This is a genomic window from Pseudoxanthomonas sp. Root630 (genome assembly GCF_001427585.1).
GTDB lineage: Bacteria > Pseudomonadota > Gammaproteobacteria > Xanthomonadales > Xanthomonadaceae > Pseudoxanthomonas_A.
In genome coordinates this window covers 112255-169925 of the sequence record NZ_LMGY01000017.1, presented here as the reverse complement: position 1 = coordinate 169925, position 57671 = coordinate 112255, and the positions used below count along the sequence as shown (strand labels likewise).

Below are 57671 nucleotides of genomic sequence, written 5' to 3'. Positions count from 1 at the left end.
GGCCAGACCTGCTTCAGGTAATCCGTATCGCGCCCGTAGTCCCAACGATCCCACAGCGCCTGCAGCAGCCACGCCCCACCGGTCGGCCACAACGCCCAGCGTGCGCCATCCGGCGGCGTGGCGGCGCGCCACAGGTCGGTGTTGTTATGGAGCATCCAGCCACCAGCGCCGTACATGTCGCGCGCGACGCCGGCGCCGGTCTGCGCCAGTTCCTCCAGCATGCGCTGCAAGGGTTCGACGCACTCGCCCAGGCCGTTCTGCTCGGCCGGCCAGTAGTTCATCTCGGTATTGATGTTGACCGTGTACTTGCTCTCCCACGGCGGATCCATCAGGTCGTTCCAGATGCCCTGCAGGTTGGCGGGCTGGCTGCCCGGCCGCGAACTGCAGACCAGCAGGTAGCGTCCGTACGCGTGGTACAGCGACACCAGCGCGGGATCGTCGCCCTGCTCGAAGGCCGCGATGCGCTCATCGGTCGGCAGGTCCGCCGCGGTGGTGCGGCCCAGGTCCAGCCGCACGCGATGGAACAACCGACGGTGCTCGGCGAGATGCTCGGCGAACACGCGATCGAACGCCTTGCCCTTCATCTGTGCCAGCTGCGTGGCGGTGATCGCGTCGGGATCGCCGCTGACATCGTCGTGCGCCACATGGCTGGTCGCCGCGACGATGCGCAGCTCCAGTTCGCGCACGCCATCGAAGGCGATCTGGTCCTGCTCCACCCGCAGCTGGCCCTCGCGGTGCGCGACCTGCACGCGGATGGCGAAGCGCAGGCGGCCTTCGATGCCGTGCTTGCCGACGTTGCGGCCGCTGACGTGCCAGCCGCCATCGACGACGCGCGTGGTCGTCGCATGTTCGTTGCCGGTGCGGATCCGGCCGATCATCGCGTCGCCGCCTTCGACGGTGTAGCGCACGACGATGCATTGGTCGACCGGCGAGACGAATACCTCGCGACGGTGTACGCCGTTGCCGACGCGGAACGTGGTGCGCGCGACGGCGGCATCGAGGTCCAGCTCGCGCCGGTAGTCGGCCACGCCGTCCAGGCGGTCGAACTGCAGCCACAGGTTGCCCAGCGGCTGGTAGGCCATCTGTTTCACCGGCCGCGAGATCAGGGTGTCGTCGGCCAGTGCGGCGGCTTCCGCGTAACGACCCGCGAAGATCAACGCGCGTACCTGCGGCAGCCCCTCGCGCGCTTTCGGATTCACCGCCGAATACGGTCCGCCCGCGTACAGCGTGTCCTCGTTGAGCTGCAGGCGCTCGTGCGCCACGCCGCCGAAGACCATCGCACCGAGCCTACCGTTGCCGACGGGCAGCGCCTCCACCCACACCCGCGCCGGCTGGCGATACCAGAGCCGCAGGTCCTGCGCCGTCGTCGCACCGGCCACGACGGCATCGGACCGGCCCGGCCATGCCGCGACCACCGCACCCGCCGCCACGCCCTTGAACAGCGTGCGGCGCGCGGGATCGCGTGGCCCGGCGTCGACGGCGACCGGCGACGTGCCCGGGCGCGGGGACTGCATCATCCGGCCCTCCCGGACAGATATTGTCTACCGGTTACCATGGTGCCGCCCGACCACGCGCCTGTCATCGTGCAGTGCGGGGAAAACGCACGACCTGCACCTTGCCGTCGTAGCGGACGGTGACGTCGCCCTGCGGCTCCAGCGCGCCGGCATCGGCGCGGGGACCGTCGATGAAGCGCACCCGCACGTCGCGCGACGCGACCATGCCGGGATAGCGGCCTTCGCGCGCGCCGATCCGCAGCTCGCCGGTCTTCTCGTTCCACGCCAACGGAATGCGGCTGGATTCGCCACGCTCGTAGCCGTAGCTGCGGCCGTTGTCCTCGTACAACGAGAACGTGCCGTCGGCGCCGGTGTAGACCTCGATGGTCAGCGGCGCATCGGGCTTCTCGTCCACGTACTGCTGCACCACGGTGCGCGGCACGATGGCACCGGCACGGACGAACAGCGGCATGCGCTGCAGCGGTGCGGCCGCTTCGATCGTCTGTCCGCCGTCGTAGCGCTTGCCGGTCTCGAAGTCGATCCAGCTCGTGCCCGCAGGCAGGTAGACCGGGCGCGTGGTCGCCTTGAACGTCGTCACCGGCGCGACCAGGAACGCGGGGCCGAACAGGTACTGGTCGGCGATGTCGCGCACCTTGGGGTCGGACGGGAAGTCCATCGCCAGCGTGCGCAGCAAGGTGCCGTCCTGGTGGTAGGTATCGCCGGCCAGCGTGTAGATGTAGGGCAGCAGCGTGTAGCGCAGCTTCAGGTAGTGGACGAAGCTGTCGTAGTGCGGCGAGCCTTCCGGTGCGATCTCCCAGATCTCGCGGTACGGGAACTGGCCGTGCAGGCGGAAGATCGGCACGAAGGCGCCGTGCTGGAACCAGCGCAGGCTCAGTTCGCGCCACTCGGCCAGGTGCGCGGGGTCCTTGTTCTCATAGCGCTTCTCCGGCGAGAAGCCGCCGATGTCGAAGCTGACGTTGGGCGCGCCCGCCATCGAGGCATTGACCAGGCCGGAGATCTGCTCGCGCAGGTCGTCCCAGCGCGGCACGATGTCGCCGCTCCAGAACGCGGCACCGGCACGCTGCTGGCCTGCGAAGAACGCACGCGACAGGATGAAGACGCGCTTGTCGGGATCCTGCTCGCGCGAGCCGCGGTAGACGCCTTCCGAATGCACCAGCGGATACGAGTTGAAGAACTCCACCGACGGACCCAGCGACGTCGGCGTGGTGCGCGCCTTGCGCTCGCCGATGTCGATGTTGCTGTGCAGGTCCGGCTCGCTGGCATCCAGCCACCACGCATCGAAGCCTTTCGCGTTGAGCTTGCCGTTGACCTGGCGCCAGAAGATGTCCTGCGCTTCCTTCGAGTACGGGTCGTAGAAGGAATTGAGGTAGCCCTTGCCGATCCAGTCCAGCTCGCCGACCTCGACGTTGCGGTGGTACATGTGGCCGGCGGCGTCGAGCTCCTTGTAGTTCGCGGTGGTCGGATAGAACTTCGGCCACACCGAGATCATGATCTGCGCATGCTGGTCGTGGACGTGGTCGACCATGCCGTCCGGGTCCGGGAAGTTCTTCGCATCGAAATCGTGCGAACCCCAGGCGTCTTCCGGCCAGTACGACCAGTCGAGCACGATGGCGTCGATCGGCAGCTTGCGCTTGCGGTACTCGTCCAGCGCGCCGGTCAGTTCGGCCTGGGTCTTGTAGCGCTCGCGGCTCTGCCAGAAGCCGTACGACCACTTCGGCAGCAGCACGGCCTTGCCGGTCAGCGTGCGGTAGCCGGCCAGCACCTGGTCGGCGTCGTCGCCGGCGACCACGTAGTAGTCGATGGCCTGCGCAGCCTCGGACCAGATCGACAGGTCCTTCGCTTCGTCGGCCGGCAGCGGATCGCGATGCAGCAGCGCGATGTAGGACGGCTCGATGCGATCCCACACCAGCTTCACCGTGTGGCGCTGGCCGGCCTTCATCTCCAGCGCGAACTCGTGGTGCCACGGGTTCCAGTTCTGGCGCCAGCGGTCGAGCACCAGCTCGCCGTCGATGTAGAGCTTGGCGTACTCGCTGTTGTACAACGAGAAGGTGTGGCGACCGTCGCTGCGCGCCGCGATCTCGCCTTCCCACACCACGTCGCTGCGACCGCCGGTGGCGAGGTTCTTTCCCTTTGCCGGGAAGTTCGCCAGGTCCTTGATGTACTGGTAATTCACTTCGCTTTCGCGACGCTCGACCACCTGCTTGCCGTTGACGGTGTAGCGCGCCGTCAGCGCGCCTGGCTTGCCCTGCGCGTCGAACAGGTCCAGCGACGCGCCCAGCGGCTGCAGGCCGCGCGGATCGCCGTAGCGGGTGATCGCGTTGCTGTCCCACAGGATGCCGTAGTGGCGCGTGGAGACGAGGTAGGGAATCGCCTTGTCGATGTTGTGCTGGAGCAGTTCGACATCGCGGCCCTTGAGGTTCATCCAGCCTTGCTGGTGCAGGCCGGTGCCGTAGAAGGCTTCGTCATCGGATGAATCGAAGCGCTGGCGGATGCTGTAGTAATCCTTGCCCTCGACCTTCGTCGGCGTAAAGCTGCGCGCACGCTCGGCCAGCAACGGCTTGCCGTCGGCGTCGAAGAAGCTGACCCGGCCCGTGCGCGCATCGACCTTCGCCGAGATGCCCTGCGTACTGACCGTCACCTGCCCGGCGGATTCGCCCACCTTCACCGCCGGCGGCGCACCGGTCTTCGCGCGCATCAGGCTGGGCGTGCGCGCGAAATCGCCATCGGGATCGGCCATCACGCGCAGGATGCCCGGCGCGACCGCTTCGACCTTCACGTCGGCGGCGGCGGCATCCGCCGGCCGCACGATCACGCCATGGTCGATCTTCTCGACGGCGCCCTGCCCTGCGGCGTTGGCGCCCGCTGCGGCCAGGGCCAGCAGCGGCACCGTCAACGTCTTCAAGTAACCCATCGCTTGCTCCTCGTTCGGGCGCGTGGGCACCCGGGTTCTGGGACCGGCACGGCCGGTCCGCGGATCGATCAGTAGGTCGCCAGCTTCACCCGCAGCAACTGCGGGACGCTGGAGAAGTTGAGGCCGTAGTCCGTCTGGTCGCCGTTCCAGCGGCGCCGGAAGACCCACTTGCCGTCGACGAACGTGCCTTCATCGACGTACTCGTAGATCTGCCGTGCGGCAACGGCCGGATCGGCGGCATTGATGTTGATGCGGGCATGCGCGCCGGCGACCAGGAACTCATCCGGCCCCAGCTGCACCACCAGCGCGCGGCCGATCGGTTCGGGATTGCCCGGCGGTTCGCCCTGGAACCAGAACTGCGGCACGCCGTAGGTGACCACCATGTTCCAGCGGTCGTCGATCTTCACCGTCTGCACGGCCTGTCCGGGCTGCTCGGCGGTGCCGCGCACCTTGTCCTCGAAGCTCGCCTGCGCGATGACGCGCGCCGCCGGCCGCACGATGGCGTAGTTCAACGCGAACGACTCCAACGCCTTCTCGTCCAGGTGCTTGGCGCCGAGCGGCCAGTTGGAATAGCGCGAGTAGTCGATGCCGAACGGCGACCAGCCGATGGCCTGTTCGCCCAAGGCGGAGAAGAAGTAGCGCGGGTATTCCTCGCGGTTGCCGGTCTCGGCGACGAACAACGGGTTGTCGGGGCGCGAGTAGCGATCGAGTACCGTCGTGTAGTGCGTGTACTCCGGCATGTAGATGTCGGGCGCGAGTACGTCGATATGCGGCGCGGCGGCCTTGTACACGTCCAGCACGTTGTCGGTGGGGCCACCGCTGGCGTACTGACCCGGCTGGCCCGGATTGAACGGCCCGCGCAGCGCTGCATTCACCAGCATCGGCAACGGATAGACCGCCTTGCCGGCCTCGGCGACCTGGTCGATGTAGTGCGCGATATGCCAGGCGTGGAAGTACTCGTCCGCGTCGGCGCCGAACACCTCGCGCCACGTACCGGGCGTCTTGCCGAGCTTCTTCAGCAACGCGTCGGGCACCGGGCCTTCGAACACCTTCTGCGCCAGCGGCGAGAAATCCCGCACGCTGCCGTAGGTGCCCGGCTCGTTCTGCGGTTGCACCATGATGACGGTGCGCTGCGGATCGGCGGCCTTCAGGTGCGTCATCAGGGCGACGAACGCCTTGCGGTCGGCGTCCAGCGTGGCCTGCGCGTGCGGCGACAGCGAGTTCAGCGTACGGCCGTCGGCGGTGATGACCCGCGGGAAGCGGCCGTTGTCCAGCTTGACCCAGGCCGGCGCGTAGTTCGGGCCGTTGTTCTTCCAGGTCGCGAACCACAGCAGCACCAGGCGCACGTCCTTCTCGCGCGCCTGCTTGAGCAGCACGTCGACGAAGGAGAAATCGAAGGTGCCTTCCTTCGCTTCGACCTGCTCCCAGGCCACCGGCACCATCACCGTGTTCGGCTTGACCACGTCGATGGCGGGCCAGACGTCGTCCAGCGCCTGCGGCCAGTTGCTGGAGTTGTTGACCTGCGCGCCGAGGATCAGGAACGGCGCGCCATCGACCATCAGGGCATGGCGGCCGTCCTTGCTGACGATCTGCGGGATCTGCGGGATCGGCGTGGCACCGGACGCATCGGCCGCGCCGTCGCCCTTCGCCGTGGCCGGCGCATCGCCTTTTCCGGAGGGTTGGCAGGCGGCCAGGCCGAGCAACGCGACAAGCGACAGGAGCAACAGGCGGTGGGGCATCATCGAAGGCATTCCGGGGTCACCACGCATCCGTGCGGAAGGGCGAGGCAGGCAGGCCCGCCGCGTTGATCAGGTCGGCATCGGCCGGGTTGTCGGACCAGCCGTAGCGCACGGCCACCGGCGTCTTCACCGCCGAGCTGCGCACCACGACACGACCATCGACAAGCGAGGCCTCGGCCGGATGGAAGACGCGATCGGCACCGGCCAGCGCGAAGCCGCGCACACGCGCGCCGCCTCCGCGCACGGCGAGGGCGCTGCCGCCACCATCGAACGCGAGGGTCGCGGTGCCGGCCGAGAACGCCGCCTGCGTGTGGACCGGCCCGTGATAGACCAGCGATTCGCCGTACGCGACGTGCCGCGCCGCCAGCGCAAGCCGCTTGCCGACGTCCTGCTTGTTAAGCGGATGGATGTCGGCCGGATTGCCGATGTCGATGGTCACCACCTGCGCGGTGGCCGGCAGCGAGAGCGTGGCCGACTGCGATTCGCGCAGTACCGCCCACGGGCTCTGGTCGCCCTGGTCGACGCCGGAGGAGAAGTTCGCCAGTTGCACCCACAGGAACGGCAGGTCGGGCGCCTGCCACTGGCGGCGCCACTGTTGGATCATCGCGGGGAACCGGGTGCGGTATTCCAGCGCATCCGCCACCGTGTTCGCATTCGATTCGCCCTGGTACCAGATCACGCCGCGAATGGCATACGGCTGCAGCGGATGGATCATCCGGTTGTAGAGCAGCGTGGGGTGCTGGTTCTTGTCGTCGATCAACGCCAGGGTGACGTTGGCCGGCCGGAACGACCAGTCCGCCAGCGGACGCGCGCCAGCACCGTCGGGCTGCACGAACACTTCGTCGGCCTGGCCATGGATGCCGCCACCGCCGCCCGTGTCCGAAACACGCACGGCGACATGGTTGACGCCTGCGCGCAAAACGGACGCCGGCACTGTGTAGCGACGCGGCAGGTTGTACTGCATGCGCGTCTGCCCGACCTGCGTGCCGTTGACCCACGTGGTGTCGGAATCGTCGATGCGGCCCACGCCCAGGGTGAGGCCGTTCTTCGCTTCCGCCGCGGTGAGGGTGAAGGTGGCGCGATACCAGCCGATGCCATCCATGCCGGTCCAGCCCGCTTTCTCCCACAGCGACGGCACGGTGATGGGCAGCCAGTCGCGGGCATCGAAGTCCGCAGCCTGCCAGCCTGTGTCGTCGGCGGGACCCGCCTTCCAGTGCGCGAGGTTGGCGCGCGTCTGCACCAGTGCGCTCTCGTCGGATGCGCGCAGGCGCTCGGCCTGCGCCTTCAGCGCGGCGGCATCCACGCCCTGCGTGGCGGCATCGGTCCAGGCCTCGATCCGGCTGCCGCCCCAGGTGCTGTCGATGATGCCGATCGGCACGCCGGTAGCCTTGCGCAGCTCGCGCGCGAAGAAATGGGCGGCAGCCGAGAATTTCGGTGCGGCCTGCGGCGACGACGCCACCCATTCGCCGCCTTCCAGTTGCGCCTGCGGTTCGCCGGCCCACGACTTGGGAATCTTGAAATGGCGGATCTGCGGGTCGGTCGCGCGCGCGGCTTCTGCCTCGGGATCGGCGGACTGCGCGATCGGCCACTCCATGTTCGACTGTCCGCTGGCCAGCCACACATCACCGACCAGCACGTCGCGCAGCACGCGCGGTTGCGTGCCATCGTCGATGCGCATCACGTGCGGACCGCCCGCCGTCTGCGCGGGCAACGCCAGCGACCAGCGTCCATCGGCTGCGGCCTGCGCCGTGGCCTCGCGGCCAGCGAAGGTCACGTGCACGCGCGCACCGGGCGCGGCCTCGCCCCAGACGCGCACCGGCTGGTCGCGCTGCACGACCATGCCGTCGGCGAAGAGGCGGGGCAGCTCAACCGCCTGCGCGGCAGGGATGGCCAACAGGCCCAGCAACAACGGGACAGCTCGAATCATTCCGGATCTCCGTACCAGATGCCGCGCCCTTCGGTGCCGAAGTAGACGCGGCCATGCAGGCGGGGATCGCCTGTCACATGGCGGATGATGCCGCCGAATCGCAGTGCGTCATCATCGATGCGCTGCCAGCGGCGCCCGCCATCGTCCGAACGGAACAGGCCACGCTGCCCGCGCACCTCGCCGTACACGAACAGCACCGGCGCATCGCCCGCCTTCGCCGGCTTGCCCAGGCCCACGGACATGACGTTGTCCACGCCGGGCACGCGCTCCAGCTTGCCGGGCGCGAGATGCAACAGTCCACGCCACGACGCGGCGATCCAGGCCTCGCCCGTCTTCTCCGGGTGCGGCCGGATCTCGGCGCGGTACCAGTCGCCGATCGCGCCTACCGGCGCGCGCACTTCCTCGAAGGCGACGCCGCCGTTGCCGCTGACGTACAGCTTGCCGCTGATCGCATCGAAGCCGTAGTAGATGCCCTCATCGACGCGGTCGGCCTCCACCACCGCGGTCTTCGGCAGGCCCTTCACCGGTTGCCAGCGCCCGCCCATGTCGGCGGTGATCCAATGGTGCTCGCCATTGCGCGGATGCCAGATCGCGCGCTTGCCATCGGCGGCGAGCGTGATCTGCCCGGCGCCTTCGCCATCGGCCGGCTCGGTCGCGAAGGCCGTCCACGTGCGGCCGCCATCCTTCGACCATGCGCCGCGCACCGCGCCTTCCGGCCGGTTATGGAAGTAGCCCGTGCGCACCATCACCTGCGGTGCGCGGCCGGCGAAGGCCAGGCTTTCGGTATTGGAGAAGCGCACGCCGGCGAAACGCTGCTGCGACACATCGAGATCGTCGTGGACGAAACCGTCCACATCGCCGAGGCCGCTCACCAGGTGCGCGCCCTGCGGCGGACTGGCCAGCGCCAGCGGCACCGTTTCCTCGAAGCCCGCCTGCTCGAAGTGCCACGTCATCTCGGCGCCTGCGTCGAAGGCCTTCGCATTGGTGGACGCCCACACGCCATAGCCGGTGACGAACAGCAGGCGGTTGGCATCGAACGGATCGATTTCGAGGTCGGCCATCCAGTGGGGCTTGGCATCCTGCGTCCAGGGCGCAGAGGCATGGTCGAAGCCGGAACGCGGGAACAGCGCCGTCCACGTGCGCCCGCCATCGAGGCTGCGATAGATATCGTCGTGCGGCTGGTAGCGGCGGAACGTGCTGGCGATGATGATGTCGGGATCCGTCGCGTCCACCGCCACGGCGCCCCAACCGAAGCCGGCATCGGCCTTCGAGCGGCGCACCGGCGTGATGTCCTCCCAGCGATCGGCGATGGGGTCGAAGCGCCAGACGGCGCCATCGGCCATGTTGTTGGGCCCGGGCTCGTCGCCGTAGCTCAGCAGCCAGCGGCCGCGCGCGTCGCGCACCATGTGGCTGGGGCGCAGCCCGACGGGTTGGCCGGGCACGGCCTGCCAGGTCGCGCCGCCATCGCGCGAGCGGTAGAGGCTGGTCTCGTTCGTCGAAACACCGGCGTAGATCGTCTTCGTCGGCGCGCCCTTCGCGCCATCGACCGGATCGAACACCACGAACGCGATGCCCACCGGCCGCAGGTCGCGCCAGCCCGCGGCCCACGCCGACCTCGCCTTGGCGATGGCAGGGAAGCCCGATGCCTCGCGCCATGTCGCGCCGGCGTCGTCGCTCCGCCACAGGCCATTGGCACGCGTGCCGAACAGCAGCACGCGGCCGTCGTTCGGATCGACCGCGAGGCGCTCGCCGTTGCCGCGCCCTTGTTCGTTGCCGCCCAGCTTGAACGGCAACGCGGCGCGCTGGAACGTCGCGCCGCGATCGGTGGAACGCAGGATCACGCCATCCTGCCCACGCTCATGCAGATAGGTGCCGACGGCGAGATAGAGGCGATCGGGATCGGACGGATCCAGCGCGAGGCTCTCCACGCCGAAACGGCCGCTGTCCTCGTGGCCCATCCAGTCCATCAGCGGCTGCCAACGCTGCTCGCGCGGCTGCCAGCGGTAGGCGCCGCCGATGTCGGTACGGGCGTACAGCAGGCCTTTCTCGTGCGGATGGAAGACCAGGCCGCTGACGAAGCCGCCGCCTCCGATGGCGACATTGCGCCAGCGGTAGCCGGAGACGTCGTCCTTCGCCGCCGCGCCGGGCACCAGCAGGAAAACGAACAGCGCGAGAGTCAGGCGAAGCGTGAGCACGGAATCTCCTGTCGGGGAACAGCGGTGCGCCGGCAGGAAGCACACCTCGGGCGCCGCACCAGGCGTGCACCGGTCCTTCGAAGGAACGGCCGGCGATACCGGCCGTCCCATGGGTGCCGCATCAGAACGTGAAGCGGAGCGTCGCGGCGTAACGGCGGTCGTTGACGTACCACGACGTGGTGCGCTTGCCGGCGCCGTTCTGGTCCATCAGCGTGCGCTGCTCGGCGTTGTTGAGGTTGTTCATCTCCAGGCCGAACTGCACGTTGTCCGAGAACTTGTAGAAGATCGACCCATCCAGCTGACCGAAGCTGTCGCTGTACACCGGCAGCTTCCACGGGATGCCGCCGTCGCCGCCGTTGTAGCCGTTCGGGCCGATCGACAACAGGTATTCGCTGCGCCAGTTGTAGGCCAGGCGAACCTGCCACGGGCCCTTTTCGTAGAACGCCGCGACGTTGTACGAGTTCTTCGACAGGCCATCGGCCGGCAGGTCGTCGAACAGCGATCCGTCGGTATCGACAGGCACCGCATTGGAGGCCGCCGGGATTCTCGTGGAGCTGTCGATGTAGGTGTAGTTGGCGGACATGCCGAGCCCGTCGAACGGCGCGGGCAGGAAATCGAAGAACTGGTTCCAGCCGATCTCCGCGCCCTGGATCTTCGCCTTGCCGACGTTCACCAGGCGGGACACGCGATAGTCGTACTCGTTGCCGTCGACGCCCGGATAGGCCAGCAGCTCGGTCTGTTGGCGGAAGTAGTCCTTGATGTCCTTGTAGAAGAAGTTCACCCAGGCCATGCCGCCGCTTTCCGGCGCGAAGTACCACTCCAGCGACAGGTCGAACTGATTGGCCTTCATGGGCGTCAGGTACGGGTTGTCGGTGGAGCTGCCGGTGAGTTCCAGGTCCTCCGGGCCAAGCTCATCGCCCGGCTGCGGGTTGACGCCGTCGCGGACGGCCACGCTGAGCACCTGGTAGGCCTGCATGTCGCTGAAGGCCGGGCGTGCGATGGCCTTCGATGCAGCGAAGCGGACGATCCAGTTTTCGGCCGGTTCCCACTTCACGTTCGCGCTGGGCAACACATCGGTGTATGAGTTCTCCGCAGAGATCGGCTCCGACTGGCCCGTGCCCAGATACGGCGCGAACGCATTGTTCGGATAGACCAGGTAGCCCTCCGCGCTGTTCTCCGTGCGTACCACGCGCACGCCGACGTTGCCGTCGATGCGCGCCTCGTCCATCGCGAAGTTCAGCATCGCGTAGGCGGCGTAGGTGCGCTCGGTCTGCACGTTGCCCCACTGCGGGTCGGCGAGGTTGCGCGGCGTGATCTGGCCGTAGCAACAGGTGTAGTACGGGATCGCCGCGCCATGGATGTCGAGGTAGCTGTTCGGGAAATTGAGCGCGGTGGACAGCACCGGCGAGTAGAACGAGCCCGGCGTCGAAGCGCCGCCACGGTAGAAGTTGTCGAAGGTGATCAGGTTGGTCAGGCTGGAATTGATCGTCCCGTTGAGGTCCAGGCCCGGTAGCGGCACACCGCCCGGCAGTGCCCACCACTGCATCCAGGGCTGGAACACCGGCTGCCAGTCGTAGCCGGTGTCGATGCTGTGCGCATCGCGGTCGGTGACACGCACGCCGACCTTGAAGGAATCGAAGAAATTGCTGTCGAAGCTGTGCTTCAGGTCCGCGCGCCAAGCGACTTCGTCGGCGGTGTTGTCGTCCTGGTGGTCCATCGTGAACCCCCAGTAGTAGTTCGCGGGGTTGGCGGTGAACTGGTTGTCGACGCCGATCCGCGGCACGCCATGGCCCAGGTCGATGTCGATGTACGGCACGTTGAGGCCGAGCGATACCGTGGAATCCAGCGCTTCGGTGTTCGCCTTGATGTACTGCAGGTCGGTGGAGAACTCGGTTCGGTCGCTGAACAGCCACTTCAGGCCGAACGAGTAGTCGGTGGTGTCGGACTTGCGGTGCGAGGCGCGGATGTCCGTGCCCATCGGGATGTCGCCGTTCGAACGCAGACGACCCGAAACGAACACGTTGCCATCGAGTTCGTACGGCTGACTGGCATCGACGCGCACCTGCAGCGGATCGTTGGAGACGAAGATCGCGTCTTCGTACCACAACTCGTCGTATCGGCTCTGGAAGGCGGTGGCGAACAGCTCCAGGTTGTCGTTCGGCCGCCATTGCAGCGCGACGTAGGCGCCCTGGCGTTCGCGCTCGTATTCCAGCGTGCGCCAGTCGGCGCCGCGCGGCAGCCACAGGCTTTCGTTGGTGCCGTCGTTGTTGAGGTCGGAGTTGGCGGTATTGAAGAACGGCCGCACGAACATGCCATCGGTGCGCGTCGCCAGTTCGGAATGGGCCAGATTGACCAGGATGCCGAACTCGCCTGCGTCGGTGTCCCAGCGGTTGCTGAAGATCACCGAGCCCGAGGGCTTCAGCTGGTCGGCGAAGTCGCCCCTGTTGGCGCTGAACGACATGCCGAACCGGCTGCCTTCGATGTCGAACGGCATGAAGGTGCGCAGGTCGACGGTGCCGCCGAGGCCACCCTCGATCATGTCGGCCTTCTGGTTCTTGTAGACGTCGACGCCGGCCATCAGTTCGGCCGGCACGTCCTGGAAGCTGAGGCTGCGGCCGCCGGACGCGGAGAAGCTGTCGCGACCGTTCAGTTCGGAGCGGACCTGGGTCAGGCCGCGCACCTGCACGCCGCCGCCTTCGGCGGAGAAATGCTCCGGATCGCCGACCGTCAGGAAGCGATCGATGGTCACGCCGGGAATGCGCGACAGCGTTTCCGTGACGCTGCGGTCGGGCAAGGCGCCGATGTCGAGCGCGGTGACCGAATCGACGAACGTGTCGGCGTCGCGCTTGATGTCCTGCGCCCGGTAGACGGAACCGCGGATGCCGGTGACGACGACCGCATCGAGTTCGGTGGTCTTCTCGCCGTCCTTCGCTTCCGATGCGGCTTCCTGCGCGAACGCAGGCGCCGACAGCAGCAGGGCGATGCCCAGGGCGAGGACGGTGGGTTGCAGGTGGCGGCCGGCGGAACGGCCCGCACGGGGGCCAGCCGCGATGCGGCGCTGACGCGTTGACATGGATGTTCCCTCCCAGGACACATGACAAACGATTGAGTTGTGGTCCTGCCCGGACGTCTTCGCGCCCCGTGGCCGGATGAAGCGGTGACGGCTGCAGCCCCCGGCTGCGGTCGTCGATGGTTCGGTCTTTCCCGTGGGGCACCGCGGCAACCGGGGCCTTGCGGCCGGTGCCTGGCGCTCACCTGGCGGCCGTGGGACCGCCTTCCTGTGACTGCGGCGGGAGCATAGGCGGCGCTGACATGCCGTACCAATGAAATATTGATCGCCAGCTATATCGAACCCGAATAGGTCTTCAGACTCAGTCGCCGCTTTCGCCTGGCGGCGGCACCGTGCCCGTCTGGGAGGGCTCCAGGTCGGTATAGAGGCGGCGGGCGGTACTGCGCAGGGCATCCAGCACGCGCTCGGCGCCCGGCGACAACAACTGGTCGCGACGGCGGACGATGCCGAAGAACTCCATACGCACGCCCAGCTCGATCGGCAGCACGCACATCTGACCGGTCTGCAGGTACGGGCCGACCGATTCGGCCGGCAGCGCGGTCAGCAGGTCGCTGTGCCGCAGCAGGTGGATGATCACGGGCAACGAGGCCGTTTCCACGATGTTCTGCGGCGGCGGCTGGCCGTGCTCGAGGAACACCGCATCCAGCCGCGAACGCAGCACGCTGGCGGCCGGCGGCATGATCCAGCCGTAGTCGGCCAGGTCGGCGTGGGTGATCCGCGGGCGCCGGGTCAGCGGATGGCCGGCGCGCACGATGACCGCATGCGGTTCGTCGGCCAGCGGCTCGAAATCCAGCTCGCCCGCGCCCTCCGGACCCATGATGCGGCCGACCACGATGTCGAGCTGGCCATCCAGCAGCTTGGCCACCAGCGGCCGGCTGTAGTCCATCTCGACCTTGATCAGGATGTCGGGGAAATCGCGCTTCACCGCCGCGATGGCCTGCGGCACCAGGGTGGTGCCGGGGTTCACCACGGTGCCGATCGCGGCCTGGCCCATGCGCCCGCTGCGCAGCGCGGCGATCTCGTCGTGGGCGCGGCCGATCTCCGACAGGGCCGAGCGCGCGCGACGGATCAGCACCTGCCCGTACCAGGTCGGCTCCACGCCGCGGGCGTGGCGCTCGAACAAGGGCACGCCGAGCAGGCTTTCCATCTCGGCCAGCAGCTTGGAGGCGGCGGGCTGGGTCATGTTGGCGGCCTCGGCGGCGCGCAGGACCGAACGCTGTTCGTACAGGTGCAGCAGCAGGGAAAGGTGGCGGGTCTTCAGGCGCGTGGCGCCGAACCAGCCGGTGGTGGGGTGGACCATGGTCGCCTCCGGGGCACGAGCTATTCGTATGCGGAATAGCCTATGACAAAAATTTCATTTGTCGTACATAGATGCCCACGCGAGGCTATGCCACGCTTCGAACGCGGGTCGGCGGCCATGCCTGACCGCCCGCGAGGGGAGGCCCCGGGGACGGCCGGCACAGGTCCGCCACGGGACATCCCCGCATCCGATCACCGCCGGGAGGAGGGCCCCATGGCGACATCGCAATCCGACGGCACGTCGCGTGCCGGCGCCAACGTCGCGTCCACGCCGGACGGGATCCGTCTCCCATGAGCGGCCGCCTGTCCGGCAAGGTCGCGCTGGTCACCGGTGCCGCCAGCGGCATCGGCGCGGCCACGGCGCAGCTGTTCGCACGCGAGGGCGCGACGGTGGTCGGCCTCGACAAGCAGACCGCGCCCACGGCCGATGACGGCGTGCAACACCGCATCGCCGACATCACCGATGCCGGCGCGGTCGACGCCGCCGTGCAGGCGGTGCTCGCCACGCACGGCCGCATCGACGTGCTCGTCAACAACGCCGGCGCGGATGTGTTTTCCGATCCGCTCACCCTGTCCGACGAGGACTGGGAGCGCTGCCTGTCGCTCAACCTCAAGGGTGCCTGGCACCTCTGCCGTGCGGTCTTGCCGGCGATGCAGGCGCAGGGCGCGGGCAGCATCGTCAACATCGCCTCGGTGCACGGGCACAAGATCATCGCCGGCTGCTTCCCGTATCCGGTGGCCAAGCACGGCCTGGTGGGCCTGACCCGTGCGCTCGGCATCGAGTACGCCGCACGCGGGATCCGGGTGAATTCGATCTCGCCGGGGCTGATCCTGGTGCCGCGGATCGAAGCGTGGTTCGCGCGCGAACCAGGCTCACGCGAAAAGCAGGCGGCACTGCTGCCGCCCAAACGCATCGGCACGCCGGAGGAAGTGGCTTACACCGCGCTGTTCCTCGCCAGCGACGAAGCGCGCTTCATCAACGCCACCGACATCGCCATCGATGGCGGTCGCTCGCAGGTCTACCACGACTGACCCGCATGGACGCGCCCGCCCTTCCCTTCGCCCTGCCGCTGATCGCGATCCTGCGCGGCATCACGCCTGCCGACGTGCCCGCGCACGTGGGCGCGCTGGTGGAGGAAGGCTATGACGCGATCGAGATCCCGACCAATTCGCCGGACTGGGCGCACAGCGTGCGCATCGCTGCGGATGCCTTCGGCGGACGCGCACTGATCGGCGCCGGCACCGTGCTGACGACCGCGGAGGTGGATGCGCTGCTCGCCGCAGGCGGACGCCTGATGGTCACGCCGAACACGCGCCCGCCCGTGATCCGGCATGCGGTCGAACGCGGCCTGCAGGTCGCCGCCGGTGTCGCCACCGCGAGCGAGGCCTTCGACGCACTCGATGCGGGCGCGCAGGTGCTCAAGCTGTTCCCCGCTTCCGTCTACGGACCGGCGATGGTGCGCGCCCTGCGCAGCGTGCTGCCGCCGGTTCCCCTATTCGCCGTCGGTGGCGTCACGCCCGACACCCTCTCCGGCTACCTCTCAGCCGGCTGTCAGGGCGCCGGCATCGGCGGCGAACTTTACAAGCCCGGCCAGCCGGTCGAGCGCACGCGCGAGCACGCGCGGCGCTTCCGCCAGGCCTACCTGGACCACGCCACATGAAGATCGTCCGCGTCAGCACTTTCCACGCCGCACCGCGCTGGCTCTTCCTCAAGGTGGAGACCGACGAGGGCGTGACCGGCTGGGGCGAGCCCGTCATCGAAGGGCGCGCCAGCACCGTCGAGGCCGCCGTGCACGAACTGGCGGACTACCTCGTCGGCCAGGACCCTGCGCGCATCAACGACCTGTGGCAGGTGCTGTATCGCGGCGGTTTCTACCGCGGCGGCGCCATCCTGATGAGCGCGATCGCCGGCATCGACCAGGCGCTGTGGGACATCAAGGGCAAGGCGCTCGGCGTGCCGGTCTACCAGCTGCTCGGCGGGCGCGTGCGCGACCGCATGAAGACCTACCGCTGGGTGGGCGGCGACCGCCCGGCCGACATCGTCGCGCAGATGCAGCGCTACCAGGCGCAGGGCTTCGATACGTTCAAGTTCAACGGTACCGAGGAACTGAAGCTGATCGACAGCCCGCGCGCGATCGACGCCGCGGTGGCCAAGGTCGCCGCGATCCGCGAAGCGATGGGCGACCGCGTCGATTTCGGCATCGACTTCCACGGCCGCGTCAGTGCGCCGATGGCGCGGGTGCTGCTGCGCGAACTGGCGCCGTTCAAACCGTTGTTCGTCGAAGAGCCGGTGCTGCCCGAACAATGGGAGTACTACCGCCCATTGTCCGACGCGACCTCGATCCCGCTCGCCGCGGGCGAACGCATGTACTCGCGCGCCGAGTTCAAGCCGGTGCTCGCGGCCGGCGGTCTGGCGATCCTGCAGCCCGACCTGTCGCATGCCGGCGGCATCACCGAGTGCGTGAAGATCGCGGCGATGGCCGAGGCGCACGACGTGGCGCTGGCGCCGCACTGCCCGCTGGGCCCGGTCGCGCTGGCCGCGTGCCTGCAGGTGGATTTCGTGTCGCACAACGCGATGCTGCAGGAGCAGAGCATCGGCATCCACTACAACACGGGTGCGGACCTGCTGGACTACGTGCTCAACAAAGAGGATTTCCGCTGCGACGACACCGGCAGCATCGCCGCGCTGCCCAAGCCCGGCCTGGGCGTGGAGATCGACGAGGAGCGCCTGGTCGAAGCGCACCGGCAGCCGCCGCGCTGGCGCAACCCGCTGTGGCGGCATGCCGATGGCAGCGTGGCCGAGTGGTGATGCCGTGACGACGGCGCTGGCGACCTTGGCCGTCGACAGCCGCTGCGCGCTGGGCGAAGGCATCCTGTGGTGCGACCGCCGGCGCGTGCTGTACTGGACCGACATCCTCGCCGCCGAACTCTGGCGGCACGATCCCGACAGCGGCCACACGCATGCGTGGTCGCTGCCCGCACCGCTCGGTTGCCTCGCGCTGGGCGAAGACGGGCGCCTGCTGCTGGGCCTGGCGAAGGGGCTGTACGCGAGCGATGTGGAAGCGCAGTTGTCCGTGCGCGACCTCGTGCTGGAGACGCTGGCCGATGTCGAGGCCGGCGACCCGATGACCCGCGTCAACGATGGCCGCGCGGATCGCCACGGCGGCTTCGTGTTCGGCACCAAGAGCGAGCACGCCGACCTGCGGCCGGCCGGGCGCTTCTACCAGTACACCGTCACGCACGGCCTGCGCGAACTGGCCTTGCCGCACGCCGCCATCCCGAACTCGATCTGCTTCGATGCCGCCGGCACGCGGATGTACTTCTGCGATTCGGTGACGCCGCGGATCCTGCATTGCCGTTACGACGCGGCGACCGCGACCGTCTCCGACATCGCGGTGTTCGTCGAGCTCGACGTGCCGGGTGCGGAACCCGACGGCTCGATCATCGATGAAGAAGGCGCGCTGTGGAACGCGCAGTGGGGCGCGGGACGCGTGGTGCGCTACCTCGCGGACGGCCGCATCGACCGGATCGTGCGCGTCCCGGCGCCGCAGCCTTCCTGCTGCGTGCTGCGCGCGGACACGCTGTACGTCACCAGCGCACGCATCGGACTCGATGCCGGCGCCCTCGCCGCTTCGCCGATGTCGGGCGGTGTGTTCGCGCATCGCACCGGGCGTGCGCTGGCGCGCGCCGTGGACCGGGTGCGCTTGCCATGATCGCCGTCGACTGGGGCACCAGCAGCCTGCGCCTGTACCGGATGGCCGACGACGGCCAGGTGCGCGAGCGCCGTCGCAGCGACCAGGGCGTAATGGCGTGCGCAGGCCGCTTCGGCGACGTGCTCGCGCAGGAAATCGCCGGCTGGGACGACACCGACATCCTGCTGTGCGGGATGGTGGGTGGACGCGGCGGCTGGCACGAGATGCCGTACCTGTCCTGCCCGGCCGGCAACCATGCGCTGGCCCTGGGCATGCAGCGCTTCCATCCGCCGGACTTCGACGGGCGCGCACTGTGGCTGGTGCCGGGCCTGCGCGACAGCGATTCGGACAGCGTGCCCGACGTGATGCGCGGCGAAGAGACGCAGCTTGCCGCGCTGCTCGACGCCCTGCCCGGCGGAACGCACGTCGTCTGCCTGCCCGGCACCCACAGCAAGTGGGTCACGGTGCGCGACGGCCAGGTGCACCGCATCGCCACCGCGATGACCGGTGAACTCTTCGCGCTGCTGCGCCAGCACAGCATCCTCGGCCGGCTGATGCCGGCCGGCGACGTGCGCTTCGATGGGTATGCGTTCGACGCCGGCCTGAAGCGCAGCGCCGACGCGGGCGGCCTGCTGCACCACTTGTTCGGCGTGCGCACGACCGGGCTGTTCCAGCAGTTCGCCGAACCGGCGCTGCCGTCGTATCTCTCCGGCCTGCTGATCGGCCATGAACTGCGCGCATCCGGTCTGCTCTCGCATGCGCCGCGCCCGGCGCAGGTGCACCTGATCGGCAACGATCGTCTGCTGGCATCCTACGCGCACGCACTGACGACGCTGGGCGTCGGCGTGCAGCGCCATCCCGAAGACCTGTCCGCACGCGGCCTGCATGCGCTGTGGGCACGGCGGACCGCGACCGCCCCCTACTAGAGGAAGACCGGATGCTGAAGCACTGCGCATGGATCCTGGCGGCGTCGTTGATGATCGGTCCCGCATGGGCAGGCGATGCGGTCTTCCGCGAAGTGCGCTACCACGGCGACGATGGCGGTCCGCCGGTGGGAACAGGCGACTACCGCAATCCGGTCGTCGCGGGTTTCTACCCGGACCCGTCCGCGATCCGCGTCGGTGACGATTTCTACCTGGTGAACTCCACGTTCGGCTACTTCCCCGGCCTGCCGGTCTTCCACAGCACCGACCTGGTGTCGTGGACCCAGGTCGGCAACGCGATCCATCGCCCCGGACAGGTCAACTACGGCGAAAAGGAAGAACTGACCCGCGGCCTGTTCGCCGCCACCCTCGCCCACCACGACGGCACCTTCTACATCGCCAACACCTGCTTCTACTGCGACCGCGGCAACTTCGTCGTCACCGCGAAGGACCCGGCCGGCCCGTGGTCGGACCCGATCTGGCTCGGCGTCAGCGGCATCGATCCTTCGCTGTTCTTCGACGACGACGGCAGCGCGTGGGTGGTCCACAACGATGTCCCGGACGGCAAGCTGCGCTACGACGGTCATCGCGCGATCTGGCTGCAGCGTTTCGACTTCGGCAAGCGCGAACGCGTCGGCAAGCGCCTCCTGCTGGTGGACGGCGGCGCCGATCCGGCGACGAACCCCGAACACGTCGAAGGCCCGCATGTCTTCAAGCACGACGGCTGGTACTACCTGACCGCCGCCGAGGGCGGCACCGGCGAGCAGCATGCGCAGATGGTATGGCGCAGCCGCGCGCTCACCGGCCCGTATCAACCCTCGCCATCGAATCCCGCGTTGACCCAGCGCGACCTCGACCCGAAGCGCGTCGATCCGGTGACGTCCACCGGCCACGCGCAGTTCGTGAAGCTCAAGGACGGCACGTGGTGGGCGGTGTTCCTCGCCACGCGTCCGTACCGGGGCAACCAGTACAACCTGGGCCGCGAAACCTTCCTGCTGCCGGTGACATGGAAGGACGGCTGGCCGGTGGTCCTGCCGCGCGGCGAACGCGTGCCGATGGTCGCGAAGCGCCCGGACCTGCCGCGCAATCCGCAACCCCTGCCGACCAGCGGACCGATGACGTGGACCGAGCGCTTCGACGCACCCGCGCTGCCGCTGTCGTGGATGACGCTGCATCCGCCGCAAAGCCGCTGGTACGCCACCGGCAAGCAAGGTCTGACGATCACCCCGGGCGCGATGCCGCTGGGCGCCTTCGGCACGGCGCCGGGCCAGCCGTCTTACATCGCCCACCGCGTGCAGCATCATGCGGCCACGCTGGAAACCACGCTCGCCTCGTTCGAACCCGCCACCGGTGAACTGGCGGGACTCGTGCTGCTGCAGAACGAGTACGGCCACTACGTGCTCGGCGTCGAACGCGACGCGCGCGGACTGGCGGTCTCGCTGTACCGGCGCAGCGGCCGCGAGGGCGCGAAGGAAGGCAATCGGCTGGCGCGCATTCCGCTGGACGAAGGGCACGGCCCCGTGTCGCTGCGTTTCCGCCTCGACGGCCCACGCCTGGAGGCGACCTATGCCGTGACGCCTGGCGACTGGAAGACCGTCGCGACCGGCCTGGACGCCAGCCTGCTGAGCGTCGAGACGGCGGGCGGTTTCATCGGCAATACGTTCGGCCTCTACGCCGTCCGTCGCTGATCGCACGATCACGGCGTCCGCATGCCAGGCACCTCGCGTCGCGCATTGTTCAAGGCCGGGCTCGCTGGCCTGGCCACGTGGCCGATGTCATCGCGCGCCTTCGCGTCCACGCCCTGCCCGCCTGCACTGCCCGCGCACGCCACCGGCGTCGAAGGCCAGCGCAAGGCGGACCTCGGCGACGGCACCTATCTCAACCCCATCGTCGCTGGCGATCGTCCCGATCCCACGATCCTCAAGGACGGCGACGACTACTACATGACGTTCTCGTCGTTCGATGCCTATCCCGGCCTGGTGATCTGGCATTCGACCGATCTCGTCAACTGGGCGCCGCTCGGCCCTGCGCTGCGCACGCACGTGGGCACGGTGTGGGCCGTCGATCTCTGCAAGCATGGCGACCGCTATTTCATCTACCTGCCGGCGCTGGCGAAAGAGCAGGCATGGAAGATCCACGCGATCTGGGCCGACGACATCCGCGGACCGTGGAGCGAACCGGTGGACCTGCACATCGATGGCTGCATCGATCCGGGCCATGCGGTCGGCGAGGACGGCCGGCGCTACCTGTTCGTCAACGGCATCCGCAAGGTGCGCCTCACCGACGATGGCCTGGCGACCGACGGCGCGCTCGAAACCGCCTACCAGCCCTGGCGCTATCCGGAAGCATGGATCACCGAGAACTTCGCGCCCGAAGGCCCCAAGCTGACGCGGCGTGGCGACTGGTTTTACCTGGTCACCGCGGTCGGCGGCACCGCGGGTCCCGTCACCGGCCACATGGTGATCGCTGCGCGCTCGCGTTCGATCCATGGGCCGTGGGAACACTGCCCGCACAATCCCCTGGTGCGCACACTGGACGATGCCGAACCCTGGTGGTCGCGCGGCCACGCGACGCTGGTCGATGGACCGGCCGGCGACAGCTGGATGGTCTACCACGGCTACGAGAACGGCTATCGCACGCTCGGCCGGCAGACGCTGCTGGAGCCGATCGAGTGGACGGACGATGGCTGGTTCCGCGCGCGCGGCGGCGATCTGTCGAAGCCGCTGCCGCTGCCCCGCGGCGGCAGGAAAAGCACCGCCGGGGTCGCGCTGTCGGACGACTTCTCGACCGACCGCCTCGGCACGCAGTGGGCCTTCCACGCGCCGCGACCGGATGAGATGCAGCGCGTGCGGTATGGCGCGAAGTCGCTCCGCCTCGCCGGCGCAGGCCGGTCGCCTGCGGATGGCAGTCCCCTCGCCTGCATCGTCGGCGACCGCGCCTACCAGGCCGAAGTCACGCTGACCCTGGTCGATGGCGGCGAAGGCGGCCTGCTGCTGTTCTACAACCCGAAGGCCTTCGTCGGCCTGGGCTTCGCGGCGGACGGACTGCGCGTCTTCCAGTACGCGGAGGAGCAGGCATGGGCCCGGCAATCGGTGCCGACCCGGCGCGTGCGCCTCCGCCTGACCTACGACCACCATGTGGTCACCTGGCACCACTCGCACGACGACGGCCGCACGTGGACGCGGCTGGACACACGGATGGAAGTGTCCGGCCTGCACCACAACGTGTTCGGCGGCTTCCTCAGCCTGCGCGTCGCGTTGTACAGCGCCGGCCCGGGCGCGGTGGAATTCAGCGACTTCCGCTACCGCGCGCTCGCCTGAGCATCACGCCATCGGCGTGTCGTGATGGAAGTGCCGCTTGAACGGCACCTCGCCGTCGCGCGGCGCGTCCAGCTCCTGCGCATACCGGTGGCCGGCGTACACGGCGTGCGCGATCAGTCCGGGCGCCAGCGCGTCGCCGATGCAGGCCACGCTGCGCACGCCCGCATCGGCCCATTCCGGCTCGCGCGACTTCAACGCCAGGTAAAGCGCATCGTCGGGCAGGCGGGCCGTGACCGCCACGACCGCATCGCAGTCGAGCGAAGAAGCCGCACCGCTCCATGCGTGCTCCAACGCAAGCGCGGTTTCCGTGTAGCCGGCGATCGTGTGCGACACGCGCTGCACGATGCCCAGTTCGGCCATGCGCCACTGGATGTGGCGGTAGTCGAGCGTGTTCGCGCTCCATGACGCCACGGTATCGTCCGGGGTGAGGTACGTGACCTCGCAACCGCGCAGGCGCAGCGCCTCGGCGACGACGCTGGCGGTATAGAAGTAGTCGTCGTCGTAGACCACCACGCGACCCTCGGGCCAGCGGCCGTCCATCAGATCGTCCGGGGTGAACACGCGCGGGTTGCCGGCGAAGTCGGCGATACCCAGCCCGTGGCTGCGGCCGAACCCGTCCCGCCGCCAGTGGCAGCCGGTGGCGATGACGACGTGGTCCGCACCGAAGTCGAGCACGTCCTGCGCGGTGAGCGCGGAGTCGAGGTAGGTGCTGACGTTCGCCAGCTTGCCGATCTGCCCGAGCCGCCAGTCGCGCACGCGCGCCCATTCGGCGAGCCCCGGCAGGCGCGCCTCGCGCGTGACCCGCCCGCCCAGTTCGCGCCGCGCGTCGGCCAGGTGCACCTCGTAGCCGCGCTGGCCCAGTGCACGTGCGGCTTCCAGGCCGGCCGGCCCGCCGCCGACGACCAGCACCCGCGCATCGCTCGCCTTCGGTGCGATCCGCTCCGGATGCCAGCCCTTGCGCCATTCCTCGCCCATGCTCGGGTTCTGCGTGCAGCGGATCGGCGAGATCGTCATGTCGCCGGAGACGCAGATGTTGCAGCCGATGCATTCGCGGATGTCGTCGACGCGGCCTTCCTCGATCTTGCGCGGCAGGTACGGGTCGGCGATCGAGGGTCGCGCCGCGCCGATCAGGTCGATCACGCCGCGGCGGATCTGCGAGACCATCGTGTCGGGCGACGTGAAGCGGCCCACGCCGACCACCGGCTTGGTCGTCGCCTTGCGGACGAAATCGATGAAGGGCTCTTGCGCGCCTTCGCGGGCGAAGCGCGAGGGCACCGAATCGTTGTACCAGGCCGCGAGGTTGACGTCCCACAGGTCGGGAAGCTCGGCCAGCATCCCGACGATGTCCTGCGCCTCGGCCAGTTCCACACCGCCCGGCCCCAGCAGTTCCTCGGTGGCGAAGCGCAGCGCGACCGCGCAGCGGTGGCCGACCGCTTCGCGGGTGTCCTGCAGCACCTCGCGCAGCAGCCGCACGCGGTTCTCCAGCGAACCGCCGTAGGCGTCGCTGCGCTGGTTGCGGCGACGTTGCAGGAAGTGCATCGGCAACGAAAGATCATGCGCGGCGTAGACATAGATGATGTCCATGCCCGCCTTCATGCCGCGCACCGCGGCTTCGCGGTGCCAGCGGCGGTATTCGGCGATGTCGTGCAGGTCCATCGCGCGCGCCTGCGCGGGATAGCCGTACTTGGACGGCTGGTGCGACGGCGCCAGCAGCACTTCGCGCGAATACAGGTTGGAGGCGGTCGGTCCGTTGTGCGACAGCTCCACCGCCGCCAGCGCACCATGCGCGTGCACCTTGTCGCACATCAGCGCGAGCGCGGGAATGTCGCGGTCGTCCCACAGGCGCGCCTCGACGTACGGCGTCAGGTCGCTGCTGGGATGGATCTCGCACTCCTCCGTGGAGATCACGCCCCATCCGCCCTCGGCCTTCACTTCGCGCATGGCGGCATGCGCCAGCGGCATCGCATGGCCCATCCCGTTGCAATGCGGCACCTGGAAGAAACGGTTCTTGGTGGTCACCGGCCCGATGCGGACCGGCTCGAACAGGATGTCGTAGCGCGGATCACGCATTCGACACCGCTTTGCCGTGGTGACGGCGCAGGAAGAAGTACAGCGGCAGGCCGGCGACCATCAGCGCCAGCGCCAGCCAGAAGGGCTGCGCGCCCATGCCGATGAAGGCGAACACCGTGTACGCCGTGCCGATGGCGGCGGCCACCAGCAGGTCGCGCCCCGCTTCGCGCTGCCCGCGCCACCAGAGCACGCCGAGCGCGAGCGAACACCCCAGGTACAGCGGCAGGTTGGCCGCGGTGACCACGGTGCTGAGGAAGGTGAAGCCCGCCACCGCGGACTCGCTGTAGTTCATCAGCACCATCGCGCTGGCGAGCAGGGCCGTCAGCACCAGCGCGCCGGTGGGTGCGCCGAAGCGGTTGGTCCGCGCGAACACCGCCGGCATCGTGCCGTTGTCGGCCATCGTGCGCATCATCTCGCCGCTCAACAACGTCCAGCCGTTCAACGCACCCAGGCCGCTGACGACGACGAACAACGCGATCCACCGCCCGGTGCCCTCGCCGGCGAAGCGCTCCATCACCAGCGCGAACGGCGCGCTGGACTGGGCGAGCTCGGCATGCGGCAGCAGCAGCAACGGCACGGCGGACACGACGAGATAGATGCCGGCGGTGATGCCGGTGCCGGTCATCGTCGCGCGCGGGATCGTCCGCCCGGGATCATCGACCTTCGCCGCGGGGATCGTCGCCGATTCGATGCCGAGCATGGCGAACAGCGCCAGCGTGGAAGCCGCCATCGCATCACCGAGGCTGATCGGTTTCGCCGGCGGATGCGCGCCGAAGGACGCGGGGGATTCGAGCAGCGTCCATGCGCCGAGCGCCGCGACGGCCAGCATCGGCACCAGTTTCATCACCGTGGTCACCACCTGCACGCGCCCACCGCTGCGCACGCCCAGCAGGTTGATGCCCACGAACAGCCACAGCACGCCCAGGCACAGCACGGCCGGCTGCACCCATGCGAGCGACGGAAAGATCGCGGCGGCATAGCCGGCCACGCCGGTGGCCAGGGCCGCGAGGGTGATCCAGTTCGATACCCAGTAAGACCACAGCACCGCATACGCCGGCAGGTCGCCCAGCGTGTGCCGCACATAACCGTAAGGACCGTCCGCGCCGGGCAGCAGGCGCGCCAGCCGCGCGAAAACGCGGGCCAGCGCCAGGCAGCCGAGCACGGTGATGCCCCAGCCCAGCAGCGCGTTGTAGCCGAACGGTGCCAGCGACGCGGGCAGCACGAAGATGCCCATGCCGATGGTGTTGCCCACCACCAGTGCGGTGCAGGTCCAGAAGCCGATCTTCCTGCGGTCGTGTGGCTGCATGGGCCGTCAGTCCCGCGCCACCGGCGTGCCGGCCTTCACCACGCCGCGCACCTGTTGCAGGCAGGCGATGTCGGCCAGCGGATCGCAGGCCAGGGCAACGAGATCGGCGAGCTTGCCCGGCGCGATCGAACCCAGCTCCTTTTCCTTGCGCAGCAGGCGCGCCGACTCGAGCGTGGCCGCGCGGATGGCCTGCAGCGGGGTCATGCCGTAGCGGACCATGTAGGCGAACTGGCGTGCATTGTCGCCATGCGGATAGACGCCGCTGTCGGTGCCGTAGGCGATATCGACGCCGGCGGCGACGGCTTTGCGGAACCCCTCGCGCTGCGCGTCGGTCGTGTCCAGGTTCTTGCGCAGGATCTCGGCGGACCAGCCATCGCGCCGGCCGACGGTATCGATGTAGTCGCCGTTGTAGATGTCGGCGACCAGGAAGGTGCCGTGCCGCTTCATCAGCGCAATGGCCTCGTCGTCCATCAGCGAGCCATGCTCGATCGAGCGGACCCCCGCACGCGCCGCGCGCTTGATGCCCTCCGCGCCGTGCGCGTGCGCGGCGACGAAGCTGCCGCGCCGCCCGGCCTCTTCCACCGCCGCCCGGATCTCGGCCTCGGTGTACTCGGATTGCCCGGGCTCCGTGCCGTCGGCGAGTACGGCGCCGGTGGCGATCAGTTTGATGAAATCGGCGCCCGCATCGAGGATCTCGTTCACCCGTCGGCGCACATCGGCTTCGTTGTCGGCAATGCCGCGACGGAAGGTCTCCGGCACCTCGGTCCCCGCAGGCAGGCCGGTGATTTCGCCGCCGCCCCCGGTGATGGTGACGTAGGTGCCGGCGACGAACATGCGCGGCCCGGGCACCAGGCCGGCATTGATCGCGTCGCGCAGCTGCACATCGGCGAAACCGCGATAGACCCCGACATCGCGCACCGTGGTGAAACCGGCCTGCAAGGTCGCGCGGGCGTTGCGCGCGCCGATGAAGGCATCGCGCGCCGCATTGCTCCTCAGCGGTGTCGCGGGATCGCCATACGGCCCCTCGTCGGCCAGGTGCGTATGCATGTCCATCAGGCCGGGCACGACGGTCAGCGCGGACCAGTCCAGCACGCGAAGGGCGGGATCCGCGCCCTTGGCGGGGGGAGCGACCGACACGATGCGTCCGTTGCGCACCAGGATGTCGCGGTCCGCCAGCATCCGTCCCGTGTCCACGTCGAGCACGTGGCCCGCGTGGATCAGCAGATCCTGCGCGCCAGCGGGCGAGGCGATGGCGACGAGCAGGAGAGCGAGCAGGAACCGGTCACGCGTCGCCATACGCCGCCCTCAACAGAGTGTGGAAATGCCAGACGCCGCTTTCGCGCTTCGGGCACAGCCGTCCCGCCTCGTAGAAGCCGGACGCCAGGCCCTGCTGCACCGCCTCGCAGATGCGGATGTCCTCGTCCTGCACTTCGTCGCTGAAGGCCTGGTCGTTGGCGATGCGGGCCAGCGCGGCATCGTCCTGCGCGTAGTAGTAGTCGAACTCCACTCGGCAGCGGTCCGGCCCCAGCGGCAGGATGCGGTTGGTCTGCAGGCGCCCCGGCATGATGTTGAGCATCACGTTCGGGTAGACGAAGTAGTAGAACGCATCGCCATCGCCGTAGATGTCCCCGCTGTTGCGCAGCGGCGAATGCTGCAGCGAATGCCAGGGGAAGAGTTCGGTGTCGTAGGCGCGGTAGTCGAGCACCTTCGACAGGCCGGGATGCACGTGCGGCAGGTGGTAGCCCTCGAGGAAGTTGTCCACGTAGACCTTCCAGTTGCACCCGATGTCGTAACTGTCGCGGCGATGGAAGCGCATCGCGGCCAGGTCGATCGGCGCGATGCGCCCGGCGATGCCGGCGTAGACCTCTTCGAACGGCGGCGCATCGTCGTGCAGGGCGACGAACACCAGCCCCTGCCATGCGTGCAACCGCAGCGGTGGCAGGTGGATGTCCTTGACGTCGAAATCCGCGGCGCCCTGCATCTCGGGTGCACTGCGCAACTGCCCTTCCAACGTGTAGCTCCAGCCGTGGTACTTGCAGTGCAGCGCGCGTGCGCCCTTGCCGTTGCACAGCGCCAGCGGGCCGGCGCGATGGCGGCACACGTTGGGGAAAGCACGCAGCACGCCGTCCTGGCCGCGCACCACCAGCACCGGTACGCCGCCGATCCGTTCCACCACATGGTCGCCCGGTTCCGCGAGTTGTCCCTGGTGGGCGACCAGCTGCCAGCTGCGCTGGAAGACGGCGGCCTGCTCCATCGCGAGCATCGCTTCACCGGCGTAGTAACGGGCGGGCAGCGCGCGGGCGCGCTCCAGGGGAAGGGGGCTGGCTGTGCTTGGCATGGCGGTCCCGTCGAGGATGGCGCGCCGTGCCCGATACCGGCGGCCGACGCCGCCCAAGCCTACGCGGAGGTGGGGGTGCGGCACAGCCCCCCTTGCACCGGGACGTTGCGCAGGCCGTCTCGGGCGCACTGACCTGGTGCGCGCCGGCATGACGAAAGTTGGATTACTTCTCACTGATTCGTTTTTCATGCGTCCGGCGTATTCCTGCCCTATCCAATCGCCCCGGTTCGCCTATAGATTGAAGGCGAGGGGCACTTCATCAGCGGGGGATCGGCTTGGAACGATCGATGGACGACCGTGGACGCACCACCGACCTGTTGCACAGGGACGGTGCATGACCGCCGCCGCTTCGCCCACCGGTAACCTCGACACCGCGCTGGACCACGCCCGCCACCTGCTGGCCACCGATCCCGCGATGGCCGCCCAGCAGGCCAGCGAGATCATCCGCGTGGTCGGGCGCCATCCGATGGCGCTGCTGATCCTGGCCGCGTCGCACCGCGTCCGCGGCCAGGCATCCCATGCGCTCGACGTGCTCGAACCGCTCGTGCGCGAACAGCCGCTGTGGGCACTCGGCCATCTCGAGCACGGGCTTGCGCTCGGCCGCGTCGGCCGCGGCGATGCCGCCGTCGCCGCCCTGCGTCGCGCGCTCGCCCTGAAGGCCGACCTGCCGCAAGCCTGGCGTGAGTTGGGCGACCATCTCGCCGCGATGGACGACGCCGACGGCGCGGCGGCCGCCTACCTGCAGCACACGCGCTATTCGACGCGCGACCCCGAACTGATGCAGGCCGCCGCCGCGCTCGCCGAGAACCGCATCCCCGAGGCCGAGGCGCTGTTGCGCGCGCGCCTGAAGCGCACGCCCACCGATGTCGCCGCGATCCGCATGCTGGCCGAAGTCGCCGCGCGCGTCGGCCGCATCGATGATGCCGACGCATTGCTCGCGCGCTGCCTGGAACTCGCGCCCGACTTCCACGCCGCGCGGCAGAACCACGCGCTGGTGCTGCACCGGGCCAACCGTCCGCAGGAAGCCTTGCAGGCCATCGATGCGCTGCTGGCGCACGCGCCCGACAACCCCGCGCACCTCAACCTCAAGGCCGTGGTCCTGTGCCGCGTCGGCGATTACGAGCCCGCGCTGGCGTTGTACGCGCGCGTGCTGGCGTCCTACCCGGACCAGGCGAAGATCTGGATGAGCTACGGCCACGCGCTGAAGACGGCCGGCCACGCTGCGCGCGCGATCGAGGCGTACCGCCGCGCGCTCGCGCTGGAGCCCGGCTTCGGTGAAGTGTGGTGGAGCCTGGCCAACCTGAAGACGTTCCGCTTCAGCGACGACGACGTCGCGGTGATGCGCACGCAGCGCGCACGCGACGACCTGGCCGACGACCATCGCCTGCACCTGGACTTCGCGCTCGGCAAGGCGCTCGAAGATGCGGGCGACTATGCTCCCTCGTTCGCGCACTATCGCGACGGCAATGCATCGCGCCGCACGCAGCTCGCCTACAGCGCCGACGACACGCATGCGCGAACCGAGCGCCTGAAGGCTGCGCACACCGCCACGTTCTTCGCGAGACGGACGGGACTCGGCTGCGAAGCACCCGACCCGATCTTCATCGTCGGCATGCCGCGCGCGGGCTCCACGCTGCTGGAGCAGATCCTGGCCAGCCACTCGGCCGTGGAAGGCACGATGGAACTGCCCGAGATCACCTCGATCACGCGCGACCTGCGGACGCAGGCGCGGGCGGACGGCGCGGAGACCTACCACGACCTGCTGGCGGGCCTGGACGGCGATGCACTGCGCGCGCTCGGCGAGCGCTACCTCGCGGCGACCCGCATCCATCGCAAGTCCGGCCGCCCGTTCTTCATCGACAAGATGCCGAACAACTTCGCCCACACCGGCCTGATCCACCTGATGCTGCCGAACGCGAAGATCATCGATGCCCGCCGCCATCCGCTGGCCTGCTGCCTGTCCGGCTACAAGCAGCATTTCGCGCGCGGCCAGGGCTTCAGCTACGGGCTGGAGGACATCGGGCGCTACTACCGCGACTACGTGGCGCTGATGGCGCACTACGACGCTGCGCTTCCCGGGCGCGTGCACCGGGTGATCTACGAACAGCTGGTGGACGACACCGAAGCCCAGGTGCGCCGCCTGCTGGACTATTGCGGGCTGCCGTTCGAGGACGGTTGCCTGCGCTTCTTCGAGAACGCGCGGCCCGTCAGGACCGCCAGTTCCGAACAGGTCCGCCAGCCGATCTATCGCGAAGGCGTGGATCACTGGCGGCACTACGAGCCGTGGCTGGAGCCGTTGAAGAACGCCTTGGGGCCTGTGTTGGGCGCCTATCCGGCGGTTCCGGACTTCACGGAGGGCAGTTCCATCCCCGATTGACCATCATCACTGGAGAGAGGTGAGCTGGATGAGTACCCGCAGCAGAAGAAAACCGGGGCGGCGCGATCCGTCGACCCTGGCAAGGTTCCCGTTGACCGCCGCGATCTACCTCGTGTTCGGCGCCACCGCGATGGCCCAGGACGCACCCGCCACGCCGTCCGCCGAGGGCGAGCGCACCGCGGCCACGCTGGACACCATCACGGTGACCGCGCAGAAGCGCGTGGAGAACCTGCAGGAAGTGCCGATCAGCATCCAGGTGCTGGGCACGGAACAGTTGAAGAACCTCAACGTCACCGACTTCGATGACTACGTGAAATACCTGCCCAGCGTGTCGTACCAGTCGGCCGGGCCGGGCTTCGCGCAGATCTACATGCGCGGCGTCGCCAGCGGCGGCGATGGCAACCACTCCGGTTCGCTGCCCAGCGTGGGCGTGTACTTGGACGAGCAGCCGGTCACCACCATCCAGGGCCCGCTGGACATCCACATCTACGACATCGACCGGGTCGAGTCGCTGGCCGGTCCGCAGGGCACGCTGTACGGCGCCAGCTCGCAGGCGGGCACGCTGCGCATCATCACCAACAAGCCCGACCCCTCCGGCTTCGCGGCCGGTTACGGGCTGGAGCTCAACAGCGTCAGCCACGGCGGCATCGGCCATGTCGCCGAAGGCTTCCTCAACCTGCCGCTGAGCGATCGCGCGGCGATCCGCCTGGTCGCCTGGAACAAGCACGACGCCGGCTACATCGACAACGTGTACGGCACGCGCACGTTCCCGTCGTGGGACGCCGACTCCGGCGGCAACGGCACCATCGACAACGCCGACCGCGCGAAGAAGGACTACAACGAGGTCGACACCACCGGCGCGCGCCTGGCGTTGAAGGTGGACCTCAACGACACCTGGTCGATCACCCCGACCATCATGGGCCAGCAGCAGAAGTCCAAGGGCGGGTTCGCGGCCGACCCGCAGGTGGGCGAACTGGCGCTGACCCATTTCTATCCGGAGAGTTCCGACGACCGCTGGTGGCAGGCCGCGCTGACGGTGGAAGGCAAGATCGGCAACTTCGACCTGACCTACGCGTTCGCACGGCTGGATCGCGACGTCGACGTGGAGCAGGACTACAACGACTACGCCTTCTGGTACGACACGCTGGCGGCGTATGGCGCGTACACCTGCTCGGATTTCGATCCCGATACGTTCACCTGCGCACCCGGCTCGCTGGTCAATCCGTCGCAGTACATCCAGGGCGTGGACGGCTACAAGAAGACCAGCCACGAATTGCGCATCGCATCGCCGACCGAGAACCGCTTCCGCTTCGTCGCCGGCGTGTTCATGCAGGACCAGGAACACGACATCGAGCAGCGCTACAGGATCGATGGGCTGTCGCCGGTGCAATCGGTCACGGGATGGCCGGGCACGATCTGGCTGACCAAGCAGCTGCGCCAGGACAAGGACAAGGCGGTGTTCGGCGAGCTCAGCTTCGACATCACCGAAGACCTGACCGCCACCGCCGGCGCCCGCTGGTTCGAGGTCGACAACAGCCTGCAGGGCTTCTTCGGCTTCGCCGACTGGGGCTGGGTATCGAGCTACGGCGAAATCGCCTGCCCGGACGGTGCGCCGACCTTCAACGGCGCGCCCTGCAGCTTCTTCGACAAGCGGGTGAAGGAGAACGGCCACATCGGCCGCTTCAACCTGACCTGGCGGATCGACGACACCAAGATGATCTACGGTACCTGGTCGGAGGGTTTCCGTCCCGGCGGCATCAACCGCCGCGGCACGCTGCCGCCCTACCTGTCGGACTACCTGACCAACTACGAGTTCGGCTGGAAGACCACCTGGCTCGACAACCGGCTCTCGTTCAACGGTTCGGTGTTCCGCCAGGACTGGGAGGACTTCCAGTTCTCCATCCTGGGCGCCAATGGCCTGACCGAGATCAAGAACGCCAACCAGGCACGCATCAACGGCGCCGAGTTCTCGCTGGCGTTCGCGGCCACCTACAACCTGCAGCTGACGGCCGGCGCCGCGTTCTACGACGCGGAACTGACCGAGAACTACTGCGGCTTCACCGACGACGACGGCAACCCGGTCACGGAGTGCGCGGACCCCGAGGCGCCGGAGGGCACGCAGCTGCCGGTCACGCCGAAGGTCAAGGGCAATCTGACCGCGCGCTACACGTTCGATGTGGCGGGCGGCGAGGCGTTCCTGCAAGGAGCGGTGGTGCATGTCGGCGACCGCAAGTCCGACCTGCGCCTGGCCGAACGCGAGATCCTCGGCGACCTGGATGCTTACACCACCGTCGATGTGTCGGCCGGCTACCGCCGCAACAACTGGAAGGTGGACGTGTACGTCAACAACCTGTTCGACGAACGCGGCGAGCTGAGCCGCTTCACCCAGTGCGCCGAAGCTGTCTGCGGCGCCGCGGGCGTGGTGCCGGAGTACCCGAACGGCCAGGTCTATACGGTGGTCTCGCAACCCCGCACGATCGGCCTGCGGTTCTCGCAGGAGTTCTGACGCGACATCCTGATTCCGGATGAAACGACCCCGGCCCCGCGCCGGGGTTTTCGTTTGCGGGGGTCAGCGCCCGCGTGACGGGTGTCGCATGTCCTGCCTTCTCGGGCTCCGCCGAATAACACGTAACGACGGCGGCTTCCCCGCCGAGTGTTTGCGGGTGGATGCGGGCATGCCGATGGATTATTGGATTTTCGTGTTCAACTGTCTGCGCGACCTGCGCGAACAGCCCTTGAGAAGTTGGGATGCCTTCCGGGAAATCCTGGACCCGATTCGCGACTCCATCGTCGAGATCACGCCGGGAATCTCGTTCGAGACATTTCCACGAGCCGTCCCGGGCTACAACGTGCACATGGTGCGTTTCAGGCGGGTGCCGGACGAAGGGCCGGAACCGCCGAAGGCGTGGGCGGAGACAGGCCTGCCGTGGTTGCTGCTCGGTGCGCGCCCCCGCCATGAAGCGCCTGCCACCCTCGCGCACTCCCAGGTGGATGTCGCACTCGGTGCGGAATTCCGCTACTGGCTGCGAAGCAACCTGCACGTGCTGCACGAACCGCTGGAATGATCTCGGGGCGCGAGCGCCCCGCGTAATCAGTCGTTCCGCGCGGCGGTGTCGCGGTCGTTCTCGCGCATCTCGTACCACATGCCGTTGAGGATGGCGAAGCTCGCCGCCAGGCCGGCGCCCAGGATCCAGCTGAAGTACCACATGCGGAGACCTCCTCAGTAGGCGTTGGGGTTGCGCCCCATCCCGTCCTGGTCGACCTTGCCACGCAGTACGCGGAAGACCCAGGCGGTATAGAGCAGGATGATGGGCAGGAAGAACGCGGTGGCCAGCAGCATGATGAACAGCGTCATGTGGCTGGACGACGCATCCCACAGCGTCAGGCTGGAGCCGGCCTGCGTGGACGACGGCAGCAGGAACGGGAACGTCGCCACGCCTTCGGTCAGGATGATGCCGATGATGCTGATCGAAGATGCCAGGAACGCCAGCCCGGCACGCCCGATGCGCAGCAGCACGGCGCTCAGCAGCGCGCCCGCCACGCCGAGGGCCGGCAGCAGCCAGGTGATCGGCCAGCGCGCGTAGTTGTCCATCCACGCGCCGGGCTGCGCCACGGCGATCTTGGCGAGCGGATTCGAGGGACCGGCGGTATCCATCGCAACCTGCAGCGCGTACCCGTCGATGCGCGCGACCCAGACGCCGCCGATCACGAACAGCACGGCCGTCGCCACCGCGGCGAGGCTGCCGTAGCGCCGCGCACGTCCGGCGATGGCGCCGGAGGTCTTCATCGCCAGCATGCCGGCGCCATGCATCACCAGCATCGCCACGCTGACCAGGCCACACAAGAGCGCGAACGGCGTGAGCAAGCCGAACAGCCCGCCTTCGTAGAACACCCGCAAGGTATCGTCGAAATGGAAGGGCACGCCAAGCAGCACGTTGCCCATCGCCACACCGAACACCAGCGCCGGCACCAGCCCACTGACGAACAGCGCCCAGTCCCACGCGGCGCGCCAGCGCGGATCGGGCACCTTGCTGCGGAACTTGAACCCGACCGGCCGCAGGATCAGCGCGAACAGGATCAGGAACATCGCGATGTAGAACCCGGAGAAACTCACCGCATACAGCGGCGGGAACGCCGCGAAGATCGCGCCGCCGCCGAGGATCAACCAGACCTGGTTGCCCTCCCATACCGGGCCGATGACGTTCAGCACGATGCGGCGTTCTTCATCGGTGCGCGCCACTGCGGGCAGCAGCGCGGCCACGCCCAGGTCGAAGCCGTCCATCACCGCGAAGCCGATCAGCAGGATGCCCAGCAGCAACCACCAGATCAGGCGCAGCGTCGCGTAGTCGAGGGGAATGGTGTCCATGCATCGTCTCCCGTCAGCCCGCGAGGGCGGGTTGTGGCGCAGGGGCGTCGGAGGCCGGCGCGGACAGGTGCTCGGGCCCCTTCAGGATCAGCTTGCGCATCAGCCAGACCTCGATGACGGCCAGCACCGTGTAGATCAGCACGAAGCCGCTGAGCGTGATGATGATCTGGTGCAGCTTCAGCCCCGACGCGGCCAGGAAGGTCGGCAGCACGCCATCGATGATCCAGGGTTGGCGGCCGTATTCGGCGATCAGCCACCCCGCCTCGATCGCCAACCACGGCAGGGGCAGGCTCCAGAACGCCACCTTGAGGAACCAGCGGTACCTGTCCAGCCGCTGCCGGCTGGCGAGGTAGAACGCGACGGCGAAGAAGGCGATGAAGTAGAAGCCCAGCCCGGCCATCAACCGGAAACTCCAGAACAGCGGCGCGACATGCGGGATGGTGTCGTGCGCGGCCTGCGCGATCTCTTCTTCGGTCGCGTTGCCGATGTCCTCGCGGTAGCGCTTGAGCAGCAACGCATGGCCGATGTCGCGCCAGTGCGCTTCGAAGATGTAGCGCGCGGTGCCGTCGTTGCGGTTGGCCCGCAGCTTCTGCAGCGCGTCGTAGCCCATCAGGCCGTTGCGGATGCGGCCCTCGGCGCGCTCCACCAGTTCCAGGATGCCCGGCATTTCGGTATTGAACGAACGCGTGCCGATCAGCCCCATCACGTAGGGGATGTGCAGGGCGTAGTGGTTGGTCTGGTTCTTCTGGTCGGGAATGGCGAAGGCATTGAAGCCGGCCGGCGCGGGTTCGGTCTCCCACATGGCCTCGATGGCGGCGAGCTTCATCTTCTGGTGCTCGCTGGTGGCGTAACCGCTCTCGTCGCCCAGCACGACGACCGACAACGCGGCGGCCAGGCCGAAGCTGGCGGCCACCGCCATCGAGCGCTTGGCGAAGTCGGCGTTGCGCCCGCGCAGCAGGTAGAACGCACTGATCGCCATCACGAACATCGCGCCGGTGACATAACCGGCCGACACGGTGTGGACGAACTTGGCCTGCGCCACCGGGTTGAAGATCACCGCCATGAAGTCGGTGATCTCCATGCGCATGGTCTCGGGATTGAAGACCGCGCCGACCGGATTCTGCATCCAGCCGTTGGCCACCAGGATCCACAGCGCCGAGAAGTTCGACCCCAGCGCGACCAGCCAGGTGACCATCAGGTGCTGCACCTTGCTCAGCTTGTCCCAGCCGAAGAAGAACAGGCCGATGAAGGTCGCTTCCAGGAAGAACGCCATCAGGCCTTCGATGGCCAGCGGCGCGCCGAAGATGTCGCCGACGTAATGGCTGTAGTAGGACCAGTTCATGCCGAACTGGAACTCCATCACGATGCCGGTGGCCACGCCCATCGCGAAATTGATGCCGAACAGCGTGCCCCAGAACAGGGTCATGCGCCGCCAGATGTCGCGCCCCGTCATGACGTAGACGCTCTCCATGATCGCGATCATGAAGGACAGCCCCAGGGTCAGGGGCACGAAGAGGAAGTGATACATTGCCGTCAGCGCGAATTGCAGACGGGACAGTTCGACGACGGTCATGTCCGGCATGGGGATGCGGCTCCCGGTGGTCTGGCGGGGATTCTAGCCCTCACCTTGTCATGGACGGGGGCGACCATCTGTCGCACCCCCCTTCGCCCTGCCCTGCGGCATCCTGCGCGCCCCCGGCCAACGGCCGGCGGGAGGGGGTTGATCCTGATCAATGCGGCCCGGCTGGCCGGGCCCGAAAATCCACCGTACCAGAATAGGAGAGGCCGCATGCAAGGCGTCCAGGGGACTTACAACGACAAGGTGGTGCGCCAGTTCACGGTGATGACCGTGGTCTGGGGCATCGTGGGGATGCTGGTGGGGGTGCTGATCGCCGCCCAGCTGTACTGGCCGGCCCTGAATTTCGACCTGCCGTGGCTGAGCTACGGCCGGCTCCGCCCGCTGCACACCAACGCGGTGATCTTCGCGTTCGGCGGCTGCGCGCTGTTCGCCACCAGCCTGCACGTGGTGCAACGGACCAGCCACGTCCGGCTGATCTCGGACAAGCTGGCGGCCTTCGTGTTCTGGGGCTGGCAGCTGGTCATCGTGGCCGCCGCGGTGTCGCTGCCGCTGGGCCTGACCCAGGGCAAGGAATACGCCGAACTGATCTGGCCGATCGACGTGCTGATCGCGGTGGTCTGGGTGTCCTACGCCGTGCTGTTCTTCGGCACCATCGCCAAGCGCGCGGTGAAGCACATCTACGTGGCGAACTGGTTCTTCGGCGCCTACATCATCGCGGTGGCGCTGCTGCACATCGTCAACAGCCTGGCCCTGCCCAGCGGCCTGCTGCATTCCTACCCGGTCTACAGCGGCGCCGTCGACGCGATGGTGCAGTGGTGGTACGGCCACAACGCGGTGGGCTTCTTCCTGACCGCCGGCTTCCTCGGGATGATGTACTACTTCGTGCCGAAGCAGGCCGGCCGCCCGATCTATTCCTACCGCCTGTCGATCGTGCATTTCTGGGCGCTGATCGCCATCTACATGTGGGCCGGCCCGCACCACCTGCACTACACGGCGCTGCCGGACTGGGCGCAGAGCCTGGGCATGGTGTTCTCGCTGATCCTGCTGGCGCCCAGCTGGGGCGGCGCGATCAACGGCGTGATGACGCTCTCCGGCGTGTGGCACAAGCTGCGCACCGACCCGATCCTGAAGTTCCTGATCGTCTCGCTGTCGTTCTACATGATGTCGACCTTCGAAGGTCCCATGATGTCGATCAAGACGGTCAACTCGCTGAGCCACTACACCGACTGGACCATCGGCCACGTGCATGCCGGGGCGCTGGGCTGGGTGGCGATGATCACCATCGGCTCGGTCTATGCGCTGCTGCCCAAGCTGCTGGGCCGCGAGCAGATGCATTCGGTCAAGGCCATCGACACGCACTTCTGGCTGCACACGCTGGGCGTGGTGTTCTACATCGCCTCGATGTGGATCGCCGGCGTCATGCAGGGCCTGATGTGGCGCGCCACCAACGCCGACGGCACGCTGACCTACAGCTTCGTCGAAGCGCTGAACGCCACCTACCCCTACTACCTGGTCCGCCTGGGCGGCGGCCTGCTGGTCTTCACCGGCATGCTGCTGATGGCCTGGAACACCTGGAAGACCTTCCAGGCAGCCAAGTCCGTCGCGCCGCAGCCGATCCTGCAGCCCGATGCCAGCCAAGCGCGCGCCTGAGGAACTGACGACATGAGCAAGAACGAGAACCCACACGAGAAAGTCGAGAAGAACGTCGGCCTGATGGCGGTGCTGATCGCGGTAGCGGTGTCCTTCGGCGGCCTGGCCGAAATCGTCCCGCTGATGTTCCAGGCCGAGGCCATCAAGCCGCTGGAAGGCGTGAAGCCCTACCCGGCGCTGCAACTGGCCGGCCGCGACGTGTACATCCGCGAGGGGTGCTACAACTGCCACTCGCAGATGGTCCGCACGCTGCGCTTCGAGTCCGAGCGCTACGGCCACTACTCGCTGGCCGGCGAATCGGTCTACGACCGCCCGTTCCAGTGGGGCAGCAAGCGCACCGGACCGGACCTGGCCCGCGTGGGCGGGCGCTACTCCGACGACTGGCACCGCGTGCACCTGCTGAACCCGCGCGACGTGGTGCCGGAATCGAACATGCCGTCCTTCCCCTGGCTGGAAAACGCCAAGGTCGACGGCGCCGAGGTCGCCCAGCGCATGAAGACGCTGCAACGCATCGGCGACCCGTACACGGACGAGGAAATCAACAACGCCGCCACCGACGTGGAAGGCAAGACAGAACTGGACGCCGTGGTCGCCTACCTGCAAGGGCTGGGCAAGGCCGCGCCGAGGGGAGGCTGAGCCATGGTATCGGGGATCGTCACGGGGGCACTGATCGTGCTCTTCATCGCCGGCTGGGTGTGGGCGTGGAGCCCGCGCCGCAAGGCGGATTTCGAGAATGCGGCGCGCATGCCGCTGGGTGAGGAAGGGGAGAACAACCCATGAGCGCAGGCTGGATCTGGTTCATCGTCGCGCTGGTCGTACTGAACATCCTGGGCTGCGTATGGCTGCTGTGGTGGACCGGACGTCGTCGTCCCGGCGACCCGGCACCGGAAGACACGTCGCATGTGTGGGATGGCGACCTGACCGAGTACAACAAGCCGCTGCCGAAGTGGTGGATCAACCTCTTCTACATCACCATCGTCTTCAGCATCGGCTACATCGCGTGGTACGGCGGCCTGGGCATCATTCCCGGCTACGCCAAGTGGTCGTCCACCGGCGAACACGACCAGGTGAAGGCGGTGCAGGACAAGAAGCTGGAGGCGACCTTCGCGCCCTTCGCCGGGCAGTCGATCGACCAGCTCGCCCAGGATCCGAAGGCGCTGGCGCTGGGGCAGTCCATCTTCAACAACACCTGCGCCACCTGCCACGGCTCCACGGGCCAGGGCGCCATCGGCTACCCCAACCTCAGCGACAACATCTGGCATTGGGGCGGCACGCCGGACCTGGTGCTGCAGACGGTGCTGGACGGTCGCGAGGGCGTGATGCCGGAATGGGGCACTGCGCTGACCAACATGGGCGGCGAGAACGCGGTCGACTACGTCGTCGCCTACGTCAACGTGCTCGGCAACCCGCAGGAAGGCATGAAGAACAACTTCATGGCCGCCCAGGGCAAGCCGCTGTACGATGGCCTCTGCGTGGCCTGCCACGGCGTGGACGGCAAGGGCAACCAGGAACTGGGCGCCCCCGACCTGACCGACGACTACTGGCTGTACGGGAACAGCAAGGAAAGCATGCGCACCACCATCACCAAGGGTCGCCATGGCGTGATGCCCGCCCACCGCGAACTGCTGGGCGAAACCCGCGCGCGCCTCGTGGCCTCGTATGTCTGGTCGCTCTCGCACAAGGAGGGTCAGGCGGCAGCCGGCGCGAAATGACCGATTTCACCGAGCCCCGTCTCGACCACCCGCCCCGGCCGCTCGCGCAGCGCGTCGGGGCGGTGCTCTGGCCCAGCTTCTTCGCCGCCGGCGTGGCGACGATGGTGTTCTTCGCCTTCGTCGATCCGCTGACGCTGCGCGACATGACCTTCCCCGACCTGGCGATCAGCCGCGAACTCGGCTACACGCTGGGTTTCTTCATGTTCTGGCTGGCCACCGCGGCCAGCAGCCTGTTCACCTGGATCCTGCTGCGCCCCGCGAGCCGCTTCAACCGCGCGCTGCCGCCCGACTGAGCAAGCGCCGCCTGCGACAAACCGTCGCTCCCTCGCGCGCCCGCGCGGCGCGAGCATGATGCCAGCCAAGACAGACACTGCCATGTCCACGCCAGCCTCGCCTCCCTCCCCTGCTCCCGACAGCAAGCGCCGCATCCCCCTGGATGTGGTCGACGCACAGGGCAACTCGTTCTACGTCAGCGAACGCAAGGTGTATCCGCGCGACGTGGCGGGCACGCTCAACCGCCTGCGCGTGGCGGCCGTCTGGTGGCTGCTGGGCATGTACTACGTGTTCCCGTGGTTGAAGTGGGACGACCGCCAGGCGGTGCTGTTCGACCTGCCCGCGCGCAAGTTCTACGTCTTCGGCCTGGTGTTCTGGCCGCAGGATTTCCTGCTGCTGGCCGTGCTGCTGATCATCGCGGCGATGGCCCTGTTCTTCTTCACCGCGCTCGCCGGCCGCCTGTGGTGCGGCTACGCCTGCCCGCAGACGGTGTGGACCGAAGTGTTCCTGTGGATGGAGCGCTGGACCGAAGGCGACCGCAGCGCGCGCATGAAGCTGGATGCGGCGCCTTGGAGCGCGAACAAGCTGCTGCGCAAGGGTGGCAAGCATGTGTTGTGGGCCGTGTTCGCGCTGTGGACGGGTTTCACCTTCGTCGGTTTCTTCACGCCCATCACCGATCTGGGCGCGCGCCTGTGGCCGTTCGCCTGGGGCGGCTGGGAAACCTTCTGGGTGTTCTTCTACGCGCTGGCCACGTGGGGGTTCGCCGGCTTCCTGCGCGAGCAGGTCTGCAAGTACATGTGCCCGTACGCGCGCTTCCAGGCGGCGATGTTCGACCGCAACACCCTGATCATCGCCTACGACCCGATGCGCGGCGAACCGCGCGGCCCGCGCAAGCGCGGCCTGGGCAGCGTGCTGGAACGCGCCCGCGGCCTGCTGGAGAACACGACCGCCTACGACTACGTGATGCGCGCCGCCGCGCATCCCAGCCTTGCCGACCAGCGCCTCGGTGCGCACGGCACCATCACCTTCGCCGGCGCCGGCGCGGTGATCGAGCCGCTGCCCAAGTTCGTCCCCGAGCAGTTGGGCGACTGCATCGACTGCACGATCTGCGTGCAGGTGTGCCCCACCGGCATCGATATCCGCAACGGCCTGCAGTACGAATGCATCGCGTGCGGCGCGTGCATCGACGCCTGCGATGACGTGATGGACAAAATGGGCTATCCGCACGGACTGATCCGCTACACCACCCAGAACGCCATCGACGGCAAGCCGTCGAAGGTGCTGCGGCCGCGCATCTTCGTCTATGGCGCCATCCTGCTGGCGCTGGTGATGGCGTGGGGCTGGGGCGTATTCAATCGCGACGTGCTGATCGCGGAAGTCCTGCGCGACCGCAACGCGCTGTATCGCGAAGTGTCGGGCGGCCACGTCGAAAACAGCTACACCCTCAAACTGGTGAACAAGGACCAGCAGGCGCATGCCTACCGGGTGACGCTGGCGTCCGGCACCGCCGGCATCGCCCTGCGCGATGGCGACCTCACCGTGAAGGCCGCACCGGAAGAGGTACTGTCGCTGGCCGTCACCGCGACCGCGACGAACGACGTGCGGGGCCGCCATCCGGTGACGTTCACCGTGCGCGACCTCGACACCGGCACCGAAAAGACCGTGGAAAGCAGCTACTTCGGACCCATCCAATGACGACGCAACCCTCCTCACCCGCCGGCGCCGGCCGCCCCTTCTGGAAAGAACCCATGGTGTGGCTGGTCTGGGGCTTGCCCTTGGCCTCCGTCGTTGCCGGCATCTGGCTGGTGGTGACCGCCGTGCGCGCCGGTGGCGCCGACCCCGTCATCGACGACGTGCAGCGCGTCTCGCAGATCCAGACCACCGACCTCGGCCCGGACGACAATGCGGCGCGGCGCAAGCTGAGCGCGATCGTGCAGGTGCGTGGCGACCACGTGGAACTGACCACGGTGACGGGCGATTTCGCCGGCACCTCGCCGCTGGTGCTGACGCTGGCCCACCCGACCGAAGCGGCGCAGGACATGAGCCTGCCGCTGGCCCGCGACACCGCCGGCTGGCGCGCGCCGGCCGAGGTCGACACCGCGCACGACTGGAACGTGCAGCTCTCGCCGCTGGACGGCAGCTGGCGCATCCGCGGCCGATTGCAGAAGGACACGCAGGCCGTCCGCCTGGCGCCGTCGCACGGGGGCGGTTGAGCGCCCGCGCATGGATATGTCGGTCGCGCGGTGCCATCACTGTGGCGAACCCGTCGCCGACGGCACGACGGCACGGATCGAAGGCGGGCATGCGTTCTGTTGCGACGGCTGCGCCGCCGCCGCCGCGTGGATCGAAGACGCCGACCTCGGCAGCTACTATCGCTTGCGCAGCGCCGCCGCCAATCGCGTGCAGGCCACGCGCAGCGATCTGGACAGTTGGGATCGCCCCGAGCTGCTCGACGAACACAGCCGCGCGATCGAGGGCGGCCGCGAGATCGTGCTGCTCACCGACGGCATGCGCTGCGCCGCCTGCGCCTGGCTGATCGACCGCGCCCTCGCCCGCGAAACCGGCGTGCTCGACACCACCGCGAACGCCGTCACCGGGCGCATCCGCATCAGCTGGGATCCCGCGCGCACGAAACTGTCCGCGCTGTTGGAGCGCCTGGCGATGCTCGGCTACCGGCCCTACCTCGCCACCGGCGACGCGCGCGAACAGGCCCGCCTGTCCGAACGCCGACGCTGGCTGCTGCGCCTGGGTGTCGCCGGCCTGGGTTCGCTGCAGGCGATGATGCTGGCCGAGGCGCTGTACCTGGACGTCAACGCGACGATGCCGCTGCCCACGCGCGACCTGTTCCGCTGGCTGACGTTCCTGGTCAGCACGCCGGTGGTGTTCTACAGCGGCTGGCCCTTCCTCGCCGGCATGGCGCGCGAACTGCGCGCCCGCCACCTCGGCATGGACACGCTGATCGCCAGCTCCACGCTGCTGGCCTATTTCGCCAGCCTCGCGGAAACGATCCGCGGCGGCACCCACGTCTGGTACGACGCGGCGGTGATGTTCGTCTTCCTGCTGCTGGCCGCGCGCATGCTGGAGCAACGCGCGCGCAACGTGGCCACCGCGCAGGTCGATGCGCTGGCGCGCGCGCAACCGGTCTTCGCCACCCGCGAACGCGCGGACGGCACGCGCGAATCCGTGCCGCCGTCCGCGTTGCGCATCGGCGACACGGTCTGCGTGGCCGCCGGCGACGGCGTGCCGGCCGACGGCGTGCTGCTGGACCAGGATGCGGACTTCGAAGAAGCCCTGCTGACCGGCGAATCGCGCCCGGTGCGGCGGCGTGTCGGCGATACCGTGTACGCCGGCACCACCTGCCGCGAGCGCCCCGCGCGGCTGCGCGCCACCGCCACGGGCACCGCCACGCGCCTGTCGCAGCTCGCCGAGCTGGTGGATCGCGCGCAGGGCCATCGCCCGCCGATGGCGCGCCTGGCCGACCGTGTCGGCCGCCATTTCGTGGTCAGCCTGCTGGTGCTCGCCGTGTGCGTCTACGCAGGCTGGCGGATGTACCAGCCCGAGCGCGCATTCGAAGTCACGCTGGCGCTGCTGGTCATCAGCTGCCCGTGCGCCCTGTCGCTGTCGGTGCCGGCCGTGCTGGCCGCGGCGCATGGCGCGCTGGCGCGCTGCGGCGTGCTGGCGACCAGGCCGGAAGCGCTCGACACGCTGGCGCGCGCCACCGACATGGTGTTCGACAAGACCGGCACGCTCAGCGACGGCCGCCCGGCGCGCGTGGCGGTCGACGTCTTCAATGGCGTGGATGCCGACGCGGCGACCCGTATCGCCGCGGCACTCGAGAAGGACAGCGGCCACCCGATCGCATCGGCGTTCGCGGACGTCGATATCCGCGCGTCGGCACAGGCGGTCGTCGCGCATCCGGGAAGCGGTGTGGAAGGCGACGTGGATGGCCGCCACTGGCGCTTCGGCCGGGCCGACTGGGCCGCCGGCCGCGCGGATGATGGCGGACTCTGGTTGGGCGACGGCACATACGGCGTGGCGCGCTTCACCTTGAACGAGCGCCCCCGCGAGGACGCGGCGGCCGCCCTCGATGCGCTCCGCGCGCAGGGGCTGCAATTGCACCTGGCCAGCGGCGACAGCGACGCCGCGGTGCAGCGCCTGGCGCATGCGCTCGGCATCGCCTCGCCGCTCGCGCGGCAGTCGCCCGAGGACAAGCTGGCGCGCGTGCGCCAGTTGCAGCAGGAAGGCCGCATCGTGGCGATGGTCGGCGACGGCCTCAACGACGCGCCGGTACTGGCCGGCGCGGACGTGTCCATCGCGATGGGCGAAGGCGCGCCGCTCGCGCAACAGGCGGCGGACCTGGTCGCCACCGGCCCCTCGCTGCTGCGCATCGCCGACGCGGTGCGCGTGGCGCGCCTGGCGCGCAAGCTGGTGAAGCAGAACCTGGCCTGGTCGGCGGGCTACAACCTGCTCGCCGTCCCGCTGGCGGCGGCCGGCCTGGTCACGCCGTGGATCGCCGCGCTGGGCATGGCGGTATCCTCGTTGGTCGTGACCGTCAATGCGCTGCGCTTGGCGCGCGACGACCGGAGACTCGCCGCATGAACATCCTGCTGATGCTGCTGCCGATCAGCCTGCTCCTGCTCGGGCTGGCGATCGCCGCGTTCGCCTGGGCCGTGCGCAAGGGCCAGTTCGACGATCTGGATACGCCGGCGCTCGACATCCTCGACGACGCACCGCCGCGCCCGACCGCTCCACCCGCCGCCGCCCCGCGTGAAGGCGACGATGGGGCCTGATGTTCCCGTCCTACTCGCCGCGCTGCTCGCGGGGCTGGTGGGCAGCACGCACTGTGCGGTGATGTGCGGCGGCATCGCCACCGGTTTCTCCGCAATGTCGTCCCGCCAGGGTTGGCGCGAAGCGTTGCAGCTGAACCTGGGTCGCGTGGCCGGCTATGCGCTGGCCGGCGCGCTCGTCGGCGCATTCGGTGGCGGCCTGCTCGCGCTCGCCCGTCATGACACCGCGGTGCTGGCGATGCGCATCGGCGTGGGCCTTGCACTCGTGGTGCTGGCGCTGCGGCTGCTCGACCAGCGCGGGCGACTGGATTTCCTCGCGCGCCCCGGCGCGAAGATCTGGCAGGTGTTGCGACCACTGCATGCACGCGTCCTGCCCGCCAACACGCTGCCGCGCCGCCTCGCCGCAGGCGCACTGTGGGGCTGGCTGCCGTGCGGGTTGAGCCTCAGCCTGCTGACGGTGGCATGGCTGCAGGCGAACGCGCGCGATGCCGCGCTGACGATGGCGGCCTTCGGCCTGGGCACGTTACCGATGATGGTGACGCTGACGTGGTCGGGCGCACGCCTGAGCCGGCGTTGGCAGCAACCGGCGTTCAGGCGCGTGGCCGCCGGCTTCGTGCTGGCTGCCGGTGTGCTGACCGTCGCATCGCCCTGGCTGATGCGGCATCCCGCGTTGCACGGCATCCTCGCCGCGCTGGGTTGCCAGCCTCTGCCGGCATGAGCGAGACCGCTACCGGCCAGACGCCGACACCGGCCGCCGCGTCACGCCTGAAGGCGTTGGGCCACGCCGCCGCGTTGCCCTTGCGGGGCGCCAGCACCTGCGCCGTGCTGGCAGGCATGCTGCTGGTGCCGCAGGCGGCGTTGATCGCGACGTGCATCCAGCGCGTCTTCGTCGACGGCGCATCGGCGGCGGCACAGGCACCGCTGCTCGTCGCGTTGCTCGCCGTGCTCGTCGCGCGTGCACTGCTGGGTTGGGCAGGCCGGCGCTGGGCCGACCATGCGGTGGAACGCATCCGTATCGCCTTGCGCGCACGCCTGGCACGCGCGGTGGTGGCACGCGGTCCGGCATGGGCGCGCATGCAGCAGAGCGGCGCGCTCGCCGAACACCTGGGCGCGCATGTCGATGCGGTCGAGGGCTACTACGGCGGTTTCGTACTGGTGCGGGCGGAAGTCATCGGTGTTCCGCTGGCGATCCTGCTGGCCGTGTTCGCGGTGGATCGCACCGTCGGACTGGTCTTGCTGCTGACGATGCCGCTGGTGCCGGTGTTCATGATGCTGGTCGGCTGGGGCGCCGAAGCTGCCAGTCGCCGCCAGTTGCAGGCGCTGGCGCGGATGGGGGGCCACTTCGCCGACCGCCTGCGCGGACTCGGGTTGATCCGCATCTACGGGCGTGGCGATGCCGAGCTGCAAGGCATCCGCGCCGCCGCCGAGGAACTGCGCGTGCGCAGCCTGCGCGTGTTGCGCATCGCCTTCCTGTCGTCGGCGGCGCTGGAATTCTTCGCCTCGCTCAGCGTGGCGATGATCGCGCTGTACCTGGGCCTGAGCTATCTCGGCATGCTCGACCTGCGTACCGCGCCGCTCACGCTGGGCGCGGGCGTGTTCTGCCTGCTGCTCGCGCCGGAGTTCTACGCGCCGCTGCGCCGGCTCGCCACGCACTACCACGACCGCGCGGGCGCACGCGCGGCCATGGACGAGCTCGGCACACTGCTCGACACGCCGGAACACTCACCTTCCGAGCGAACCCCGCACGTCAACGATGCTTCGACACCCCTGGTCGTCGCACGCGGCGTGGCGGTGCGGCACGCCGGTGCAGCGCGCGATGCATTGCACGACGCCGACATCGCCTTGCGACGCGGGCAGCGCGTGGCGCTCGCCGGTCCCAGCGGTGGCGGCAAGAGCACCCTGCTCGATGTGCTGGCCGGCCTCGTGCCGTCGACCGCGGGCGAGCTGGTCCGCATGCCTGGCCTGCGCATCGGCTACGCACCACAGCGGCCGTTCCTGTTCGCCGGCAGCCTGCGCGACAACCTGCGGATGGCCAGGCCCGAGGCGAGCGACGAGGAACTGCGCGCCGCCGCCGATGCCGCCCAGGTGCTCCGCTTCGCCGACCGGCTGCCGGACGGACTGGATACCGTGATCGGCGAGCGTGGATTCGGGCTGTCGGGAGGCGAAGCGAGGCGCGTGGCACTGGCGCGCGTGTTCCTTCGCTCACCGGACCTGCTGCTGCTCGACGAGCCCACCGCCTTTCTCGACCCCGACACCGAAGCCGCTGTGCTGCAGGCGATCGTCCGCTTCGCCGAAGGGCGCTGCGTCGTGATGGCGACGCACAGCGCGGCCGCCATGGCGGCCATGGCGACGATGTGGCGCGTGCACGACGGCCGGTTGAGCACGGCAGAGGACGGCGCTTGAACGCACAGGAGCCTCGCCTGCGTGATGTCCTGCGCGTCCATCGCCGCCTCGCGACGCTGGCCGTGGTCTTGCTGCTGCTGACGTTGCTGGCAGGCACCGCATTGCTCGCGGTGTCGGGGCATTTCCTGACGGCGGCCGCACTCGCGGGCACCGGCGCGCTCGGCTTCAACTTCTTCGGTCCGTCCGCCGGCATCCGCGCACTGACCTTCGTGCGCATCCTGTCGCGGTATGCGGAAAAGCTGGTGGGCCACGACGCCACGCTGCGCATCGCGCGCGACCTGCGGGTGTGGTTCTTCCGCCGCGCGCTGCCGCTGGCGCCGCTGGGGCTCGGGCGCCACCGCGTCGGCGAGCTGGTCACGCGATTGCTGGCCGACATCGAGGCGGTGGACGGACGGCTCGTCCGTGCCGTCGGCCCCCTGCTCGCCGTGCTGGCGTTGTGCGCGCTGGCGGTGGGCCTCGCGACCTGCGTGCTGCCCACGGCGGGTGGCGTGCTGCTGGTGACGCTGTTGCTGCTCGGCGTAGCGGCGCCCTGGTGGTCGATCCGTCGTGCCGCCGCACTCGAAGACGCCCGCGCCGGCGCGCGCACGCGACTGCGCGCGGGCGTGCAGGAAGGCATCGAGGGCCAGGTGGACCTGGCGGCGATGGAAGCGACATCCGCTTGGCTGCAAGGCCTCGACGCGCGCAGTCGCGACGTCGCGCACTGGGATGGCCTGCGCCGCCGCCGGCTCGCCGATGCCACGCTGCTGCAGGCAGTGGTGGGCGCGTGCGCACTGCCCGCGATGCTGTGGCTGCTGCTGTCGGCGGTGGACGCGGGACGACTCGATGCCGCGCTCGCAGGCGGCCTGTTCTTCATGACGGTCGCGGTGCTGGATGCCTGCAGCGCCATCGCGCCTGCCTGGCAAGCGTGGCACGCGGCGGCCATCGCCGCGCGGCGACTGGAGGACGTGGTCGAGGTTTCCGATCCGCATCGCGGTGCTGGCAATAGCGAGCCTGCAGCGCAAGGCGTGCTCGCACTGAACGCGGTGACATTCGCCTGGCCCGGCACTTCGCGCCGTGTTCTCGACCACGCGATGCTGCGCGTCGAGCCCGGCGAGCATGTGGTCATCGCCGGCGACAGCGGCGCGGGCAAGTCCTCGCTCGTGGCGCTGGTGCTCGGGCTGTGCGAACCGCAGACGGGCGAGGTCTCGTTCGCCGGTGCCGACCTGCGCATGCTGGCACCCGTGGACTGGCATGCGCGCATCGCGTGGCTGCCGCAGGACGCACCGGTCTTTTCGGGCAGCGTGCGCGAGAACCTGCAGCTCGGCGATCCGGATGCCGACGACGCGCGACTGTGGTCCGTCCTCGCCCAAGTGCGGCTGGAGGCGCACGTCCGCGGCCTGACCGATGGCCTCGATGCGTGGGTCGGCGAGAACGGCGCCACACTGTCCGCCGGCCAGGCGCGCCGTCTGGCGCTGGCGCGCGCGCTGCTGCGCGATGCCCCTCTGCTGCTGCTCGACGAACCCACCGAAGGTCTGGACCAGGACACGGCCGACGCGCTGATGCTGGATTTCGCCGATGCCGCGCGTGGACGCAGCGCGCTGATCATCAGCCATGCGGCGCTGCCGGATGGCGTGGCGGATGCGCGATACCGGTTGCGGGATGGGAGGCTGGTGCGGGAGTGAGGCGCACTGGGGTGTGGGAGCGACGTAAGTCGCGATGAAGCTCTACTGGCGGACTTTCGCGACTTACGTCGCTCCCACAAGCGGGGATCCCACGAATCCCGGGACGGACAGCCCCGCGCTTCGGCCAACGCGTCCAGGCGCGCACGGTTGAGCAGGCGCACATGGTGCGGGTCGTCGGGCGATGTTGCCTTCCTCATGCGACGCTCGGATGGCGTGGCGGAGGCGCTTATCGGTTGCGGGGTGGGAAGCGGGTGCGGGAGTGAGGCGCACTGGGGTGTGGGAGCGACGTAAGTCGCGATGAAGCTTTACTGGCGGACTTTCGCGACTTACGTCGCTCCCACAAGCGGGGATCCCACGAATCCCGGGACGGTCAGCCCCGCGCTTCGGCCAATGCGTCCAGGCGCGCGCGGTTGAGCAGGCGCACGTGGTGCGGGTCGTCGGTGGCGATGCTGCCTTCCTGGCGCAGGCGGGTGAAGCTGCGGCTGACGGTTTCCACGGTCAGGCCCAGGTAGTCGGCGATGTCGGTGCGCGTCATCGGCAGGATCACTTCGGTGTCGTCCTGGCCTTGGCGACGGCGGCGCTGCGCCATGTCGACGAGGAAGCCGGCCAGCCGCTCCATCGGGTTCAGGCGCGCGAGCGACATCAGGTTGCCGCGCGTGGCGTCCAGCTCCACGCAGGCGCGCTCGAGCAGTTCGCGCTCCAGCTCGGGATGGTCGTTGCACAAGCTGCGCATGTCGGCCATCGAGAACTCGCACAGGGTGCTGTCGGTGATCGACTCGATGGTGTGCTTGTAATGCGAGGTGCCGCTGAAGCCGATGAAATCGCCCGGCATCAGGAAGCCGGCCACCAGTCGACGGCCGTCGGCCAGCAGGCGGATCCGGCGCAAGGCGCCCTTGGTCACCGTGAACACGCCACGGCGGGGCTCGCCTTCACGCACCAGCGCTTCACCGGCCACCAGCCTCACGTCGTCGGCCAGCGATTCCATCGCGTGGGCTTTCTGCACCGGCAGTGCCGCACAGACGGCCAGGTGCCTGACCAGGCAGCCGCTGCAGCCGCGCGCGGCCTGGCAGGCCACGGCGTCGCCGGCCGTTGTACCGGGCACCGGGGCGTCGTTCTGGCGGAGGATGCGAAGGCTCATGGCGGTCGGCTACGTGGGTCTTCACGGGCCATGATACGCCCGCAAGCCCTTGATTTCCGTACTGCGACAATCGGTCGCAGCGCGCCCTTTCAGCCTGGGTTCCCCCATTCAGGCGCGGATTCGGGTACAGTGCGCGCCGCTTGCCTGCGGCCGTTCGTTTCCCCGATGGTCCGCCGGCGCAGGGAATTCCACGCGAATTCCCGCGCCCGCCCCGCTCCGACTTCTTTCGTTGCGCAAGCTCGGTAGCGCCGTTTTGGCGCCTCCGCACCCCTTCTCGCAGCGCGGTTTCAGGGAACGCTTCGAGTCACGGTCTTGCCGCATTCCGCGCGTTCCATGCCGCCGCACGCCTCTGTGCCGGCGTTGCGCGCGCGTCCGGCCGACCGGCTTTGGAGCTTAGACAATGACGTTTGAAACCTTGGGCCTGGCGCCCGCCCTGCTGCGCGCGCTGGACGAACAGGGCTACACCCAGCCCACCCCCATCCAGGAACAGGCCATCCCGCTGGCCCTGGCCGGCCACGACCTGTTGGCCGGCGCCCAGACCGGCACCGGCAAGACCGCCGCGTTCGGCCTGCCGCTGATCCAGTACCTGGCCACCACCCCGCAGGAAGTGCAGCGCGGCGGCCCGCGCAAGCCGCGCGCCCTGGTGCTGACGCCCACCCGCGAGTTGGCCGTGCAGGTGCACGACAGCCTGCGTGGCTATGGCAAGTACCTGCGCATTCCCAGCACCACCATCTACGGCGGCGTCGGCATGGGCAACCAGCTGGACGCGCTGCGCCGTGGCGTGGACCTGGTGATCGCCTGCCCGGGCCGCCTGATCGACCACCTCGAGCGCCGCAGCGTGGACCTGTCGGGCATCGAGATCCTGGTGCTGGACGAAGCCGACCGCATGCTCGACATGGGCTTCCTGCCGTCGATCAAGCGCATCCTGGCCAAGCTGCCCCGCCAGAACCGCCAGACCATGCTGTTCTCCGCGACCTTCGCCGATCCGATCCGCGAGCTGGCGCTGGAGTTCATGCACGATCCGAAGCAGATCCAGGTCACGCCGAAGAACACGGTGGCCGAAACCATCAGCCATCGCGTGCACCCGGTCGACGGCAGCCGCAAGCGCGATCTGCTGCTGCACCTGCTGGCGCAGGACAGCCGCCTGCAGACGCTGGTGTTCGCCCGCACGAAGCACGGCAGCGACAAGCTGGCGACGTTCCTGGAGAAGAGCGGCATCAAGACCGCGGCGATCCACGGCAACAAGTCGCAGGGCGCCCGCCAGCGCGCGCTCAGCGACTTCAAGGCCGGCCGGATCAACGTCCTGGTCGCCACGGATATCGCTGCGCGCGGCATCGACATCGACCAGCTGCCGCAGGTGATCAACTTCGACCTGCCGATGGTGGCCGAGGACTACGTGCACCGCATCGGCCGCACCGGCCGCAACGGTTCGACCGGCCAGGCGATCTCGCTGGTGGCGCAGGACGAAGCCAAGTACCTGCGCGCCATCGTCCGCCTGCTCAACCGCGACATGGACCTGCGCGACGTGCCGGGCTTCGAACCGCAGACGCCGATCCGCTGGGGCAACAGCGCGCCGGGCAAGGCTGACCTGCCGGGTGGCGAGCGCACCCCGCGCCGCAACGGCCCGCAAAAGCACGCGCGTCGCCCGCACGGCGATGCGCCGCGCCACGCGCACGCCGGCCCGAAGAAGCATGGCGGCCAGCGCCGCGACGGCCGCCCCGGTGGCGCCCGCCAGGGCCAGTCGCGCCCGGCCCGCTAAGCCGCACCCTGCGCGCGGCACCTTCGCCGGTGCCGCGCGCTTCCACGCTCCAGGAACCGTCGCATGGACATCTTCAAGGTCTTCACCGTCGAAGCCGCGCACCGGCTGCCGCACGTGCCGGACGGCCACAAGTGCGCGCGCCTGCATGGCCATTCGTTCCGCATCGAGCTGCACCTGTCCGGGCCGATCGACCCGCAGGCCGGGTGGGTGATGGACTTCGCCGACGTGAAAGCGGCCTTCAAGCCGATCTACGACCGGCTGGATCACCATTACCTCAACGACATCCCGGGCCTGGACAATCCCACCAGCGAGCACCTGGCCAAGTGGGTCTGGGACCAGGCCAAGCCGGTGCTGCCACTGCTGAGCGCCGTCGTGGTGCATGAAACCTGCACGTCCGGCTCCCGCTACAGCGGCGCCTGAGGGACGGGAACCGGTTTCAGGCCACCCATACAAGCGTTTGATTTTTAACGGCTCCTGACCGTTCGTCGGATTTCCATACGCCGGTTATTGCACTGCAACATGGATCCCTCTATGCTGCGTCGCAACAGATGGAAATCCCCTTTTAGGAGCACGCCATGACCACGCAATTCAACGAAAGCTTCAGCCAGTTCACGCACCAGTTCGCGGCCGCTGCGGCCCGTGCGAACCGCCTGGCCCTGGAAAGTGCCGAGACGGTGTTCGGCGTGCAGCTGAAGACCTTCGAAAAGAACGTCGACGCCACCACCGCCTTCTTCGGCGAGCTGGCCGAGACCCGTGACCTCGACGGTTACAAGACCCTGTGGCCGAAGGGCCTGCAGGTCGCCAAGGACAACGCCGAGCGCGTCGTCGCCGCCAGCCAGGAAGTGTTCGGCCTGAGCCTGAAGACCGGTGAGGCCTTCGGCCAGCTGGTGAAGACCCAGTTCGAAACCGCGACCGACAGCGTCCAGGCCTCCGTGGCCAAGGCGACCAAGGCTGCGAAGGCCAAGTAAGCCCGCTTCAACCGGTTATTGCGCGGCCCTCCCCTCCCTCCGCGCAAACCCGACCCGGCAGCCCCCACGCTGCCGGGTTTTTTATTGCCCGCGATCAGGGCAGCGAAAGGGAGCTGGCCAGCGCCCGGGCCTGCGCGCCCGGCGCATGCGGCAACCGCCCCCAGCACGGCACGGGCATGCGCGCCGAGAGCAGGGCGAAGTTTTCGTCGCGGCGCGCCATGTCGGGGTCGACTTCGTTCGCGATCCAGCCCACCAGCCGCGCGCCGTCGTCCTGGATCGCACGCGCGCTGAGCCGCGCATGGTTGATGCAACCCAGGCGCATGCCGACCACCAGCACCACCGGCAGGCGCAGCTGTTCGACCAGATGCCGCTGGTCCAGCGTGGCCGTCAACGGTGCGGCCCACCCGCCGACGCCTTCCACCAGCACCATGTCGGCCAGCGGATGCAGGCGCTCGAACGCCGAGACCAGCACACCCAGTTGCACGTCCACGCCCGCATCGCGCGCGGCGATCTCCGGTGCCAGCGGCGCAGGCAGGGCGTAGGGGTTGAGGTCGTCGTACGGCGGTACCGGATCGCTGGCCGCCTGCAGCGCCAGCGCATCGTCGTTGCGCCAGCCCTCGGGCGTGCGCTCGCAGCCGCTGGCGACCGGCTTCATGCCCACCGCACGCATTCCGCGCGCGCGGAATGCGTGCAGCAGTGCGGCGCTGGCGACGGTCTTGCCTACGCCGGTGTCGGTACCGGTGACGAACAGCCTGTCCATCGCGTCAGTCCTCCGCGCGTGCCGGCCAGCGGCGCGCGCCCCAACGCTGTCCCGCCACGTGGAGCAGGCCGGTGAACGAGAGCAGGAAGTACACGCTGCCCGGCAGCGCGACCTGCCAGGCGCGCGAATCCGCGGTCAGCAGGCTGGCGATCAGCACCGACAGCAGCCCGACCAGGACGAAATACGCATGCGAAGCGAACTCGCCCGCGGCGTTCGCGGCAGCGTCGCCATCCAATCCCAGACGCGCGCGCGCGCGCCAGGCCAGGGCGTACAGGCCGCCGATGCAGGCCGACATCGACGCGAACGCCAGCCCGTAGAAGGTGAACATGAAGGCGAGCGGACCCGGACCGTTGGCGTCGTTCAACGGCATCGGCAACCAGCCGCCGGTGATCCAGGCGAAGAACGTGCCCAGCAGCAGGCGCAACGGATAGACATAGACCAGCACGAGGAACACCAGCAGCAGGCTGAGCAACGTGGCCGGCACGCTGCCGAGGCGGTAGCGTCGGCTCCAGCGCACGTGCGCGTACCAGAACATCGCCACCATCGCGAAGCTCGCGGCGAACGCCGGCACGTTCTTCAGCGCCTGCAACAGCGCGCCGATGCTGTCCGGGATGCGGTCCACCGAAATCACGAGCAGAGTCACCGCGAACGCGAACGCCGCATCCACGAACGCTTCCAGTCGCGTCACCCCGTGGCCGCGCCATCCGGCCTCGTCATCGCCTGCCTTCATGCCCGCCTGTTCCCCGTCAGGTCCGCCGCTGGAATGCATCATATCGGGCCGCCCTGAGGGGCCGGGGGTAGAATCGACCGCATGTCATTCGCCTCCCAAACGCTCACCGGCAGCAAGCCGGAACAATACGCGCAGCTGGCCGACCAGGCCCGCGCCCTGCTGGCCGGCGAACCGGACCGGATCGCCAATGCCGCCAACCTGGCCGCACTGATCTACCACGCCCTGCCCGACTTCAACTGGGTGGGCTTCTATTTCTTCGATGGCCGGGAATTGGTGGTCGGTCCGTTCCAAGGCTTACCAGCCTGCGTGCGGATCCCGTTGGACAAGGGGGTCTGCGGAGCCGCCGCACGCAACCGCCAGACCCAGCGCGTGGACGATGTGGAGGCCTTCCCGGGCCACATCGCCTGCGATTCCGCATCGCGCTCGGAACTGGTGGTCCCGCTGGTGAAAGGGGGCGAACTCGTCGGCGTACTCGACCTGGACAGCCCCCGCCTGGCCCGGTTCGATGCGGACGACCAGGAAGGCATGGAACGCATCGCCGCCATTTTCCTGGATTCGCTGACATGACAGGCACCAAGCTGCGCAACATCGGCCCCAAGTCCGCCGCCTGGCTTCGCCAGGTCGGCCTGCGCACGCAGGAGGATCTGGAGTCGGTGGGCGCGGTGGAGGCCTTCATCCGGGTCAAGCGTGCCGGGTTCCGCCCCAGCCTCAACCTGCTGTACGCGCTGGAAGGCGCACTGCTGGACTGCCATTGGCAGCAGTTGCCCGAAGCACGCCGCGGCGAACTGCTGGTGGCGTACGATGCGGCCGCGGCCCTGCTGCCCCCGCCGCGTGGCCGCCCCGCCGCCGGCCCGGTGACGACGACCCATACCGAGCAGGAAGAGGACGCCGGTCCTTCATTGAACCTGTTCGACTCGCGCGGCGACGACTGATCGTACGCCGCGGCCGCGTGGCCTGACGGCGCCGCGACCGCTTCCCGTATACTGCGCGCGCTTTCAGGTGACCCGCGCCTCGTGCCGGGTTGAAACGGGAAGCCGGTGACCCGTCCCACGGCGGCATTCCGGCGCTGCCCCCGCAACGGTAGGCGAAGAAAGCCGCGGCATCGGCCACTGTGCGTCCACGACGCATGGGAAGGCGCCACGGCGGAGTGCCCTGCACTCGTTCGCAAGCCCGGAGACCGGCCTGGGAGTCCACTGGTTGCGATGCGGAGGGCGTCGCGGCGTGCCGCGCCGCTTCGCCTGCGCTGTCCGCTCCGCACCCCTTTCCATCGCGACTCCACGCCGAAGAATGCGCGCGGGGCGCGCGATGGAGTTGTTCCGATGCAGAGCCGTACTTTTTCCTCCCCTTCCCTGCTGGCCCTCGCGGTCGCGATGGCGCTGCCGATCGCCGCGCAGGCGCAGGACGCCACCAACCTCGACGAAATCGTCGTCTCGGGCACGCGCACCGAGGTGTCCGTCGAAGACAGCCTGGTCCCGGCGCAGGTGATCGGTCGCGAGGCGATCCAGCGCAGCCAGGCGCGTTCGCTGGGCGAACTGCTGCAGGGCCGCGCCGGCATCTCGATCGCCAACCAGGGCGGCGCAGGCAAGATCACCACGCTCAACCTGCGCGGCGCCGAATCCGATCACGTGCTGGTGCTCGTGGATGGCGTGCGCATGGGCTCGGCGACCGCCGGCCTGCCCGCGCTGCAGGACCTGCCGATCGACCAGATCGATCGTGTCGAGATCGTGCGCGGCCCACGTTCCAGCCTGTGGGGTTCCGAAGCGATCGGCGGCGTGATCCAGGTCTTCACCCGTCGCAACACCGGCAAGGTGCGGCCGAACTTCCGCATCGGCGTGGGCAGCGACAGCACGCGCGAAGCCAGTGCCGGTATCGGTGGCGGCGTCGGCCGCGGCTGGTTCGGCGCCGACGTGGCGTACGCGCGTACGGATGGCTTCAACGCCTGCCGCGGACGCGGTCCCGACCCGAGCATTCCGTTCGACTTCGGCGCAGGCTGCTTCACCGACGAGCCCGATCGCGACGGTTACCGCAACACCTCGGCCAACCTGCGCGGTGGCTACGCGTTCACCGATACGCTGACGCTGGAAGCCAACGCGCTGCGCGCCGATGGCAAGAGCGAGTTCGACGGCAGCTTCACCAACCGCTCCGAAACCGTGCAGCAGGTGCTGGGCACCAAGCTGCGTTACGCGCCGAGCGACAAGCTCGACCTGCTGCTGAGCCTGGGCCGCAACGACGACAAGTCCGACGACTTCCACGATGCCGTGCAGTCCGGCTACTTCGAGACGCGCCGCTATGTGGCGTCGGCGCAGGGCGATTTCACCCTGGCCGCCAACCAGTTGCTGACCGCGGGCATCGACTGGCAGGACGACAAGGTGGAAAGCGCCACCGCCTTCGACGTCACCCAGCGCGACAATCTGGCCGGCTTCGTGGAATACCAGGGCCGCTTCGGCGCGCACCAGCTGCAGGCGAGCGTCCGCAACGACGACAACGAGCAGTTCGGCAACCACACCACCGGCAGCCTGGGCTACGGGTTCGGCTTCGGCAACGGCCTGAAGCTGACCGCCAGCGTGGCCACCGGCTTCAAGGCACCGAGCTTCAACGACCTGTACTACCCGGGCTACAGCAATCCGCTGCTGGAGCCGGAAGAGTCCGAGAGCGTCAACCTCGGCATCGCGCAGTATGCGGATACCTGGAACTGGACGTTCAACGTCTACCAGAACAAGGTGGACCAGCTGATCTCCTACGATGCGGCGATCTTCCTGCCCAACAACATCGACGAAGCGCGCATCCGGGGCGCGGAGTTCACCGTCGACTTCGCGCTGGCCGGCTTCGACATCGCCACCCAGCTGAGCCACACCGATCCGCGCAACCGTTCGGCCGGCTTCAACTACGACAACCTGCTGGCCCGTCGTCCGCGCAACACGGCGCGTATCGACGTGGACCGCGCGTTCGGTGCGTTCCGCACCGGCGTGACGTTCAACGCCGCGGGCGAACGCTACGACAACCTGGCCAACACCGACCGCCTGGGCGGTTACAGCACGCTGGACCTGCGCCTGGAGTACGCCATCGCGCCGGCATGGACGTTGCAGGCGAAGGTGGGCAACGTGTTCGACCGCGAGTACGAAACCGTCGCCTGGTACAACCAGGCCGGCCGCACCTACGGCCTGAGCCTGCGCTACCAGCCGACCGAGTGATCCGACGGCGGCA

General features: G+C 68.7%; 44 protein-coding genes, 1 pseudogene and 1 riboswitch (1 of these 46 running past the window's edge). Of the genes and pseudogenes, 28 read left to right on the top strand and 17 right to left on the bottom strand.

From position 1 onward, the window contains the following. The 7 genes from ASD72_RS15495 to ASD72_RS15465 all read right to left on the bottom strand — a co-directional run. On the bottom strand, window positions 1-1514 hold the 5' portion of the coding sequence (locus tag ASD72_RS15495; RefSeq protein WP_081420413.1) for a glycoside hydrolase family 95 protein. 889 nt of this gene lie to the left of the window's left edge; 1514 of the gene's 2403 nt are visible here — the first part of the coding sequence; the start codon lies at window positions 1512-1514; the stop codon falls past the left edge of the window. Between the two features lie 64 nt (window positions 1515-1578). After that, the gene (locus ASD72_RS15490; protein WP_081420412.1) at window positions 1579-4425 is read right to left on the bottom strand and encodes a TIM-barrel domain-containing protein; all 2847 of its coding nucleotides are present in this window, start codon (window positions 4423-4425) and stop codon (window positions 1579-1581) included. A 68-nt stretch (window positions 4426-4493) separates the two neighbouring features. Then, on the bottom strand, window positions 4494-6167 hold the full coding sequence (locus ASD72_RS15485; RefSeq protein WP_056881071.1) for a DUF5597 domain-containing protein: 1674 nt from the start codon (window positions 6165-6167) through the stop codon (window positions 4494-4496). A 16-nt stretch (window positions 6168-6183) separates the two neighbouring features. Beyond that, window positions 6184-8091 carry a sialate O-acetylesterase gene (locus ASD72_RS15480; protein ID WP_056880854.1) on the bottom strand — a complete coding sequence of 636 codons (1908 nt, stop codon included), beginning with the start codon at window positions 8089-8091 and terminating at the stop codon, window positions 6184-6186. Continuing rightward, window positions 8088-10286, bottom strand: a complete 2199-nt coding sequence (locus ASD72_RS15475) for a cellulase (protein WP_155944679.1) — start codon at window positions 10284-10286, stop codon at window positions 8088-8090. The genes ASD72_RS15480 and ASD72_RS15475 overlap by 4 nt, the downstream gene beginning before the upstream one ends. A 121-nt stretch (window positions 10287-10407) precedes the next feature. After that, entirely contained in the window at window positions 10408-13359 is a 2952-nt protein-coding gene (locus ASD72_RS15470; protein ID WP_081420377.1) for a TonB-dependent receptor, read from the bottom strand. Between the two features lie 298 nt (window positions 13360-13657). Further along, window positions 13658-14656, bottom strand: coding sequence for a LysR substrate-binding domain-containing protein (locus ASD72_RS15465; protein WP_056880853.1), 999 nt, complete (start codon window positions 14654-14656; stop codon window positions 13658-13660). A 290-nt stretch (window positions 14657-14946) separates the two neighbouring features. On the opposite strand from ASD72_RS15465, the gene ASD72_RS15460 reads away from it, so the two are divergent. Genes ASD72_RS15460 through ASD72_RS15430 form a run of 7 tightly spaced genes read left to right on the top strand, consistent with a single transcriptional unit; the run spans window position 14947 to window position 22590 of the window. Continuing rightward, window positions 14947-15687: an SDR family oxidoreductase gene (locus ASD72_RS15460; protein ID WP_056880852.1), complete on the top strand. Its 741-nt coding sequence runs from the start codon at window positions 14947-14949 to the stop codon at window positions 15685-15687. Window positions 15688-15692: 5 nt separating this feature from the next. Then, window positions 15693-16316 (top strand): 2-dehydro-3-deoxy-6-phosphogalactonate aldolase, encoded by a 624-nt coding sequence (locus ASD72_RS15455; protein ID WP_056880851.1) that lies wholly within the window; start codon window positions 15693-15695, stop codon window positions 16314-16316. Next, window positions 16313-17464 (top strand): galactonate dehydratase, encoded by a 1152-nt coding sequence (gene dgoD, locus ASD72_RS15450; protein ID WP_056880850.1) that lies wholly within the window; start codon window positions 16313-16315, stop codon window positions 17462-17464. The genes ASD72_RS15455 and dgoD overlap by 4 nt, the downstream gene beginning before the upstream one ends. After that, entirely contained in the window at window positions 17442-18368 is a 927-nt protein-coding gene (locus ASD72_RS15445) for an SMP-30/gluconolactonase/LRE family protein (RefSeq protein ID WP_056880849.1), read from the top strand. The genes dgoD and ASD72_RS15445 overlap by 23 nt, the downstream gene beginning before the upstream one ends. Further along, window positions 18365-19273 carry a 2-dehydro-3-deoxygalactonokinase gene (locus ASD72_RS15440; protein ID WP_056880848.1) on the top strand — a complete coding sequence of 303 codons (909 nt, stop codon included), beginning with the start codon at window positions 18365-18367 and terminating at the stop codon, window positions 19271-19273. Before ASD72_RS15445 ends, ASD72_RS15440 begins: the two co-directional genes overlap by 4 nt. Before the next feature lie 11 nt (window positions 19274-19284). Next, complete coding sequence (locus ASD72_RS15435; protein ID WP_056881068.1) at window positions 19285-20958, top strand: glycoside hydrolase family 43 protein; 1674 nt, start codon at window positions 19285-19287, stop codon at window positions 20956-20958. 21 nt (window positions 20959-20979) lie between these two features. Further along, window positions 20980-22590: a family 43 glycosylhydrolase gene (locus ASD72_RS15430; RefSeq protein ID WP_056880847.1), complete on the top strand. Its 1611-nt coding sequence runs from the start codon at window positions 20980-20982 to the stop codon at window positions 22588-22590. A gap of 3 nt (window positions 22591-22593) precedes the next feature. Here ASD72_RS15430 and ASD72_RS15425 read toward each other — a convergent pair whose 3' ends face one another. From ASD72_RS15425 to ASD72_RS15410, 4 genes are read right to left on the bottom strand one after another with little or no spacing between them, the layout of a single operon-like run. After that, on the bottom strand, window positions 22594-24660 hold the full coding sequence (locus tag ASD72_RS15425; protein WP_056880846.1) for an FAD-dependent oxidoreductase: 2067 nt from the start codon (window positions 24658-24660) through the stop codon (window positions 22594-22596). Continuing rightward, window positions 24653-25966 (bottom strand): amino acid permease, encoded by a 1314-nt coding sequence (locus tag ASD72_RS15420; RefSeq protein WP_056880845.1) that lies wholly within the window; start codon window positions 25964-25966, stop codon window positions 24653-24655. Before ASD72_RS15420 ends, ASD72_RS15425 begins: the two co-directional genes overlap by 8 nt. Before the next feature lie 6 nt (window positions 25967-25972). Next, window positions 25973-27262 (bottom strand): amidohydrolase family protein, encoded by a 1290-nt coding sequence (locus tag ASD72_RS15415; RefSeq protein ID WP_056880844.1) that lies wholly within the window; start codon window positions 27260-27262, stop codon window positions 25973-25975. Beyond that, entirely contained in the window at window positions 27249-28304 is a 1056-nt protein-coding gene (locus ASD72_RS15410) for an SRPBCC family protein (RefSeq protein ID WP_056880843.1), read from the bottom strand. Before ASD72_RS15410 ends, ASD72_RS15415 begins: the two co-directional genes overlap by 14 nt. 334 nt (window positions 28305-28638) lie before the next feature. On the opposite strand from ASD72_RS15410, the gene ASD72_RS15405 reads away from it, so the two are divergent. The 3 genes from ASD72_RS15405 to ASD72_RS15395 all read left to right on the top strand — a co-directional run bounded on the left by ASD72_RS15405 (window position 28639) and on the right by ASD72_RS15395 (window position 33746). After that, window positions 28639-30681, top strand: coding sequence for a tetratricopeptide repeat-containing sulfotransferase family protein (locus tag ASD72_RS15405; RefSeq protein WP_056880842.1), 2043 nt, complete (start codon window positions 28639-28641; stop codon window positions 30679-30681). Window positions 30682-30709: 28 nt separating this feature from the next. Next, window positions 30710-33187 (top strand): TonB-dependent receptor, encoded by a 2478-nt coding sequence (locus ASD72_RS15400; protein WP_200948905.1) that lies wholly within the window; start codon window positions 30710-30712, stop codon window positions 33185-33187. A 175-nt stretch (window positions 33188-33362) separates the two neighbouring features. Further along, a complete protein-coding gene (locus ASD72_RS15395; RefSeq protein ID WP_235578028.1) occupies window positions 33363-33746 on the top strand; it encodes a hypothetical protein in 384 nt (127 codons plus the stop codon). 26 nt (window positions 33747-33772) lie between these two features. On the opposite strand, the gene cydX is transcribed toward ASD72_RS15395, so the two are convergent. From cydX to ASD72_RS15385, 3 genes are read right to left on the bottom strand one after another with little or no spacing between them, the layout of a single operon-like run. Next, a complete protein-coding gene (cydX, locus tag ASD72_RS20665; RefSeq protein ID WP_081420376.1) occupies window positions 33773-33889 on the bottom strand; it encodes a cytochrome bd-I oxidase subunit CydX in 117 nt (38 codons plus the stop codon). 12 nt (window positions 33890-33901) lie between these two features. Next, the gene (gene cydB / locus ASD72_RS15390; protein WP_056880840.1) at window positions 33902-35047 is read right to left on the bottom strand and encodes a cytochrome d ubiquinol oxidase subunit II; all 1146 of its coding nucleotides are present in this window, start codon (window positions 35045-35047) and stop codon (window positions 33902-33904) included. 13 nt (window positions 35048-35060) lie between these two features. Next, window positions 35061-36629, bottom strand: coding sequence for a cytochrome ubiquinol oxidase subunit I (locus tag ASD72_RS15385; RefSeq protein ID WP_056880839.1), 1569 nt, complete (start codon window positions 36627-36629; stop codon window positions 35061-35063). A gap of 207 nt (window positions 36630-36836) precedes the next feature. Between ASD72_RS15385 and ccoN the strand changes: the two genes are divergently transcribed. The 12 genes from ccoN (at window position 36837) to cydC (ending at window position 49112) form a co-directional block, all read left to right on the top strand. After that, complete coding sequence (gene ccoN, locus ASD72_RS15380; RefSeq protein WP_056880838.1) at window positions 36837-38276, top strand: cytochrome-c oxidase, cbb3-type subunit I; 1440 nt, start codon at window positions 36837-36839, stop codon at window positions 38274-38276. A 12-nt stretch (window positions 38277-38288) separates the two neighbouring features. After that, window positions 38289-38912, top strand: a complete 624-nt coding sequence (gene ccoO / locus ASD72_RS15375; RefSeq protein WP_056880837.1) for a cytochrome-c oxidase, cbb3-type subunit II — start codon at window positions 38289-38291, stop codon at window positions 38910-38912. 3 nt (window positions 38913-38915) lie between these two features. Next, the gene (locus ASD72_RS20660; RefSeq protein ID WP_081420375.1) at window positions 38916-39056 is read left to right on the top strand and encodes a cbb3-type cytochrome c oxidase subunit 3; all 141 of its coding nucleotides are present in this window, start codon (window positions 38916-38918) and stop codon (window positions 39054-39056) included. Then, window positions 39053-39988 (top strand): cytochrome-c oxidase, cbb3-type subunit III, encoded by a 936-nt coding sequence (gene ccoP, locus ASD72_RS15370; protein ID WP_056880836.1) that lies wholly within the window; start codon window positions 39053-39055, stop codon window positions 39986-39988. Before ASD72_RS20660 ends, ccoP begins: the two co-directional genes overlap by 4 nt. Then, a complete protein-coding gene (locus ASD72_RS15365; RefSeq protein WP_056880835.1) occupies window positions 39985-40281 on the top strand; it encodes a hypothetical protein in 297 nt (98 codons plus the stop codon). The genes ccoP and ASD72_RS15365 overlap by 4 nt, the downstream gene beginning before the upstream one ends. A gap of 82 nt (window positions 40282-40363) precedes the next feature. Next, a complete protein-coding gene (locus tag ASD72_RS15360) occupies window positions 40364-41956 on the top strand; it encodes a 4Fe-4S dicluster domain-containing protein (protein WP_056880834.1) in 1593 nt (530 codons plus the stop codon). Next, on the top strand, window positions 41953-42474 hold the full coding sequence (locus ASD72_RS15355; protein ID WP_056880833.1) for a FixH family protein: 522 nt from the start codon (window positions 41953-41955) through the stop codon (window positions 42472-42474). The genes ASD72_RS15360 and ASD72_RS15355 overlap by 4 nt, the downstream gene beginning before the upstream one ends. A 10-nt stretch (window positions 42475-42484) precedes the next feature. Further along, window positions 42485-44860, top strand: coding sequence for a heavy metal translocating P-type ATPase (locus ASD72_RS15350; RefSeq protein ID WP_056880832.1), 2376 nt, complete (start codon window positions 42485-42487; stop codon window positions 44858-44860). Next, window positions 44857-45051, top strand: coding sequence for a cbb3-type cytochrome oxidase assembly protein CcoS (gene ccoS / locus ASD72_RS15345; protein WP_056880831.1), 195 nt, complete (start codon window positions 44857-44859; stop codon window positions 45049-45051). Before ASD72_RS15350 ends, ccoS begins: the two co-directional genes overlap by 4 nt. Further along, complete coding sequence (locus tag ASD72_RS15340; protein ID WP_056880830.1) at window positions 45041-45766, top strand: sulfite exporter TauE/SafE family protein; 726 nt, start codon at window positions 45041-45043, stop codon at window positions 45764-45766. The genes ccoS and ASD72_RS15340 overlap by 11 nt, the downstream gene beginning before the upstream one ends. After that, window positions 45763-47451: a thiol reductant ABC exporter subunit CydD gene (gene cydD / locus ASD72_RS15335; RefSeq protein WP_056880829.1), complete on the top strand. Its 1689-nt coding sequence runs from the start codon at window positions 45763-45765 to the stop codon at window positions 47449-47451. Before ASD72_RS15340 ends, cydD begins: the two co-directional genes overlap by 4 nt. Beyond that, window positions 47448-49112: a thiol reductant ABC exporter subunit CydC gene (cydC, locus tag ASD72_RS15330; RefSeq protein WP_056880828.1), complete on the top strand. Its 1665-nt coding sequence runs from the start codon at window positions 47448-47450 to the stop codon at window positions 49110-49112. The genes cydD and cydC overlap by 4 nt, the downstream gene beginning before the upstream one ends. 370 nt (window positions 49113-49482) lie before the next feature. On the opposite strand, the gene ASD72_RS15325 is transcribed toward cydC, so the two are convergent. Next, entirely contained in the window at window positions 49483-50250 is a 768-nt protein-coding gene (locus ASD72_RS15325) for a Crp/Fnr family transcriptional regulator (protein ID WP_056880827.1), read from the bottom strand. Between the two features lie 400 nt (window positions 50251-50650). On the opposite strand from ASD72_RS15325, the pseudogene ASD72_RS15320 reads away from it, so the two are divergent. From ASD72_RS15320 to ASD72_RS15310, 3 genes and pseudogenes are all read left to right on the top strand, one after another. Beyond that, window positions 50651-51955, top strand: a pseudogene (locus ASD72_RS15320) (DEAD/DEAH box helicase); the annotation flags it as partial. Window positions 51956-52072: 117 nt separating this feature from the next. Beyond that, window positions 52073-52429: a 6-carboxytetrahydropterin synthase QueD gene (gene queD / locus ASD72_RS15315; protein WP_056880825.1), complete on the top strand. Its 357-nt coding sequence runs from the start codon at window positions 52073-52075 to the stop codon at window positions 52427-52429. A 155-nt stretch (window positions 52430-52584) separates the two neighbouring features. Then, window positions 52585-52977, top strand: coding sequence for a phasin family protein (locus ASD72_RS15310; protein WP_056880824.1), 393 nt, complete (start codon window positions 52585-52587; stop codon window positions 52975-52977). 94 nt (window positions 52978-53071) lie between these two features. Here ASD72_RS15310 and bioD read toward each other — a convergent pair whose 3' ends face one another. After that, window positions 53072-53737, bottom strand: a complete 666-nt coding sequence (bioD, locus tag ASD72_RS15305) for a dethiobiotin synthase (protein ID WP_056880823.1) — start codon at window positions 53735-53737, stop codon at window positions 53072-53074. A gap of 4 nt (window positions 53738-53741) precedes the next feature. Continuing rightward, window positions 53742-54467 (bottom strand): TMEM175 family protein, encoded by a 726-nt coding sequence (locus ASD72_RS15300; RefSeq protein ID WP_056880822.1) that lies wholly within the window; start codon window positions 54465-54467, stop codon window positions 53742-53744. Window positions 54468-54548: 81 nt separating this feature from the next. On the opposite strand from ASD72_RS15300, the gene ASD72_RS15295 reads away from it, so the two are divergent. The 3 genes from ASD72_RS15295 to btuB all read left to right on the top strand — a co-directional run bounded on the left by ASD72_RS15295 (window position 54549) and on the right by btuB (window position 57658). Then, entirely contained in the window at window positions 54549-55034 is a 486-nt protein-coding gene (locus ASD72_RS15295; protein ID WP_056880821.1) for a GAF domain-containing protein, read from the top strand. Continuing rightward, window positions 55031-55399, top strand: coding sequence for a TfoX/Sxy family protein (locus ASD72_RS15290; RefSeq protein WP_056880820.1), 369 nt, complete (start codon window positions 55031-55033; stop codon window positions 55397-55399). Before ASD72_RS15295 ends, ASD72_RS15290 begins: the two co-directional genes overlap by 4 nt. A gap of 48 nt (window positions 55400-55447) precedes the next feature. Then, window positions 55448-55668, top strand: a riboswitch (cobalamin riboswitch). Window positions 55669-55786: 118 nt separating this feature from the next. Further along, on the top strand, window positions 55787-57658 hold the full coding sequence (btuB, locus tag ASD72_RS15285; RefSeq protein ID WP_056880819.1) for a TonB-dependent vitamin B12 receptor: 1872 nt from the start codon (window positions 55787-55789) through the stop codon (window positions 57656-57658). The last annotated feature ends 13 nt before the right edge of the window (window positions 57659-57671 follow it).

Coding starts and splice junctions, on each gene's coding strand:
- ASD72_RS15490 (WP_081420412.1), bottom strand. CDS start 4,425: ATGGGTTACTTGAAGACGTTGACGGTGCCGCTGCTGGCCCTGGCCGCA.
- ASD72_RS15485 (WP_056881071.1), bottom strand. CDS start 6,167: ATGATGCCCCACCGCCTGTTGCTCCTGTCGCTTGTCGCGTTGCTCGGC.
- ASD72_RS15480 (WP_056880854.1), bottom strand. CDS start 8,091: ATGATTCGAGCTGTCCCGTTGTTGCTGGGCCTGTTGGCCATCCCTGCC.
- ASD72_RS15470 (WP_081420377.1), bottom strand. CDS start 13,359: ATGTCAACGCGTCAGCGCCGCATCGCGGCTGGCCCCCGTGCGGGCCGT.
- ASD72_RS15465 (WP_056880853.1), bottom strand. CDS start 14,656: ATGGTCCACCCCACCACCGGCTGGTTCGGCGCCACGCGCCTGAAGACC.
- ASD72_RS15460 (WP_056880852.1), top strand. CDS start 14,947: ATGAGCGGCCGCCTGTCCGGCAAGGTCGCGCTGGTCACCGGTGCCGCC.
- ASD72_RS15455 (WP_056880851.1), top strand. CDS start 15,693: ATGGACGCGCCCGCCCTTCCCTTCGCCCTGCCGCTGATCGCGATCCTG.
- dgoD (WP_056880850.1), top strand. CDS start 16,313: ATGAAGATCGTCCGCGTCAGCACTTTCCACGCCGCACCGCGCTGGCTC.
- ASD72_RS15445 (WP_056880849.1), top strand. CDS start 17,442: ATGGCAGCGTGGCCGAGTGGTGATGCCGTGACGACGGCGCTGGCGACC.
- ASD72_RS15440 (WP_056880848.1), top strand. CDS start 18,365: ATGATCGCCGTCGACTGGGGCACCAGCAGCCTGCGCCTGTACCGGATG.
- ASD72_RS15435 (WP_056881068.1), top strand. CDS start 19,285: ATGCTGAAGCACTGCGCATGGATCCTGGCGGCGTCGTTGATGATCGGT.
- ASD72_RS15430 (WP_056880847.1), top strand. CDS start 20,980: ATGCCAGGCACCTCGCGTCGCGCATTGTTCAAGGCCGGGCTCGCTGGC.
- ASD72_RS15425 (WP_056880846.1), bottom strand. CDS start 24,660: ATGCGTGATCCGCGCTACGACATCCTGTTCGAGCCGGTCCGCATCGGG.
- ASD72_RS15420 (WP_056880845.1), bottom strand. CDS start 25,966: ATGCAGCCACACGACCGCAGGAAGATCGGCTTCTGGACCTGCACCGCA.
- ASD72_RS15415 (WP_056880844.1), bottom strand. CDS start 27,262: ATGGCGACGCGTGACCGGTTCCTGCTCGCTCTCCTGCTCGTCGCCATC.
- ASD72_RS15410 (WP_056880843.1), bottom strand. CDS start 28,304: ATGCCAAGCACAGCCAGCCCCCTTCCCCTGGAGCGCGCCCGCGCGCTG.
- ASD72_RS15405 (WP_056880842.1), top strand. CDS start 28,639: ATGACCGCCGCCGCTTCGCCCACCGGTAACCTCGACACCGCGCTGGAC.
- ASD72_RS15400 (WP_200948905.1), top strand. CDS start 30,710: ATGAGTACCCGCAGCAGAAGAAAACCGGGGCGGCGCGATCCGTCGACC.
- ASD72_RS15395 (WP_235578028.1), top strand. CDS start 33,363: ATGGATTATTGGATTTTCGTGTTCAACTGTCTGCGCGACCTGCGCGAA.
- cydX (WP_081420376.1), bottom strand. CDS start 33,889: ATGTGGTACTTCAGCTGGATCCTGGGCGCCGGCCTGGCGGCGAGCTTC.
- cydB (WP_056880840.1), bottom strand. CDS start 35,047: ATGGACACCATTCCCCTCGACTACGCGACGCTGCGCCTGATCTGGTGG.
- ASD72_RS15385 (WP_056880839.1), bottom strand. CDS start 36,629: ATGCCGGACATGACCGTCGTCGAACTGTCCCGTCTGCAATTCGCGCTG.
- ccoN (WP_056880838.1), top strand. CDS start 36,837: ATGCAAGGCGTCCAGGGGACTTACAACGACAAGGTGGTGCGCCAGTTC.
- ccoO (WP_056880837.1), top strand. CDS start 38,289: ATGAGCAAGAACGAGAACCCACACGAGAAAGTCGAGAAGAACGTCGGC.
- ASD72_RS20660 (WP_081420375.1), top strand. CDS start 38,916: ATGGTATCGGGGATCGTCACGGGGGCACTGATCGTGCTCTTCATCGCC.
- ccoP (WP_056880836.1), top strand. CDS start 39,053: ATGAGCGCAGGCTGGATCTGGTTCATCGTCGCGCTGGTCGTACTGAAC.
- ASD72_RS15365 (WP_056880835.1), top strand. CDS start 39,985: ATGACCGATTTCACCGAGCCCCGTCTCGACCACCCGCCCCGGCCGCTC.
- ASD72_RS15360 (WP_056880834.1), top strand. CDS start 40,364: ATGTCCACGCCAGCCTCGCCTCCCTCCCCTGCTCCCGACAGCAAGCGC.
- ASD72_RS15355 (WP_056880833.1), top strand. CDS start 41,953: ATGACGACGCAACCCTCCTCACCCGCCGGCGCCGGCCGCCCCTTCTGG.
- ASD72_RS15350 (WP_056880832.1), top strand. CDS start 42,485: ATGGATATGTCGGTCGCGCGGTGCCATCACTGTGGCGAACCCGTCGCC.
- ccoS (WP_056880831.1), top strand. CDS start 44,857: ATGAACATCCTGCTGATGCTGCTGCCGATCAGCCTGCTCCTGCTCGGG.
- ASD72_RS15340 (WP_056880830.1), top strand. CDS start 45,041: ATGGGGCCTGATGTTCCCGTCCTACTCGCCGCGCTGCTCGCGGGGCTG.
- cydD (WP_056880829.1), top strand. CDS start 45,763: ATGAGCGAGACCGCTACCGGCCAGACGCCGACACCGGCCGCCGCGTCA.
- ASD72_RS15325 (WP_056880827.1), bottom strand. CDS start 50,250: ATGAGCCTTCGCATCCTCCGCCAGAACGACGCCCCGGTGCCCGGTACA.
- queD (WP_056880825.1), top strand. CDS start 52,073: ATGGACATCTTCAAGGTCTTCACCGTCGAAGCCGCGCACCGGCTGCCG.
- ASD72_RS15310 (WP_056880824.1), top strand. CDS start 52,585: ATGACCACGCAATTCAACGAAAGCTTCAGCCAGTTCACGCACCAGTTC.
- bioD (WP_056880823.1), bottom strand. CDS start 53,737: ATGGACAGGCTGTTCGTCACCGGTACCGACACCGGCGTAGGCAAGACC.
- ASD72_RS15300 (WP_056880822.1), bottom strand. CDS start 54,467: ATGAAGGCAGGCGATGACGAGGCCGGATGGCGCGGCCACGGGGTGACG.
- ASD72_RS15295 (WP_056880821.1), top strand. CDS start 54,549: ATGTCATTCGCCTCCCAAACGCTCACCGGCAGCAAGCCGGAACAATAC.
- ASD72_RS15290 (WP_056880820.1), top strand. CDS start 55,031: ATGACAGGCACCAAGCTGCGCAACATCGGCCCCAAGTCCGCCGCCTGG.
- btuB (WP_056880819.1), top strand. CDS start 55,787: ATGCAGAGCCGTACTTTTTCCTCCCCTTCCCTGCTGGCCCTCGCGGTC.